The organism is Beduini massiliensis (assembly GCF_000829905.1).
Lineage (GTDB): Bacteria > Bacillota_I > Bacilli_A > Erysipelotrichales > Coprobacillaceae > Beduini > Beduini massiliensis.
In genome coordinates, this window is record NZ_CDPP01000003.1 from 57,672 (window position 1) to 115,342 (window position 57,671).

Consider the following 57,671-nt stretch of genomic DNA (forward strand, 5'->3'; position numbering starts at 1 on the left):
CGCCGTCCTAAGATCCAACAAAATATCTTATTGCGCCATCAAATCACAAAAAGTATTCGTCATTATTTAGATGATTTGGATTTTGTGGATATTGAAACCCCTTATTTAACTCGTTCTACTCCGGAAGGAGCAAGGGATTTCCTTGTCCCCAGCCGTGTCCATAACGGAAAATTCTTTGCCTTGCCGCAGTCACCTCAGCAGTTCAAGCAGTTATTGATGATTGCCGGATTTGAAAAATATTATCAGATCGCCCGCTGTTTCAGAGATGAAGATTTAAGAGCCGATCGTCAATTGGAATTTACTCAAGTCGATGTCGAAATGTCATTTATGAATACCGACGAGATCTTGGCAGTCTGTGAAGGAATGATGGCAAAAGTCATGAAAGATGTCAAAGGCATTGATCTTCCTTTACCATTAAAACGTATGACTTGGCAAGAAGCAATGGAAAGATATGGTATCGATAAACCGGATATTCGTTTCGATTTAGAATTGGTTAACTTAAATGAAACAGTAAAAGATGTTGATTTTGTGGTTTTTAAATCGGCTTTAAATGCAAACGGACATGTAAAAGGGATCAACGTCATCAATCAGGCGGCTCATTATTCACGTAAAGCCTTAGATAAACTGACCGATATCGCTAAAACATATAAAGCAAAAGGTTTAGCGTGGATGAAAGTGAACCAAGGCAAAGCAGAAGGACCGATCGCTAAATTCTTTAATGAAGAACAAACCCAAGCGTTATTGGAAGCTATGAATGCCCATGACGGAGACTTGCTGTTGTTTGTTGCAGACGCTAAATATGAAGTCGTATGTGATGCTTTAGCGGCTTTGCGTAACCATTTAGGAAAAGAATTAAACTTATATGATCCGGAATCATTTGCTTTCTTATGGGTAACGGATTTCCCAATGTTTGAATATGATGAGGAAACTCAGCGTTATTATGCAAAACATCATCCGTTCACACGACCAAAAGAAAGTGATTTGGAGCTGATCGAAAAAGATCCGGCAAACTGTTTGGCAGATGCATATGATATCGTGTTAAATGGATTTGAATTAGGAGGAGGATCTATTCGTATCCATGAACAGGATTTACAAAAACGTGTCTTTAATGCATTAGGCTTTAGTGATGAACAGATTCAAAGACAGTTTGGTTATTTTGTTGAAGCCTTTAAATACGGAACACCGCCTCATGGTGGATTTGCCTTAGGTTTGGACCGTATTGCAATGCTACTGACACAGTCAGAATCATTACGTGATGTCATTGCTTTCCCTAAAATTTCAAGCTCTAGCTGTCCGATGACTAAAGCACCGACAGCCGTAGATCAAGGGCAGTTGGAGGAATTAGGATTAGAGGTGATCGCAGATGATGAAGCTTAATCGTTTGGAAAAAGTCATTGACAAGATGAAAGAAAAGAAGATGGATTATATGATCATCAGTGATCCTTCTTCTATTCACTATCTTTGTGGGGTCAATAATCACCCCGGTGAAAGAATGTATGTGTTATTGATTGATGCAAAGGGCAGCCATCGTTTATTTTTGAATAAATTATTCTTTGTTTTGCAAGATGTCGGAATTGAAAAAGTTTGGTTTTCAGATACTGATGACAGCATTGCTTTATTGGCTGATGCCATGCAGTCAGAGACAACGATTGGTATTGATAAATTTTGGCCCGCCCATTTCTTATTAGCCTTGCAAGAAAAAATGCCAAACAATACATTTATCAACGGATCCAGCGTTATTGATGAAGTCCGTATGGTGAAAGAACAAGATGAAATTGAGACAATGATGCATGCCAGTCAGATCAATGACCAAGCGATCGAACGATTGATCGCCACACTTCAGCCCACCGATACAGAACTGAGCATGAGTGAGCGTTTATTGGCTATCTATCAGGAATTAGGAGCCAGCGGACATTCTTTTTCACCGATTGTTGCTTTTGGTAAGAATGGTGCAGATCCTCACCATGGAAATGATGAAACGCGTATTCAATCGGGGGATTCGATTATTATCGATATGGGGTGTTTGTATCAGGACTACTGTTCCGATATGACCAGAACTTTCTTTTATCAATGTGTCAGCGATAAACAAAAAGAAGTCTATAATATCGTTAAAGAAGCAAATTTAAAGGCTCAGGCGATGATCAAACCGGGAGTGCGTTTATGTGATATCGATGCAGCTGCCCGTGATTATATTACCGAAAAAGGATATGGTGAATACTTTACCCATCGACTTGGTCATTTCATTGGCCGAGATGTTCATGAATACGGCGATGTATCGAGCCAGTTTGATATGAAAGTGGAAGCGGGAATGATTTTCTCCATTGAACCGGGAATTTATTTGCCAAATGAGTTTGGTGTACGTGTGGAAGATTTAGTGGTCGTGACCAAAACCGGTTGTGAAAGCTTGAATCATTATTCCAAAGAATTAAAAATAGTAGATTAACAGCAGATAAATTCTGCTGTTTTATTTTTGTTACTAAATCTTTTTAACTTGATTTTAATTTAGCGTATAATAGAGATGGATAAAAAAAGAAAAAGGTGAGTATATGAATTTGTTGTTTTTTTTGAAATCTAAATCAGATGTAACGTATATTGATGAAAGCAATACGGCCAGACAGGCTTTAGAGACGATGAAGCATCATGGCTTTACGGCAGTGCCGGTTGTCAGTGACGATGGCCGCTATGTAGGAACGATTACAGAAGGTGATTTGTTATGGGAGATTTTAAAACATGATCCTTTTGAATATAAAATGAGTGAACATATTTATGTAAAAGACATGATTCGTCAGCAGTTAAATCCTGCTGCAAGGGTCGATACGTCAATGGCAGATTTGCTGCTGATGGCGACAAAACAGAATTTCATTCCGATTATTGATGATCGTAAACTCTTTATCGGTATTGTTACCCGTAAAGATATTCTGCAGTATTATTACCGCTTGCATTATGTAGAAAATAATCCAAAGCAAATCGCCGAAGAATATCAAAAATAGTTTTATAAAAATCGTATTTATGCTATTGTTAAGATAGACATAAATGGAGGAGAAATACATGTATTTAGGAATTGATATTGGTGGAACGTTCATCAAATATGCACTGGTTGAAAAAGATTATACGATTACTAAAAAATGGAAAAAAGAAACCAAGCTATGCAAGACGAAAGATGAATTTTATGATTATCTTTGCGAAGGTCTAAACGAATTAGATGTGGAATGTATCGGGGTTAGTGCGCCGGGGGTCATTGACAGTGATTCTACTGTTTTATCGAAAGCGGCTCGCAATGTCAGAATCATGATGCATCATCGTGTCAACGAAGAAATAAAGAGTCGTACCGGAATCAAGACAGCGACGATGAATGATGCAAAAGCAGCCGGTTACTGTGAATTGATGATTGGTAATGGAAAAGGGACGTCTTCAAGCGTATATTTCGTCATTGGTACCGGAATCGGCGGATGTGTTTGTGATCGTGAGGGTGTCATCCAAGGCGTGAATAATATTGCCGGAGAATTCTCTAACATTCCAATGGGCTATGCTGATGGAAAGATCTTAGGATTATCAAATTTGGCATCCATGAGTGCTTTGATTAACATTTATAACAGCATGAGTGAGACTCAGCTGACCTATGGAACAGAAGTATGCGAACGCTACCTGGCAAAAGAAGCTGCAGCTGTGAAGGCTATGGATCAATGGTGTTTAAATATCTGTTTAGGGCTTTTTAGTATCGTGATTTTCTATAATCCGGAAGTGATCTGTTTAGGCGGAGGAATCAGTGAAGAAGACTGGTTTATTGACAAGGTAAGAGAGACTTGGAATGGATTGGAACGTCCGTTCAAAGATTTAACGACGACAAGGATCGACCGTTGTCTTTATAATAATGACGCTAATTTATTAGGCGCCGTATTATATGCAACAAAACATTAGGGAAATAGGGCTCTAATGTTTCTTTTTTTTGTGATTGTGATAAAATAGTTCTAGAGGTGAGAATAATGTATTATTTTATAGGTGTAAAAGGTTCGGGAATGGCATCCCTGGCAAGAATTTTATATGAACTCGGGTATGAAGTTACCGGAAGTGATATTGACAAATATATCTTTATTGAAGAAGATTTAAGAAATAAAGGCATTCCTATCTATTCTTTCAACAAGGAGAATATTAAAGATGGGTATAAAGTCATTATTGGGAATGCGTTCAATGATGACCACGAAGAAGTAAAAGCGGCATTGGAAAATCCCAATGTGGAATGTTATCGCTATTTTGACTTTTTAGGAGAGATGATGGATCGTTATGATTCGATTGCCATTGCCGGAACACATGGAAAAACCACCACGACCGGAATGGCTTATCATCTGTTTAAAGACTATGATAAAACGACAGTGCTGATCGGAGATGGAACCGGATTTGCAGAAAAAGACAGCAAATATTTTATTGCGGAGTCATGTGAGTATCAGGATCATTTCCTGCATTATCGTCCTAAATATGCAGTAATCAACAATATCGAATATGATCATGTGGATTATTTCAAGACGTTTGAAGATTATAAGCAGGCATTTGAAAATTTTGCCAATCAAGTAAAAGATACGGTGATTATTTGGGGAGATGATCCTTATTTGCCTAAGCTTCATATTCAAACAAGAACATTGTCTTTTGGGTTAAACAAAAACAATGATGTTCAAGCAATAAATTATTTACCGACAGAAGAAGGCATGAGTTTTGATGTGATGATTCACGGTGAACTGTTTGGACATTTCAATCTGCCTTATTTTGGGAAGCATATGCTTCAAAATGCTCTCGCTAACATTACTTTAGGTTATTTAGAAGGGATGGAAGCAGAATATATTAATGAACGTTTAGCCTCATTTGATGGTGTAAAGCGTCGTTATAGCGTGAAAAAAATTGGTCATAATATATATGTTGATGATTACGCTCATCATCCAACAGCTATTCGTATGGTCATTGAGGCGACTCGTGTGCGTTATCCGTATAAAAAGATCGTGGCCATCTTTAAACCAGATCGTTTTTCAAGAATCCTGCGTTTTGCTAAAGAATTCGCTGAAGCAATGGATCTTTCAGATTATCCATATTTATGCCATTTTCCGGAAAATGCGGCGAAAGAACCGGGAATTGACATTGATATTCATGAGATCGGACAATATATTCCAAGGGCAAAGATTATTCGTGAAGATATATCTTCTGCTAAACAGCTTGCAGAGTATGAAGATGTTGTCTATTTATTTATGAGCAGCAAAGATATTTATAAGTTCGAAGATTTAGTGATAGAGGCGAAGAAAGCGGAAATTTAATACATTTATTGCATAATGAAAGCGACTGTGCAATAATAAACTTAAGAGAAGAGGTGGATATATGAGCGCATTGCAGATAAGCCAATGTATCGTTTTATTAGCAGGTGCGTTTGCCTTGCTGGCACTCGGTTTTGTCTTTATAAAATTAGTCAGCACGATCGAGCGTCTCAACATGACGATCGACCGCTCCAATCAAACAATCGATAAAGCCAATCTGATGATTGATGACATCAATTATAAATTGGATATGATCAATCGTCCTTTTGAAGCGATTACACGATTGTTTGCCCCATTTGGCGGGAAAAGCAAGTTCAGGAAAAAATAGGAGGATATAAATATGAAATTAGGAAAATTTATTGTTGGTTTAGGTGTTGGGGTGATTGCCGGAATGTTATGTGCACCTAAAAAAGGCAGTGAAATGGTAGAAGACATTAAAGAAGGTTCTAAGAAAGCTTACGATAAATCAAAAGACCTGACAAAAGAGGATATCGTAGGCATGATCAGTACAACTGCAGATAAAATGAAAAAAGCTGTAGAAGATTTCGATGCTGAAAAAGTAAAAACTTCAACTAAAGAAAAATTAACAGATGTTAAAAGCAGCTTAGATGAATTAGTACAAAAAGCAAAAGATAATGAATCATGTCAAGAAGTATTGGAAAGAATCGATGATCTTTCTCAAAAAGCAATGGAAAAGATTAACGAATACAAGGAAAAAATTATCGAATACGGTCAAGATGTATATGATGATATGAGTGATGAAATCGACGAAGAATTAGATGATGTTAAAGAAGAAATCGATGACTTATTAGAAGAAATTGGTGAAGAAAAGTCTGATACAGACAATTCTGACAAAGATAATGGATAAAAAGGTAACCATTTATGATGTAGCTAGAGAAGCGAATGTTTCCCTAGCTACAGTTTCCAGAGTTATCAATGGGTCAAGTGTTGTTAAACAGGCAACCAAAGCCCGCGTTTTAGAGGTCATCGAACGATTAGATTTTAAACCTAACGAAATTGCCAGAGGATTGGCAAAAAGCAAGACAACGACGATCGCTGTTGTTTTTCCGCAGTCATTATTTGCTCATGTAAAAGATATGATCGGTGGGATTGGAGATACAAGCCGTACTTTAAAATATACGGTGACATTCCATACAACAGATGATATCGGTGAAGATAACATGGTCAATGAATTAGTGGAAAAATTAGTTAAATCAAGAGCTGATGGTGTTATTCTTTTTAACAATGAATTCTTAGAAGAAGAAATTAATCAAATTTCTAAATATAAAATTCCGATTGTAGTCGTAGGAGATTACATGGCAGGAGATAATTTAGGAAGCATTCATACGAATGTGAAGCAGGCAATCTACGATATTACCTGTGAGCGCTTGGAGAAGGGGATTGATGATATCTTATTTGTAACGACACATCAAAACTTGTTAAGCGATGAAGAAATGATAAGCGGAATCCAAGAAGCCTATGCGAAATACAATAAAACTTTTGATCAGATTTTAGAAAGTTCTTCTGAATATGAAGAAAGTTACAAACAATTTCAGGAGTATTTTAAAACTCATAAACACCAGCTGGTCATTGCAACCAATGATAAAGAAGGGGTGGCAGTCATCAATGGGGCGACCGATAACCAGATTTCAATTCCTGATGAAATGGAAGTCATTGGGATGTTTAATACCACTTATGCCTTGATGTCAAAGCCAACGCTGACAAGTATTAATATCCCTATTTATAATATGGGAGCTTTAGCTGTTCGTCTTCTGACAAAAATGTTGAACAATGAGGAAATCGAATCGAATGATGTCGAAGTGAAATATATTTTAATTCAGCGTCAGTCAACTAAATAAAAAAGAAAGCAGCGTGGTCTGCTTTTTCTTTTTGAATTCTGTTTGACAAAGTGAAATAAACCATATATAATCCAATTATACGCTGAAAGAGAGAGGTTCAAAGGAAATGGGCAGAGAACTCGTGGTTGGTGAAAACGAGTCTGGAATTTGATCTATACACTCTGGAGTTTCTAAGTGAAAAGCTTAGACGGGTCATGTCGTTATGCATGAATGAGTGCATGTGAAAGCATGAATAAAGGTGGTACCGCGAGACTTCGTCCTTTGGATGAGGTTTCTTTTTATTTTGAGGAGGGTAATATGAAAATTTATGATGAATTAGTGTGGCGTGGATTGATCAAAGATATCAGTTCACCAGAGTTAGAAGAAAAATTAAACAATGGAGGATTAACCTTTTATATTGGCACCGATCCAACCGGAGACAGTCTGCATATCGGACATTTTTCTTCTTTTTTAATCAGCAAACGTTTAAAAGATGCCGGGCATAATCCGATCTTATTGGTAGGCGGAGCGACTGGATTGATTGGAGATCCAAAACCGGATACAGAAAGACCCATGATCACAAAAGAACAAGTGACGCACAATTTTAATTGCTTGAAAAAACAGGCACAGGATATTTTTGGCTTTGAAGTAGTGAATAACTATGATTGGTCAAAGGATATTAACTTTATTGATTTTCTAAGGGATTACGGAAAATATTTTAATATCAACTACATGTTGTCAAAAGAAATTATTAAAAGCCGTTTAGATATGGGAATTACATATACAGAATTTTCTTACATGATCATGCAGGCTTTAGATTTCTTATGGCTATATGAAAACAAAGGTTGTACAATGCAGGTTGCCGGACAGGATCAATGGGGAAATATTACTGCCGGAATTGAATTGATTCGTAAAAAGACAGGTAAAGAAGCTTTTGGATTTACAATGCCATTACTGACAAAGAGTGATGGAACGAAATTTGGTAAAACAAACGGGAAAGCAATCTGGCTTGACAGAGAAAAAACATCGCCTTATGAAATGTATCAATTCTTTATCAATTCCGAAGATGATAAAGTCATTGATTACTTAAAATTCCTAACTTTCTTAACCCCGGAAGAAATCATGGATTTAGAAGAGAAAAACAAAACCCAACCGCATTTACGTGAAGCACATAAAGCTTTGGCAAGAGAAGTCATCACTTTCCTTCATGGAGCAGAAGCTTATGATGAAGCTGTGCATATCAGTGAATTACTGTTCTCTGGAGCCATCAGTGAATTAAGCTTAGCACAGGTAAAAGCCTGCTTGAGTGGTGTACCGACATCTCAAACAAGTGATGATTTAAACATCTTAGATGCTTTGATTCTTTCCGGTGCAGCAAAAAGCAAGCGTGAAGCACGTGAATTTACAAAAGGCGGATCTGTATTAATCAACGGGAATAAAGTTACTGATGAAACCTTTACCGTAAAAAAAGCAGAAGCATTCGGTGAAGAAATGACAGTCATTCGTCGTGGAAAGAAAAACTATTATTTAATTCAACACGTGTAAGATATCCAAGAGGATATCTTTTTTTGTAAAAAGGCGGGAGCAAGAAATCTTAATGTTAAAGTGGAGATAGAAGGGATATAAAAAAACCTCAATCAATAAAAGGAGAAAAAAGATGAAATAAGTAAAATGTATTGAAGTGAAACTTGAATGAAGATAAGATGTTTTTGGTTGAGGAATAAAATATAAATTTGAGGGAATCGAAAAGTTCATTTATAAAATGCTGATAGATGGTTGAGATGATAAAGAGTATGTTCCACTGGAAACAAGGAGAGCCGGAGATATTGAAAAATAATCTTTAATCTTTCAAAAAGAGACCACAATATATAAAACAATTAGGGAGAAATGATAATGAAAAATGAAAAAGTATATCAAATGAAATTTTCCAAAATTTATCCGTTACTTGTAAGTAAAGCGGTAAAAAAGGGACGAACTCAATCCGAAGTAGACGAAGTGATCATTTGGCTTACCGGATATAGTGAAAGGAAGTTAGAAGAATTAGTGGAGTGTGACATCACTTATGCCGAGTTTTTTAACCAAGCTCCGCAACTTAATGCGAACAGACATTTGATTAAGGGATCCATCTGTGGAGTTAAAGTAGAAGAGATTGAAGAATCTTTAATGCGAGAGATTCGTTATCTGGATAAATTGATTGATGAATTATCTAAAGGGAAAAAGATGGCAAGTATCCTCAGACAATCATAATCTTGATAAAAAAAAGATCCCGCAGGATCTAATGATGATAAATGTCTTGATCAAATTGGTTTTCAGATTTTGCCACGATGATCGAAGTGGTGGAATCTCCAACCACATTTAAAGAAGTCACCAGCATTTCAATTGGGCGGTTAATTGCTAGAATCAAAGAGTAAGCCAGTAAGGCCGCATCGTTGGTGTATCCCATACCGGTAAGGATTGTAAATAAAATGACAGCGCCTGCACCCGGAGCAGCGGGTGTTCCAATCGATGAAACCAGAGCTAATATGGCGATGATTCCAATGCTGGTAAAGGAAACATCATAACCTGAACTGGCGGCAATAAAGATAGCGGCGATAACTTGCATAATCGCTGTTCCATCCATATTAATCGTCATTCCTAACGGTAGTGTAAATGAGGCAATTTCATCATGAACGCCTAATTCTTCTACCGTTGTTTTTTTGTTTAATGGGAAAGCCGCAGCACTTGATGAAGTAGAGAAACCAAAGAGTGCTACTTTGGCAATTTTTTTAATAAAAGGAATGGGATTTAATTTAGCTAATAAACGAATATATATAGGATAACCAATCAGAAGATAAACAAATAAGGCAACAACAGCAGTCACCACATAAGCGAAAGCCGGTTTTAAATAATCAATGCCGTAGATTGCAAAAGTACGAGTCAATAAAACAAAGATGGCGATAGGCGCAAATTTGTTGATGACAAAACTTAAACAAACTGTAATGATTTTATTGATTTCTTCGAGCAAACGATGAAATACTTGAATTTGACTATGTAAATGATTGATCGCTAAACCGATACAGACGGCAATAAAGACAATCGACAATACTTTACCGTTATTAGAGAAAGCAGAGATAATATTATTTGGAACAACGGATAAGAGAATATTCAGTGGATTTGCTCCCACACTTCCTGTTGACGGCGCTAAATTGCTGACGTTGATCGGATTAAACGCTCCGCTGCGATAAACACTCATCCCCACCACTCCGGCAAAGATTAAGGCACACACCGTAGTCAGCAGAAAAACTAAAATGGTTTTGGTTGAGATACGTCCTAATTTTTTTGTATCTTTCATCGTACAGATTGCCAGTGTAATTGAAGTAAATACCATGGGGATAATGATTAATTGCAGAGCATTGACAAACAGTTGCCCAATGATATAAAAGATGCCAATTGCATTACCGGCATTTTCAGCACTGATATCTTGAAATAAAATCCGATTGATGGTATTCCATGTTTCACTATGCCCAGCAGCTAACAGATTTTCACGCAAGACCATGAAGATTCCACCGGCAATTAAACCGAATAATAATGAGAACAGCATTTTAACAGCTAAAGATAATTTCTTCTTTTCTTTCATTTATAACCTCCTGATTTGGACACAAACCTTTAATATTATATATAGCTTTGTCTTATTAGGCAAATATTTTTTTAAAAAACTTGTAAATCGTATTATTTTGGCAAAAAAAGACTCGATTATGAAATCGAATCTTAATGGGTTAAATACAAAGCTAATAATTTCATTGAGTTTTCTACACCTTGATAATGAGAACGCTCATATCCATGGCTGGCAAAAACGCCGGAACCGATTAAGGCAGCACGGATATTGTTTCCGCCACGTAGGGCAGCAGAAGCATCTGAAGAATATGATGGGTAAATATCCACTGCATACTGCAAGTCATTAGCTTTGGCGAGTTCAATTAATTTTGTCGTCATAGCATAATCATATGGACCGGAAGAATCTTTTGCACAAATGGATACATCATATTCACTGCAAGCTAAATCTTTGCCAATACATCCCATATCCACCGCTAATACTTCGGAAATATCATTAGGAATATAGGCCATTCCATGTCCGACTTCTTCAAATGTCGAAATTAACACTTTAACATTGTATTGAGGTAAAATCTGTTCATCATGTAAATATTTTAAAACGCCAAAGATGATCGCTACACTTAGTTTATCATCCAAGAAACGTGATTTAATAAATCCGTTTTCCGTAATCACCGTTTTGGGATCGATACAGATATAATCTCCGTTTGCAATTTCCAGTTTTTCTGTGTCTTCTTTTGTTTTAACGATTTCATCTAAGATGACTTCCATATTTTCTTCTGTTCTTTCCAACGTTGCCGCATCATTGTAAACATGAATAGCCGGACTGGTGGAAAAGAATGTTCCCGAATAAGTTTTATTGGTACGTGTATAAACAGTACACTGCTCACTATCTAAAGTAGGTAAGATCGGTCCTCCTACACGACTAAAAGCCAAGCGACCGTTTGATTTAATACTTCTTACCATTGCCCCTAATGTATCGACATGGGCAGAAACACCGATAGTACGACTGTTATCCGTTCCGGGAACCATAATAATCCCATTTCCTTTTTCTGTCATTTCAAAAGCAAAGCCTAATTCTTGCGCATAGGTTTCAATCTTTTGCATGACGCTATGGGTAAATCCACTTGGACTGTCTGTTTTTAAAATATCCGTTAGGACATCTAATACATATTGTTTATCAAAATTCATTCTATTTCTCCTTTTTTAAACTCTATTATTATTTTACATCTTTTAAGTGAATATACAATATTATTTTCCTTTTAAATAAAGACGGAATTTGTTAAAATAGGTAAAGTAATGAAGAAGGGTGAAAAAGACATGGATGGGATCATATTAATCGATAAACCGTTAGGGTATACAAGTCACGATATTGTAGGAAAAGTAAGAAGAGTTTTGCATACAAAAAAAGTAGGACACTGTGGAACATTAGATCCGGAAGCCAGTGGGGTTTTAGTGGTATGCGTCAATAAAGCAACCAAAGCCCTTCAGTTTTTAACGAGTGAAGATAAACACTACGTAGCGACCATTAAGCTAGGTATTTCCACAGATACTTATGATATGACAGGTGTAATTCAAAACCAAGTCCCTTATCGTTATGATCTAACACTAGATAAGGTGGAACATGTCTTAGCTAAGTTTAAAGGAAAGCAAAAGCAGATGCCGCCAATGTATTCTGCTATCAAGGTAAACGGAAAGAAATTATATGAATATGCCCGGGCAGGGGAAACGGTGGAGATTCAACCACGTGATATTGAGATTTATTCAATCGAATGTGCTGCCTTTAAAGAAGATGAAATTCACATGAAGGTGCATTGCTCAAAGGGAACCTATATCCGTTCATTATGTGTGGATATTGCTGAGGCATTAGGGTATCCGGGATGCATGAGTGCCTTAAAAAGAACGCAGTCCGGTCCTTTTAAATTGGAAGATTGTGTGAGTCTGGAAGCACTAGAAAACAATCAATATGAAATGATTGCATTGGATGATGCATTGGCACATCTGCCATCATTAACGATTGAAGATGAAAAGATCGTTTATCATGGGAAAACAATTGATTCTGCATTAGAAGGGCAGATCGCTATAAAAAATAAAGATGGACATATTTTAGCTATTTATGAACAGACAGGCAATCACACACTAAAAAATGTAAGGGGGTTATGGTAATGAAAGTATTGCATTATTATTTGAACGAACCATTATCCTTGAATCAGCCGATTGCTTTAGCGATGGGATATTTCGACGGACTGCATTTAGGACATCAGGCTTTAGCAAACAAAGTGAAAGATTTTGCCAAGCAGCATCAGATTGCTTCTGCTTTAATGACCTTCTCCCCCAATCCCCTGATTACATTAGGGAAGATGGAAGCGGAACATCATCTAACGTCTTTTGAAGATCGGGCAAAGCTTTTGGAAAAGATGGGAATTGATTACTTAATCATTGTGAACTTTAATAAAGAAGTAAGCCGGTTATCACCGGAAGACTTTTTTAAGCAGTTTATTTTGCCATTGGATATTCGCTGTCTGGTGTGCGGCTTCGACTATCATTTTGGTTCAGGCGGTAAAGGTAATGGGAAGATGCTGAAGGATTTGGCATCAGACCATTTTGAAGTTTATATTCAAGAAGAAATCATGATTGATCAGCAAAAAGTAAGCTCAACCCGTATTCAAAAAGCATTGAGTGAGGGACAGGTGCAGACTGCCCATCACCTATTAGGAAGACCCTACTGTATTAAAGGAGAAGTGATTAAGGGACGTCAGATTGGCAGAACAATCGGTTTTCCAACAGCAAATGTAGATTACGGGGAATATGCGGTTCCTAAAAACGGCGTTTACGGAGTAAAGATAGAAGTTGATCAGCAGGTCTATATGGGAATGTGCAATATCGGTTATAATCCAACGTTTGATTCATTGGATCATCGCTCATTAGAGGTCAATATTTTTGATTTTGATCAAGATATTTATGGGAAGATCGTTCGTGTTTATTTTTACTGTTTAATACGTGATGAAGTCAAATTTTCTTCCCCTAAAGAATTGATCTTACAATTAAATAAAGATAAGAAAGAAATCATTGGTTATTTTTTAGCCAATGATTAAATGTTTTTACCCATAATTTACCATTTTTACCAATTTTGATTATGTAATTGACAAAATTAGAGGATTATAGGATAATTTGTAGATAGAGAAGTGTGCAATTCAAAGGGGGAGTTAATCAATGCATAATAAGAAGAAAATAACGTTGTTATTGTTGATATTTATGATGATCATTCCTGCATTTTATAGATATAGTGAATCTGTAAAGGCGGAGGAAAATGAAGAATTCAATGATGATTATTTCATGGTTTTAGATCGTGACGGAAACGTTGAATATAAAGAATACACAAATGCAGATGAAAATGGGATAGCAACAGTGAGTGCCGAACCTGAAACCTATACGCTAGTATCTAAACGCGGTGAGGAAGAAACAGTCCTCGGAGAATATGACACTTATGAAGAAGCCAGTCAAGCGATGGAAATGTCAAAATATTATCGTTCTGCAGGAGATGTGATGGTGATGGCAAATAATTCCGTTCGAGCTGTAGATTATGGAATTGTTTGGCTCAAAAGCAAAGTCATCAATTATACTGAAGCGGATACAGGCAGAGCCGGTTATTTCCATGGCGAAACAGCAGCGGATGCGGCATATATCAGTACCAGTTCGGATGGACAAACTGTACGTATCAAAGTTTCTGGAACCATGATGGATATTTCTGTAAACGATGTACGCTCTATTGAACCCTATGCTTCTAATTCAAAGACCAGTTATTATGATATCTATAGTGGCTATCTTTATCACAATAATTTATATTGGAGTGGTGCATCGACAGCTGAATCTAATGCACGAATTGGGTATAAATTAGATTACACCCAAACTAATACCGTTTATTACAGTTATGATGGGCATTATTTTTATAAAGACTTTAAAACGATGATCAACGATTATCGTAATGGCAACTACAACAATGCGGTCAATGCAGGGAATCCATACTACAATTATTATCAGTACTTATCTCATCATACGACTTCCTCTTTTTCGGCAAGTAGTTTTAATCAATTTTTAAGTAATGGGATTAAAGGGAGAGATAGTGCCTTAACAGCGCAGGGACAAGCTTTTATAAATTCGCAGAATGCATATACTGTAAACGCAGCCTTAATGCTAGGTGTCTCAATTAATGAGAGTGGCTGGGGAACAAGTACTTATGCTTTAACTCGTAATAATTTATTTGGACACCAAGCTTATGACAGTAATCCTGATAGTGCAACTACATATCCAAGTGCGGAAGCAAGCATTAATAATCATGCTTACGATTATATTTCAAAAGGGTATTTGAGTGCCATTGATTATCGTTATCGTGGACCTCATTTAGGAGATAAACATAGTGGAATCAATGTGAAATATGCCTCTGATGCTTTTTGGGGTGAAAAAGCAGCTTCCCATTTATATAGATTAGCTGATATAGATAATAGTGATTATGGAAGATATACCATAGGAATTATAAAGAGTGGTGAGCAATGGTTTTATAAGGAAGCCAATCCCAATACGGCAATCTTTTCTAGTGCAACTACTGATGGGGAAGGACGAGATCAGGTTTACGATTTTCCGGTAACTATCTTGGATACTGTTACAGGAACAGATGGGAATAAATGGTATAAGGTGATTTCGGATACGCCTTTAACGGATTCCCGTACGCAAATTTCACCGTCTTCGGTTTTTAAAGCTTCGCGAGATTACGTTTACATCCCAACTTCTTCCACCAGAGTTGTTTATAATGGCAGCGGTGTTGAAGTACCTAGTGATGGTATTCTTTTAGGAGATGTCAATGGAGACGGACAAATTACCCCGGCAGATTATGTGAAAATTAAAAATCATATTATGGGCAGCAGTTTACTTACCGGAAGTGCATTACAAGCTGCAGATGTCAATGGAGATGGTAAGATTACACCGGCGGATTATGTGAAAGTTAAAAATATAATTATGGGCAGATAGAGAAGAGGAATGATAGATGAAAAAGAAAAATAAAATCATAATGAGTGCATTATGTACAATTGCGATGGTGGTATGCATGATGACTGGATTTATTCGTGATGTCTATGCAGCAAGTGCTTCTATTTCTGCAAGTGCAGGCACCATTTATGTTGGCGAAACAGTCACTTTTACAGTTTCAGCAAGTAATGGTGCAGGGTATGTTACATTATCAGGTGCAGTGAATGATAAAGTATGGTTGGATAATTCTTCCCAATCATTTACTGTGACAGGAAGTTCAGCAGGAACTTTGTCAGTTTCTTTTAGTGGTGTCATCGCTGATTATGATACCGGTGAAGATCAGTCGGTATCAGGTGGTGCTTCTGTTTCAGTCGTGAATCGTCCAAGCAACAATGGCGGGGGATCAACGAACACCCCTTCAGGCGGTGGAAGCAGTAATAGTGGCGGATCAAATTCAGGCAATACAACCAATACACCAACCGATACGCCAACAGAAGAACCTAAATCATCAAATAATAATTTATCTGGATTATCTGTAAGTACGGGAACATTGAGTCCTGAATTTAATGTGGATACGACTGAATATACAGTGACGTTACCAGCCGATGCGACAACCATCAGTATCGATGCAAGTGCCGCAGATGAAAAAGCAACTGTCAGTGGAACTGGTGAACAAAGTTTGAAGGCTGGATTAAATGAATTTATTATTAATGTTACTGCTGAAAATGGGGACGCTAAAAACTACTATGTAAGAGTGAATGTGGATGAAACACCGCTTGTTTATACAACGTTTAAGGATCAAAAATTAGGAGTAGTCAGAAATACCGATGAAATCGGAATTCCTAATTCTTTTGAAGAAACAACAGTGACCTTAGATGGACAAGAAGTGAAAGCTTGGAACAGTACGCAAATGAATAAAACCATTGTTTTCCTTGTAAATGATGCTGGGGAAAAGAATTTCTATTTATTTGAAAACAATCAGGTCACTTCAATTTTTAAACCGGTGGGGTTATTTGGACGAAACCTTTATATTATCGATGTGCCAACAGAAAAGCAAAAGATGAAGGGATTTACTTTTGGAGAAGTTGTGATTAAAGATGAAAAATTTGGCGGATGGACTTTTGATGATGAAGCCTTTGCTAATTATTCTGTTATTTATGTCATGGATGAGCTTGGAAATATTAAATATTATCAATATGAAAAGACAGAAGATACCTTGCAGCTTTATTCTTTGGCGGCTCCCACAACTCAAGAAGCGGTAGATAAGACCAATGAAAAAGTGAATACACAGCAGATGATTATCTATGCCTTGATTGCTGCAACTCTTGTTGGTGGCGGGCTGGCCGCTTATGCGTTCTACCGATTAGTACAGTCAAAGAAAAATGACGGTTACAACAAGAAATTTGATTATACAAATGATGATGAATAGAAGAGGAATAAGACTCTTCTTTTTATTTTGTTTGATAAAATTTTAGTTTGTCCCTAATATTCTAGTCAATTCTACATGGGGTTAAGCATATAGTATTACTAGGGAGTGAGGATGAATGAGTATTACTAGAGGAGATATTTTTTATGCCGATTTATCACCGGTAGTAGGAAGTGAACAAGGAGGATATCGTCCGGTCCTGATATTGCAAAATAATAAGGGAAATAAGTTTTCTACTACTGTGATCGTAGCCCCTATTTCTTCAAAAGTGCAGAAAAATAAAATACCTACCCATGTCTTAATTGATAATGATCAGTTAGAAAAGAAATCCATTGTCTTACTAGAACAGATAAGAACGATTGACAAAAAACGTATTTTTGACAAAGTCGGCTGTGTTTCCGCAGAAAAAATGGAACTGATTAATCAGGCAATAAAGACGAGTTTAGATATCAAATGAATTTTCTTTTATTAGGTGAAGTGATATAATGTCATAAAGGGAGGTATGAGAATGCGTAATATTGATATAGTATATAGATCTAAAGAAATGATGATTCAATATAAAAAAATCTTAATTCCGATTTTTTTGTTTATTTCTTTAGTTGGGGTCATCCCATCACTAATATCAAATTCACTTCTTACACTGATAGCGAGTATCTTGATAATGCCTGCTGCGCAGGGATGTATCACTTCATCTTTAAAAGTTTATCGTGACAGTGGGGAAACGGTCGAAACATATGAAGATGGGCTATATGGTTTTAAGAATTGGACGAAATTATTTGGTACATATTTTACGTATAATTTTATAAAATTCGTCATATTCTTAATTGAAGTTATTTTGGTAACGACACTGGTTTATATCGTGTTTGGCGATCAATTGATGGAAGCAGTGGAGATGATCAATCAGACATCTTATGGATTCCTAGATTATGACTATGCGTTAGTGTCAGCGTTGGGAGCAATATTTACGGTGTTGGCGATGATTGTTTTACCAAACATTATCGTGATTATCATCACCAATATTGTTTTTGATCTTTACTTCTTTCCGACATTTTATCTTTTGGAAGATGGAGTCAAGGGATTTGAAGCAATGGGGATTGCAAAACGTTTGATGAAAGGAAAGAAAAAACAATTGTTTTTATTGAAGCTTTCTTTCTTTGGATGGATGGTGTTAGCCTATATTCTAACAGTTATTATCGGAACTGTGGTTTCGATGCTGATTCCAATTGGAGATAATGGAACTTTTTTATTCACTATTATTCTATCTGCAATTATTAGTGTTTTAGTATATCGTGTGCGTTATCAATTAGCGATGACCATTTTTTATAAAGAAATGGTAAGAGAGGATACGATAGAAATGGACGATCATTATTATGATTATGGAGAACCTCGTTCTACAGAGGAACTGCCAAGAGAAAATGATGATTTTTACGAAACATTCAGTAATAAGCAATTAATAATGGGGGTAGGTTTATATCTACCTCTCTATTTTATTGGTGCTACCTTTTTATTAAGCATTGTCTTTGCTTTTTTTATGAATGCTTTTGGTTGGACAGATATGGACTTCATTAATTCTTGGTTTAATTTTGTTGTGGATGGCACACTGCTGATTGTGGCGTTCTTTATGTTTAAGGATGTGTTTCGATCTGCCTGGCGATATTTCAGAAGTCTTTCCCTAAAAGAAATCGGGAAACTGACCTTAGCGGGATATGGATTGACTTATGTGGTGATGGTAGCCGGGAATATTGTCGTAAACATATTCGATTTAGGCAGTGAGAGTGCCAATCAAGTAGCGATTGAAGGATTAATGCATAACTTTCCGATTCCGATGTTGTTTGCGACCATTGTGTTTGCGCCATTAGTGGAAGAATTTGTCTTTAGAGGGATTATTTTTAGGGCAATGCGCCGTTTTGGCCCGGTGCTGGCCATTTTGGTATCCGGTTTCTTGTTTGGCTTTATTCATGTAAGTCGTGCTGTTTTTGCTGGGGATCTAAGCCAGTTTATACAAATTGCACCGTATATGTTTATGGGCTGTTTATTTGCATTTCTTTATGAAAAGACAAAATCGATTGCCGTTCCGATGTATTTACATGTCTTCAGCAATCTGATTTCCGTGCTTGTTATTTTATTTATTTAATCATAGTATTTTAGTAGCTGTTACAGCTACTTTTTTACGTTTTATGAACTGGTATTGCTTATATAGATAGGGTATAATAGGGCAAAGGGGGATTTTTATGAAAAAGTTTATACAATGTTTACTTGCTATTTCTTTAGGATTAGTAGTACTTACAGGATGCAGTGATAAAAAGCATGGATTGAATCCAAATAATCCGATCAGTATTACAATTTGGCATTATTATAATGGGAAACAGTTAGTTGCTTTTGAAGAAATGGTGAATCAGTTTAATCAGACCAAGGGAAAAGAATTAGGGATTATCGCCACCGCAAAATCGAAATCAACAATCAATAATCTTTATGATGAATTGCGAAATGCGGCGAATGAAGAAGTGGGCGCAGATGAGATGCCTAATATTTTTACGAATTATGTAGATTTTGCATTAGAACTGGATAAAATGGGGAAATTAGTGGATTTGGATCAGTATTTTACTAAGAAAGAATTAGAAACATATGTGGATTCATTCATTGAAGAGGGACGTTTTGATGCAAAGAATTCATTGAAGGTATTTCCAACCGCTAAATCAACTGAAGTAATGATGATCAATCAAACAGATTGGAATAAGTTTGCCGAAGCCACCGGCAGCAGCCTTGAAGAACTTCAGACATTAGAAGGAATTACTGCTTGTGCGAAAAAATACTATGAATATACCGATGCTTTAACACCGGATATTGCCGATGATGGGAAAGCATTATTTGGGCGTGATTCCACGGCAAATTATATTCTAAGCGGAGCTAAAGAATTAGGCGAAGAAGTATTTAAAGTAGAAAATGGTGAAGCTGCAATCGCTCTGACAAAAGAAACCGCTAAGAAATTATGGGATAATTATTATATTCCTTATATCAATGGATATTTCTTGTCTAAAGGGCGATTCAGCAGTGATGATGCAAAAACAGGAGATATTATTGTTTTAGTGGGGTCTTCATCATCAGCGAGCTATTTTCCATCAGCAGTAATCGATGATGAAGGAAACAGTTATCCAATTGATTGTACAGTTATGAAAGCCCCTTGTTTTAAAGAGGGAGAAGCGATTGCCATCCAACAGGGAGCCGGAATGTCTGTATCTGTTTCGGATGAAGCACATGAATATGCCTCAGCCGTTTTCTTAAAGTGGTTTACTCAGGAAGAACAGAATGTCGAGTTTTCAGTCAACTCTTCTTATCTGCCGGTACAAAAATCAGCCAATAATTTTGAAACGATTACCACACGTTTGCAGGACAGTGAAGTAGTGATGGCACCGGTTGTCAGTGATACTTTAAAAGTTTCTGTGGAGCAAGTGAATGATTATGAATTGTATACCTCTAAAGCTTTTGATAATTCGAATGATGCACGTAATGTATTGGAAAAATCATTAAGCGATAAAGCTAAGGCAGATCGTCAAACAGTACTGGACAGCAATGATAAACAAGCCGCCATTAGTAATTTTGATACCGAAGATCATTTCAATAGTTGGTATGAGGGGTTATTAAAGGAATTAAATGAAATCATCAATAAATAGGAGTATCTAATATGAAAAAGTCAACCTCTATAAAAACTAAATTATTAAAAGCGATGATTACAGTTGTATTCGTGCAATCATGTATTTATATAATTTTCGTTTTTGGTAGTGGGGCAATCAAGAATATCGAGACAAATGCATATAATAATATAGCAGCGACTTCTCTGACAAGAAAAAATACGGTGGAGTCCATGTTAAGTCGATATAAAAACAGTTTAGATACCTTTGAAAAAGAGTTTAATAAAAATATTCAGACACGGGCAAAAGATTTAGGGATAGATCTGATGAGTTCACTCACTGCAGAACAAACATCAGATCTGCTCCATCCTTTTGCCGATGAATTACTGACACTAACAAAGAATTCCAATGTCAATGGGGGATTCGTTATTTTAGATGGAAACGGCGCTGTTGAAAAACCAGCCTTATATTTTCGCCGTTTGGATATTTCGTCAATTTCTTTGGATAATAGTGATATTATCGCCGAGTATGGATTAAGTTCTATCATGAAAGATTATCATATTACTTTAGATAGCCACTGGACACCCTATGTCGATCTTAATATGATGGATTATCAAGATTTTTATACGAAACCATTCTCCGTGGTGAAAGAATATCCGGGATTAAAAAGCAGTCAGTATGGCTATTGGTCAAAGAAATTTAATTTAAGTCCAACCGATATTGATATTTTTACCTATAGTTTGCCGCTCATTGACAATGCCGGAAATGTCTATGGGGTTGTAGGAATCGAAGTGAGTACTTCCTTACTGGCTCAATCGATGAGCTACAATGATTTGAATGTCGATGAAATGGGAGGCTATTTGATTGCAGTAAATAACAGTGATACAGATAGTCAATATGGTATCGAATTTATCAATAGTCCTTATTTGAAAGCCGTCCTAAATAATGCGGATATCACACTGAAAATGATGGAAAATGTACCGAATATGGCAAATGTTTCCGCTCAGGGAGTCGATGACAGCTTGGTTGCCGGTGTACATCGTATTAATATTTATGAGAAAAATGGTCCTTTTTCAAATGATCAGTGGTATCTGGTGGGGGTTGTTTCTAAGAATAACCTGTTAAGCATGGTCTATACGATGGATAAAGCGATTCTATTATCGTTTGTCACAGCCATTATGGTATCGGTTGGGATTGCATTGCTTTCCAGCTCTAATATTTCTAAAGCCATGCTGAGAGTCATGAAGCGATTGAAAGAAAGCAATCCGGCTTCTAAGATCCAATTAGAGAAAGTGAATATTAATGAGATTGATGAGTTATCATCAGCGATTGAAAAATTAAGTTCAGATGTGGCATTCAATGCTTCTCGTTTGACTAAGATCTTTGAATCGATTGATTTCCCACTAGGGGCAATTGAATATAAGGAAAGCGAAAATTCAATTTACTGTTCAGATAATCTTGTGACACTTTTAGGAATGCCGGAAGATATCAATTTATCAAATATTGATGAAGTAGCACAATTTTTTGATGCATTTAGTGAGCGTTTATTAGAAAATGAACGAGAAGAAAATATGTTTACCTGTTTAGCACCTGTTGGTGATACGCAAAAGTGGTTCCGTTTTGTTTTAAATGAAGCAGATGACCGTTTGCTTGTCATTGTCACAGAAATAACCAAGGAAAAATTGGAAATGCAGAAAATGGCTTATGAACGTGATTATGATGTTTTAACTAATTTATTGAATCGCCGAGCATTTAAAGAAAAAGCGATGCAGATCATTACCGAAAACTATACCGTTATTGCCTGTGTATTATGGGATCTGGATAATCTAAAATATGTGAATGATACATATGGACATGATTTTGGCGATCTTTATATTCAGCAGTCTGCTCAAGTTTTAAGTACGATAGAAGTGGGGAAAGCGATCATTTCCCGTCAATCAGGAGATGAATTCATCGGCTTGTTTTATGGTTATGAAACCGCTGAGGAAGTCCTGACTGAAATTAAAAGAGTGCATGGTACTTTATCGAAAACACGCATTCAGTTCCCTGATCAATCATCGATGCGTCTGCGTGCTTCGGCTGGTATTTCTTGGTATCGGGAAGATGCTCATGATTATGATCAAATGATTAAGCATGCTGATTTTGCGATGTATGATGCGAAAAGACGGCAAAAGGGAATTGTGGTCACTTTCAATGAAGACTCTTACGAACGCGATAAGATCTTATTAAATGATACGGAACTCTTAAATCAAATGTTGGAAACAATGGCTGTTCGTTATGCTTTTCAGCCAATCGTGTCATTAAAAACAGGGGAAGTATATGCTTATGAAGGGTTAATGAGACCGCAGATTCCTAATTTGAAAGATCCGTCTGATGTGATGCGACTAGCCAAATCACAATCTAAACTCTATTACATTGAACAGATGACTTGGTATCGTGTGCTGGAAGAATACAGTGCACAAGTTTCTTCCGACAAGCCTTATAAATTATTTGTGAACTCAGTGCCCAATACAAGTCTGTCTGCCGTAGATATGAATCATATTCAAGAAACCTACGGGGCATATCTGAAGTCCATTGTCGTTGAGATGATTGAGAGTGAACAATCCGATTTAGGACGATTTGAAACAAAAGTAGATCAGCTTAATCGTTGGCAGGCAGAACTTGCGATTGATGATTTTGGTACAGGATACAGTAGTGAAACAACGGTATTAACGATGAATCCCGCTTATGTGAAAATTGATATTTCGTTAATTAATAATATTGATAAAGACAAAGATAAACAGTTAATGGTAAAAAGCTTTTTAGCCTATACGAAAGCCAAAGGCATCAAAGTTATTGGTGAAGGAGTGGAAAGAGCAGAGGAATTAAAAACATTGATTGATTTAGATTTGGATTTTGTACAAGGGTTTTATGTGGCAGAACCGGATTATACAATAAAAGATATTGATGAAGAAATTAAAAAAGAAATTTTAAGTTATCATCAAAAAAATTAAAAGTTGTTTTGTCTTTGAAGAAAGCAAGCCATACTAATAATAAAAGGTGATGAAAGGAGGAAAATGCATGGATATCAAGTTAAGTCTTGAAAGTGGATTTGAAAATTTTAAAGATTGTTTTGATCATTTTCCTTATGGAATCTGTTTGATTAGGAAAGATGATGCATTAACGATTGACTATTTGAATGAATCTGCAAAGCGATTGATGTTAGATGTAAATCCGCCTTTCTCATTGATGGCTTTCATTGATATGAAAGAAGAGAATAGAAACGCTTTTATACAAAAGCATAATGAGGATTGGCTGATGAATATTCAGTTTAATATGGGAAGGTCATTTCTCCAGTTAAGGTGCACCCAAATGCCGAAATTGGATCACCATATAGTTGGACTGCTGCTGGATATCAGTGAATATCAGAGCGATGAAGCACAGATCAACCGTATCATTATTGAACAGACAGGAATTACTGTATTGGAATGGCAGCGTCAATTATCACGTTACTATTTATCTTCCGGTGCGGAATGCTATGGTTTTTATGGGCATATGAATCCTTATAAATTTGATTTTCTTCAAAAAGAGGATATACATCCGGATGACTGGAAAGAAGTGAAAAACACATTTCTTTTATTGCAAAAGAATGAAACGCAAGCGAAGATTACCGTTCGATTAAAAGATAATGATCACAGCTATTTATGGTGTCATCTTACTTTCTTTGTGATGCGTGATCAAGAAGGACAAATGGAGCGTATGATCGTGACCATTCATAATGTAGATGAAGCAGTTAAAAACCGTCAGTCACTTGAATATTGGGCTGAATATGATCCTTTGACAGGCTACTATAATTACGGTAAATTTAAAGAATATGCGCGAGAATTAATCCACAATAATAAAGATAAGAAGTATGCCTTGTGTTATACGGATTTGAAAAACTTCAAGTTTTTAAATGATATTTATGGCTATGAAGAAGGAGATCGTATTCTGAAGTATTGGGCGGATAAATTAAATCTTGTTTCAAGAGAAAAAGAGTCGTTTGCGCGAATTTCTTCAGACCATTTTGCTACGTTAAGAACGTATGAAGATATAGAAGATCTGGTATCTCGTTTTCATCATTCGGTACACGAACTTTATAAGTATCAGAGTGCGACGAATAAGAAATTTCCTTTAGAAGTAGCCGCAGGATTTTATTTAATCAAAGAAAACGATCGTCACAGCATTGAAGATATGTTGGATCGTGCAAATATTGCCAGTAAGAGCGTCAAAGGAAAGCCCGGCAGTCAATACGGTTTCTATGATGATCACTTGCGCCAAAGTGTCATCGTTCGTAAGGAACTGGAAGCTGAAATGTTTCATGCGTTAAAAGAAGAACAGTTCGAAGTATATTTTCAGCCGATCGTGGATATCAAAAATGGGGATCAAGTGACCGCCGCAGAAGCGTTGGTACGCTGGCAGCATCCAAGCCGCGGTACTATTCCCCCTAATGATTTTATTCCTTTGTTTGAACGCAATGGATTTATTGTCGATCTGGACCTTTATATGTTTGAAAAAGTATGTCAGTATGTTAATAAGAATAAAATCACAGATATGATGATTTCTATCAATGTATCACGGGTGAGCGCTTTTCAATCGGACTTTGTTAAGAAATATATTCAATTAAAAGAATACTATCAAGTTCCTGATGGAATTTTAGAATTGGAATGTACAGAAACAACTGTAGTGAATAATCCTCGAGAGTTAAATACGATCATGAATAAGTTAAAAGATCATGGTTTTTTATTCGCTATTGATGATTTTGGTTCCGGTTATTCCTCATTAAATGTTTTAAAAGAAATTTCAACGGTGGATGTCTTAAAGCTGGATCGTATTTTCTGTACTGATGATCTGCAGGAAAGCCGCAATCATGCGATTATTTCCAGTATCATTACCATGGCAAAAAAACTCGATATGAAAGTCATTGCCGAAGGGGTAGAATCGTTAATGCAGTGTGATATCTTAAAATCGTTAAACTGTGATTATATACAAGGGTATTTATTTGATAAACCCATGCCCATTTCAGCATTTGATAAGAAATATCGTGATTTAAAAAATTAAGCCCGATGATGGGCTTTTTTAATGCAAAAAATCGCTTAAATCAAGCGATTTTCTGTAGAATGAATAACATTTTGATAAATCTTTGCCTCATCATCACGATTTTGCTTTGTTAGGAAAAAGATAAGCAAATGAGCGATGTAGCAACGACTGCCATAATGTCTGCTTTGGTATTCTAATTGATACATCTTTTCTAAATGACGAATGATCTTTGTCAGATTGTTGCTGAACAGAAACAGCTCAACTAATTCCAAATATAAGATTGAAGTTTGTGATTTATGTTCAACTTGTTTCCCAGCTTCTAACCATTTCAAAGCCTTATGTGGCTGCTCTAAGTAAAAGTAGTTCAAAGCATAATGATAATGTAGGTTGTTAGCGTGCTTTGAATGATGAAGCAGGGTTAAAGATCGAAGTGATTGTTCATATTGACCTGCATAAAGTTCACTGCAGGCTTTACACTCTAGGATATCTTCAGCCATTGACTCATATTTCAAATTGACAGCACCGATCAGACAGTTTCCGTAAATTGAAATTGCACGATTAAACTGACCGACTGATGCCATGATCTTTGCGTCATTCATTTCAGTATAAAGCCAACGGATCGAGTTACCCGCAGCTAGAAAAAGATGGATCGCCTTTTGGCTGCTGTTTTTTGCTTTAATCGTATCACCTAATGAAAGATAAACCATCGTCAGATAATACTCATTCATGGCTTTCATATTCTGCACTTGGGCATATTGCTGGACGATCAGCAGTTTTTCTAAAGCATCTTCGTTATGTAATGTGTAATGGTCAAGTAATGCGCTATATTGAATAAATATCAGATCATCAAAGGTATAGTTTTCTTCATTTTGCATGTGGATCTTATGCAAAAACTTGATAATCCTTTTAGCTTCAGATAAATGCGTCTCCAACGATATATAATACATTGCCGCAATCAGCAGAAAAAGTGGATAGTCATCCGTATTTTCATAATGGGTTTCCCATTCTAATAAATGACAAAAAAGATGTTCTCTATCATCTGTTTTATAAAAAACAGTGGCATGATAAAATGCGAAAAAAATATTTCTTATCAATTTATGGCTTTGAGCAACAGTCAATCTGTCCTTAATAGGATAAGATAATGAGATTGACTCATAAAAAGATTGAAGAAATGGGATATCGATTTTATTCCTTTTTAACACATCATCATTCAGCAAGTACTGAGGACGTTCTAATTGATAAACGTTTCGGGCATGCTGTGATACTTTCTTTCTTCTAAAATCCTGACTATCCTGAGGGCTCATTCAAATCTTTAGCCATCCGTTTTTTTTCATCCCTGCAGTCCCTATTCATAAACTCATAGGGAAGCAGGTGGATGGCGTTAGGTGAGCGGTTCGCCATAAATAATGTGGAAGGTTTTATATTGGCTTGATAGTGGCTGAATCTGTTCATCTGTTTCTCTCCTTTCTTTAAAGATACTATTATTATATAGAATTGGTAAAAGCTTTGTCTAGATAGCGTTGTTTATACACAAATAGGTCATTCATTTAAAATATATCATTATTAGTGACAATTTTGTGACAATTTATAGAAAAACACCTATTTTACCTAAGCGTTATCATATAAATTTTTAATGAAATCTCCAAGCAATTCTGCTTATTTGGAATGTAATTCTTTATAGGATATGGTTTATCTATGAATCGTGTTGAATATTCTGCGCAAACTTGTTATTTTGTCAAAAGTTTATTATAATGGTACTATAAATAACTATTTTATACAGATTGTTTTGTATTTGCGATGCTCAAGATCATAAAAGTGCAGGGAGGGGTACTATGCATAAACGAAATAAGCGAATCATCATGCTTTTTTTCATTGTGTTGTCATTAATGCTGTCAGGGATTCCTCTGCATGCAAAGGAAAAGAGGATTATTCGAGTCGGGTATCCTATCCAAGCAGGTTTAACTGAGGTTGATGAAGAAGAAAATTACTCGGGATACACTTATGAATATTTACAGGAAATTGCCCAATATGCAAATTGGGAATACGAGTTTGTAAGAATTGATAAAGATATTAATGATTCATTGATTGAATTAATGGGAATGCTTGAGCGTGGAGAAATTGATCTTTTAGGAGGAATGGTTTACTCTGAGACTTTGGCTGAGAAGTATGATTATGTGGGACATAGTTATGGTAATGCAAACACAGTTTTAAAAGTTTTATATAACAGTGATATTACCAACCTAAATTCTGCGAGCCGAACAGAGCTGAAAGTGGCTGTTATTAAAGGGTCAACGCAGCGCCAGAGTGAATTAAAAGAATTTTGTGCCTTGTACAAGATTACACCGGTTTTGATTGAATGTGAGACCGATATTGACCAAAGACAAGCCCTAAGTGATGGGCGTGCAGATGCTCTGCTGGATGTGAGCGCTAATCCAACTAATGATCTTAGAACGATTGCGACCTTTTCACCAAGACCTTTCTATTTTGCCACGACAAAAGGAAAAAGTGATATTGTCTCTGAGATGAATAGTGCGATTGATTTGATTGAACAGACTGATCCCTATTATACATCTAATCTTTATGATAAATACTTTGGCGGAAACTCTTCTATTTTAAAATTAACAACGGAAGAACTTGATTTCATTGAAGCTAATAATACAATTCGAGTAGGGATCTTAACCAATAATCCGCCATTTCAATATATGAACAGTAAAGGTCAGTTAGATGGCATCACGATTGATCTTTTAGACTATATCAGTGAGAAAACGAATCTTCACTTTGATTTAGTGCTGGCGGCTTCGCAAGACGAACTGAATCAGTTGATTGCCGATAATAAAGTAGACATCACTTCTTATGCGGTTTGTGATTACAGTTCAAATCGTGACAGTGATGTGGCACTAACAAGACCCTATTTAAAAACACAAAACTTTATAGCGCTTAAAAACGGATCTGAACAAAATGATCTTAAAAATATGCGTTATATTTCTTATCTTAATGAACCGCTGAGCAATTATGATAAGTCATCATTAACGGTCAACAATTTGAAAGATGCTTTAGATGCGATTCAAAGCAGAAAAGCGGATTTCACTTTGGGAAATGGCTACGCTCTTCAATATTATGTGAATCAATCTGAATATAATGAGTTAACCTTGATTCCGGCTAATACAGATGAGTACGGCATTGGTTTTGGTGTTGTGCGACCGGTCAGCAAACAATTATTAAGTATCTTAAATAAAGTGTTTATCAACTTAAGTGATCATGAACTGCAGAATATTATTTATCCTAATACAACTTATGACCGCAATTTTTCAATAGGAGAGTGGATACGTTTGAATCCATTTATCTCTTTAACGTTTACCACCCTGATTATGAGCATTATCATTTTATTATTAGTGCGTGGGTTAAGAATGAGAAAGAGAATGAATGAAAAAACATTATTGGATCTGCAAAAACATCGTCAGATTTATGAATTGGCAAATGATTACTTTTTTGAATATAATGCCACTGATGATACGTTGATGATTTCTGCTGATGGAAAAACAAGGATATATGACTTGAAAGATGCAACGCATTATTCACCTAATGAAAAACGAGCCATTGATGGGTTTGTGAAACAAATTAAAAACGTACAAAATGAAACTAAAGAAGTTCAAGTGTTATTGGAAAATGGAGATCCCTATTGGGTCAGCCTAACCGGAAAAACGATTACAGATCCAAAGGGAAAAAATGTCTATATCATTGGGAAAATCAATGATATCAATGAAGAAAAGATACGTGAAAGCAGACTGGTCAAAAAAGCAGAGCAAGACAGTTTGACCCATGTTTACAATGCAGAAACATGCCGATTGAAAATAAGTCAAAGCTTAGCCTCTTTTAAAGAGGGTCAAATAGCGGCGCTAATGGTAATCGATGTGGATACCTTTAAAACAGTAAATGATCAATTCGGACATTTACAAGGAGATAAGGCTTTAATTTACCTGGGAGAAGTATTATTGGAAGAAACAAAGCAATCCGGGATTTGCGGCCGATTAGGCGGGGATGAGTTCTTGCTTTATCGGGATCACTTACAAAATGAGGAAGAACTGCAAGCGGTATGTCAGCGAATCAGTGAGAGAATCAATCAATATAACCTTAGTGAACAATATCATTTGACTGTTAGTATCGGAGCTGTTGTGTTTGATGCACAAGTGGATTTTGATTCACTCTATGAAATGAGTGACCAGTTATTATATGAAGTAAAAAATAGTGGAAGAAATCATTATTTAATCAGGTGGTTGAACCATAAATAAGAAAGCTTGGCAGCATTTAGATTGGGTTAGACAAATGAAAATATCTTAATGATCATAGAACATAGGTAAGGATTCTATGCTTATTGATACTTTATGATAGAGTAAAATGAAAAGAAACAGAAGGAACGAGGAGATAAGTATGGAACTAAAAGAAGTTTTAGAATCATTAGGAGTGGATTACGAAGTATTAAAAGAACGTTTTAGTTATAATGAAAATTTGTTAAGAAAATTCATCTTAAAATTTCCTGGTGATGATTGCTATCATCAATTGCAATTGGCTGTTGAGTCCGAAGATTATGAAACTATTATGAGGATGGCACATACGTTAAAAGGATTAGCTGCCAATCTCGGATTTGATCAACTGTCTTTTAAGTGTAATGATTTAGTTCAATATTTAAGAGAAAACGGCAGAGATGACGTCATTAAATTAAATCGAGCAATCGGTGAAGAATACAATAGGATCATTACCGGATTAGCATTAATTGATGACTGATTAACGGCGGAATAGACAATGATAAATAAAAAGACGAAGATATTGATAGTTGATGATATTGAATTGAATCGAGCTTTATTATGTGAGATGTTTCAGTCAAAATATGAAATTTTAGAAGCAGAAGATGGGAAAAGCGCACTTAGGATCATTGAACAAGAAAAAGATAATTTAGCGATTATTCTTCTTGATGTGGTAATGCCGATTATGGATGGCTTTAGTGTACTGGAGATCATGAACGAAAAGGGATGGATAGATTTTATACCCGTTATCATGATTACAGCCGAGGTATCGGATAACGTCATGGGAAGTGGTTATGAATTAGGGGCAATGGATATCATTAATAAACCGTTCAATCCTAATATTGTCAATAAGCGTGTTGAAAACATTATTGAGAATTTTGCTTACAAGAATAGTCTGGAACAGATGGTAGAAAATCAAGCCCGCAAGATTCGTGAACAGTCAGAACGATTGCATGAAAATAATTTACGGTTGATTGATGCCTTGAGTTCCATTATAGAATTTAAAAATACCGAGTCTGCACAACATGTTTTTAATATCCGTATCATTACGAAGATGCTGTTAAATAAATTGGTAGAAATTCGTACGGATTATCATTTAACGCAAAATCAAATTGAATTGATATCCGAAGCTGCGGCAATGCATGATATTGGGAAGATTGCAGTACCGGATTCTATTTTAAATAAGCCGGGAAAATTAACGCCGGAAGAATTTGAAGTCATCAAGGAACATACAATCAATGGGTGTGAAATATTGGAGCATATTGCGGGGATTAAAGAAATGGATTTCTATCATTATTGTTATGATATTTGCCGTCATCATCATGAAAAGTGGAACGGGAAAGGATATCCTGACGGACTGGTAGGAAATGAAATATCAATTTGGGCACAGGCGGTTTCTTTAGCAGATGCCTACGATGCACTGACGAGTAAACGCGTATATAAAGATGCCTATTCCAGCGAAGTGGCTATGCAGATGATCTTAAATGAGGAATGCGGAGTATTTAACCCGGATCTGTTAGAATGTCTGATTCAGATTTTACCATTGCTTGCAGAAAAGAATGGGATTATCAAGAAGGATAATCCGGAGCCTATAGAGACAATAAAAGCTGAAAAACAAAAAAAACAGCCGATGGATGTTTCTGCCAGAACGCTGCGATTATTGGAAATGGAACGTCAGAAATATAAAATTATCTCTGAGTTATCCGATGAAATCATCTTTGAATATGATAAAGAAAACGATAAGATCATTTTCTCTGAAGAATTTCATAAAATTACCGGTAATGATACGATTGTTTTCGATTTGAAAAAGAAAGGCACATTGCTTCAATATATTAGGGAAGAAGACTATTATTTTATCATGTCCAAGGTTGAAGAATTATCTTTGGAAAATAAAATGCTGCATTTAGAGCTGCAATTGAATCTGAATGGAAATGGTTATGAATGGTACAGTGTTCGGATTTCAGGATTATGGGATATCAGTTATGAAGTGAAATGTATGGGATATGTTGGAAAGATTGTAAATATTGAAGATGAGAAACAAAAAAGTATCGAACTCGAAAAAGCTGCGAATTATGATTCCTTAACTAAAATTTTTAATCGTCACGCAGTCGAAACGATTATTTCCGATTATCTTAAAACAGCATCCTCTGCCGCAGTCTGCTTTATTGATATCGATAATTTTAAAATGGTTAATGATCATTACGGTCATATTTTTGGGGATAATGTTTTGAAGCGTATTGCGACAATCGTGCAGAAGAATTTAAAGGAAAAAGAGGTTGTAGGGCGATTAGGCGGAGATGAATTCGTGGTGTATATACATGATTACGAAACAAAAGAAGCTCTCCATCAGCGTTTAGAAATCTTGCGAGCTGAACTTAAAATGGAATTGAATGATTTTGTCTTATCGGGCAGTTTAGGGGTATCTTTTTATCCGGAAAACGGAAAGGACTATCGTGAATTGCTTTATAAAGCCGATCAAGCATTATACTATTCAAAATATCATGGAAAAGATGTTTGTCATTACTATAGTAAAGAATGTGAAAATATTCCGTTTCGCTCATTAGTATCCAATGTTGATGATTATGGAGATGAAGTGGATTATATCGGTCAATTGCTGAAGCTGAAAGGGGACTCTTCCTCTAAATAGCAAAAATAACGCATAAGCAGAATGTATATGAATAATAAGAACAAAAAGGGGGACGGATACATATGTTTATTCTATTTAAAAAGGAATTATTTGTTGGCAGCAAGGAACAGTGTCTGCAGATTGTATCAAAATTAAATACTGGTAATATTAAGTATACGATGAAAAAACGTAATCCGGGTTCTAATTTTACCCCTTTTAGAGCGGGATCTTATGGAATGGTTGGCGGTGAGAGAGCCTTTCAAAGAAAAGGGTTGGATATGCGTGACTTGTATGTTTTGTATGTTCGCTATCAGGATTTAGAGGAAGCGGCTTATTTGATGAATAAATCCTAGAATGACTTTTATTAAAAATAGACAGGGTTTAAATTAAAATGATGTTTTATTTTAAATGATTGCTTTGATTATTTAAAGGTTAAGCATCGTTCATTGCATAAATTTATTTTATATTGGAGAATATTAAAATGATCAAAAGACTTAAGGTAATTATTTTATTTACCGTTATGTTGGGAGTAGCAGGATGTCAAAAAAATAAAGTGATACCTGCTTATAATTCCGGAATTACAGGCGTCGATATTAATGAATTAACGACAGAAAATATAATTCTTCCAGATTATCAATTAGTATCTGAGGCCAGACAGATGTCATCGTCATTATCTTTAGATGAGCTCATCAATAAATCTGATATTATTGTCAAAGGAACAATAGAAAAAATATATTTTAATAATTATGCGTATTTTGATTGTTTCCTGACAGAAGTTTATAAAGGCGACTTAGAAGAAAAGGCGATGATGACTATAAATACCGGGCAGGAATTCTGGAATATCAACAGCAGAAAAAAGGATTTGGGAGAACGTGATCCTTATGAGATGAATGGGTCTTCTGTTGATTATTATGGCATTGATATTGACCATCGGGAATTTAGTGATACCGATTATTTAGATTACTGCGGTATTGATATGTTTGAACTTTGGCAGAACAAGGATCAAGAATATATTTTTTTCTTGAAAGACGGAAGAAAAGCAAAAGGGTATAACGGGTCAACTCCAATACATTTTGCGGCTGATGCATATTACTTTTTATTTGAAAAGACAACAGATGATCACTATGCCAATAAAGAGAATCGCTATCTTGATTTAACGCCGATAAAGTTTAACAGCCAAGATTTGGTGAATCAATGAGCTTTTAAAAACTCATTGATATTGGAACTGATTCTTTAGTTCCAATATCCGTGATAATACGTCCATATAAAAAAGGATTAATCTTCGTTTTCATAGATTAATCCTTTTTGGTTACCAGTTATTTAATTTACAGTCTTTTTTTCCGTATCCTTTTTCCAGATAGTAATTGTAAAGTTCTAAGAATCGCTGATAGTGAACAATTTCACGTTGTCTTAAGAAAGACAATGGTGCAAGTATTTCCGGATTATCAGTTAAATCCATCAGATTTTCATATACCGCACGGGCTTTTTGTTCCGCCGCCATATCTTCCGCTAAATCAGCAATTGGGTCACCGGTAACAGCGAAATAATCGACTTTGAATGGTACTCCTTGAGCATTAACCGGATACAAGGCACGTCCATGTTCAGTGTAATGTCCTTCTAATCCAGCAGCCTTAATTTCCTCGATTGTTGCCCCTTCCATCAGTTGGTAAACCATCGCTGAAATCATTTCCATATGCGCCATTTCTTCAGTACCGATATCGGTCAGTAAAGCGCGTCCTCTTTCATCCGGCATTGTATATCTTTGAGTTAAATAACGTAATAGGGCAGCTAATTCACCGTTTGACCCTCCAAACTGAGTGATGATATACTTTGCCATCTGTAAATCCTTGTGTTTGATATTTACAGGGTATTGCAGTGTTTTCTCATATTTCCACATAGTTGTCTCCTTTTATTTATTTTCCCATGGCCAGGGTGAATGAATCCACATCCAATGATTTGTAGGATTACAGTTATCTACAAATAATGGACGGTACTGTTTTGTATACTGGCTTAATAATTTTTTGTACATCTCATCATATTGATTGAATAATTGAATCAGTTTTTCGTTTTTAGGATCATTATCCAATAATAGATTTAATTCATGTGCAGCAAATTGGAAAGCCAATACTTGATATAATAATGATTGTTCCTGATTACATGCCTGTAATGGGAAGTTACTGAATCCGCAGTATGGATCATATAATCCTTCATACAGGTTTCCAAGCATAAATGCCGTATCCACTTGAAATAATGGATAGTTTTTACCAAGGGGAATGCAGCTGACGCTTTTCTTTTCTTTAGCTGGATTACACATAGCTTTATCCGGTTGTGGCTTTTGTGTTGTTTGCATTTGCATACATTGAGCCTGTTGTGGTGCCTGCTGAGCCTGCATTTGCCCCATGCATTGATTCATTTGCGGTCCCTGCATTTGTGTGATTGCCTGCTGCATTGGACTGTCGCAGCCACAAACTTTAGGCATTTCATTTTGACATTGTCCACCCATCATCATTTGTGTTAAATCTTCATAATAATTCATATTTTGCCTCCTTCAATGTAGTCTATTAAAAAGTCAATAAAATGTATAGTTAAATTGTACTAGATATGTATTAATATATTAAATTATGATATGATAAAACCAAAGAGACGGGAAGGTGGAATCTATGTATTTAGTGTTTGATATTGGTGGGACAGCCATAAAATATGCGTATTTAAACGAGGAAGGAACGATTTTAGAGCGACATGAATTTCTTTCAAATTCATTACATACGCTATCAGAATTTATTGAAAGTTTGAGTCAAATTTATCATGAAAGAACATATGATGTAGACGGTATTGCATTAGCGTGTCCGGGGGTTATCGATGCGCAAAATGGGAAAATTTTAGTCATCTCAGCATATCCGTATTTGAATGAAGTATGTTTGACAGAAGAACTTTCCAAAGCGTGTGGTGGAATAAAAGTGACATTGGAAAATGATGGAAAGTGTGCTGGATTAGCAGAAGCCTGGATTGGGAATGCATCGGCATATCAAGATTCCATTGTCGTTGTATTCGGAACCGGAATCGGTGGTGCTATTATCAAAAATAAAGCAGTTCATCATGGTGGGCATCGTCTTGCCGGAGAAATCAGCACCATTATTTCGGATTATGATGTTTCACAAAATAAATTTATAACGTGGGCAGATACTTCTTCAACAAAAGCGTTATGCCAAATCACAGCTAATCGCTTGAATTTGCCAGTATCAGAAGTGAACGGTTATTTTATTTTTGAAAGAGCGGAGCAAAATGATCCGATTGTACTGGAAATATTGGATCAATTCTATATGGATGTGGCGGTACAGCTTTATAATCTGCAATATATGTATGATCCGGAAATTATATGTCTAGGCGGAGGGATCAGCAAACAGCCGAGAGTTCTGGATGGGGTTCAAAAAGCGTTGGAGCACATCTATAACGTAACAAAGAAACAGCTGCTCATTCCTAAAGTGACAACCTGTAAATATTATAATGATGCCAATTTAATCGGAGCATTATATCACTTTAAACAAATACGATAAATAAAAGAAAGGGTGCATGCACCTTTTTCTTTTTATTCCATGTATTTTGTGGTAATATTTTTGTTATATGAGGAGGGATAATATGTCAGAATATAAATTTGAAACATTACAAGTACATGCTGGACAACATATCGATCCAACGACAAAAGCAACCGGAGTGCCTTTATGTTTATCTAACGCCTTTACTTTTGACGATGCGGATCAGGCAGCACGTATCTTTGCATTAGAAGAAGGGGGATACTTCTATTCACGTCTATCTAATCCGACGGTTACGGCTTTACAAGAAAGAATGGCAGCTTTGGAAGGCGGAGTAGGGGCTGTTGCATATGCATCAGGTACAGCAGCTATCATGGGAACAATCATGACCATTTTGCAAAGCGGAGATGAAATTTTAGCGGCGAATAACCTGTATGGAGGAACGATTGGTTCTTTATCCGGAACGATGGTTGGAATGGGCTTTACAACCCATTTGTTTAATCCTAAAGATTTAGATGGAATGGAAAAAATGATCAATGATAAGACAAAAATGATCTTTGTTGAATCTGTAGGGAATCCTAACGCAGACATTATTGATTTTGATAAAGTGAGTGCTATCGCCAAAAAATACGGTATTGTATTTGTTGTGGATAATACAACACCGACACCTTATTTGTTTAGACCAATCGAACATGGTGCGGATATCGTTGTATACTCTACAACCAAATATTTAGCCGGTCACGGAAATGTGATGGGTGGAGTTGTAGTGGACAGTGGTAAATTTGATTGGCATAACCCACGTTATCCACTGTTTACACAACCGGATAAAGCTTATCACGATATCGTATATGCAGACCTAAATGAAGGGGCTTTAACGACTAAAATGGTTGCGAAAACATTGCGTGATTTAGGAGCATGTATGTCACCGTTTAATGCTTATATGACATTATTAGGTTTAGAAACATTATCATTAAGAATGAAACAGCACGTTAAAAATTCACGAGAAGTTGCTAAATTCTTAGAAGAATGTGAAGATGTAGAATGGGTAAGTTATCCTGAATTACCTAGCCATCCTGACCACGAACTTGCGAAAAAGTATTTCCCTAATGGATTTGGTGGTTTATATACTTTTGGCGTTAAAGGTGGAATTGATGGGGGTAAAACAGTCATCAACAACATTAAGCTAATCATTCATGTAACAAACTTTGCGGATTCAAGAACATTATTGACACATCCGGCAAGTACAACGCATGCACAGATGAGCGAAGAAGAACGTCAAGCGGCAAGTGTTAAGCAAGAAACATTACGTATTTCTATTGGCTTGGAAGATTCAGAAGATATTATTAATGATTTAAAACAAGCGTTTGCCTGTATTAAATAAAACAAAGTCCTTCGATAATTCGGAGGACTTTTTAATGTTCTTCATAAATAAAATAATAGATCAAATAAGCTAATATACTAAAAAACATGGTAAAGCCTAAAAACATAATAGAAGCTTTTGATTTTGATGTAATCATGATTTGTCCTCCTATGAAATAGAATACTCTATGAATATCAAAAAAAGATGAGTATAATATGTTCAAATGAGGAATAAATAGTTTTCATATAATTTAATTATCTATTTTGACTATGCGATAATAATTCTTTTTGACAATAAAGTATAAAACCAATAACTCAATACTGTATATTCCAATAATGACCATCATTAATCCCAGAGTAATTGTACCGTCAAAAAGGGAACGTCCAAAAGTAATTAATGGGAATATATTAGAAACTAAGAATACGATTATCAAGAACAGACTAAGATCATATTTAATAATAGATTTAATATCCCTATTTGTTTTACCTATTCTAAACAATTCAAAATATTCTTTTTTCTTTCTTTTTGCTGCTGTTAATAACTGAAACCCAATGGAGATTACAACGGCTAAAGTAGCGATTAAGAATAGAACAACACTTATTGATAAATCAACAGCATCATCTTTAAAAAACACAATTAAGCATACCCCAAATTGATAAAGGATGGATAATACAAAGATTAGTCCATAACTTCTAACTAAATTAGAAATCGTGAAAGAATAACCGAAATATCCATTTGTTTTTTGATAGTATTTGGTTCTTTTTATTTTGGTTATTATAGGAATAATAATATCTTTGATTAAAGTTTTCATGATAATGCCTATTGCAGTACATCCTAAAATAATATTTGCGGATAAAATATTCCCGGCTTTTATTAATAAGTACATTATAAAAGTTAATCCAATTAAGGTGAAAATAATTCTGAAAGGCTTATTTTCTTGTAAAATCCTTACATTACTTAAAGAATTTCCATTATTATTATAGTTTAAAACATCTTTTATTTCATTTCTATAGACAAAGCCGTAAGTTAATATAATATAGTAAATCATTTGTATAAACAGTATCATGATTGTAATGGCAATTCCATCTGTTGAAAACTGAATTCCCGGATAGATTGCTTCACTGAAACTAAAGATCAAATAATTTAATAGTTGAACGAAGATAAAACCTAATAGGGTACCTACAATCATAGCAGTCAAAGTAATAGGTAATAAATACATAAATAGAAATAAAACAATTTTTCTTGTGTTAACCCCACCGATTCTAAATACTGCTATTTTTTTAGATTGTTCTTGGTAGATAAATTGAAAGGCATAAAAACCTAACATGACTAAAGCAAATAAAAGAAATATACTAAACATGGTGGTGGGAGGAAATGTTTGGCTTATAAAATATACATGATTAATGATGAATACACTGTATTCATATCCCGGGATATTTTGTATATATGTACCAAAATCAGCACAGAAATGGCAACAAAGACAAATAGCAATACTAAGAAATATTTGAAATAAGAAATATGATTTTGTCTTTTTTGTATCATATTTTAATGACTTTAAAGCTAATCTTACAGTCTCCATATTAAAATTCACCTCTATAAATTATGTTTGGAATTTATTTCTGTTATTTTATTAAAATATTCTTCTTGAGTCCTATTCTGTTTTGCTATTTCATCTACTATTTTCCCGGATTTTAAATGCAGCATTCTGTCACTGTAACTTGCTAAATAACTATCGTGTGTTACCATCAGAATCGTTGTTCCTTCTTGATTTAATGATCTGAATACATTCATTATTGCTTTTACTGTTATAGAATCCAAATTTCCTGTGGGCTCATCTGCCACTAAAATTTTAGGATGATTGACTAATGCTCTGGCAATGGCAATCCTTTGTTGTTCGCCTCCTGAACATTCTGTTGGATATTTGTATAATAAAGATTCAATTCCTAATTTATTGGCTAATTGAATAACATAATCATTCATACTTTTGTTTTTACCATCTCTCATTAATACGGGTAAAGCAATATTTTCAAATACGGTATATTCATCTAATAAGTTTAAATCTTGAAATACAAACCCTAAATTTTGATATCGAAAATCTGATAAATCATATTGCATTTCCAATTTTGATCTGCCGTCTAGTGACAATGTTCCTTTAGTTGGTTTATCTATTGTAGTCAAGATTTGAATTAAAGTAGATTTCCCAGAACCACTAGCCCCCATAACACAAACAAATTCCCCTTGTTTAATTTCAATATTGATATCCTCTAATGCTTGTACAAAAGTGGTTTTATCTATTTTATATTGCTTACTAATGCCTGATGCTTTAATTATTGTTGTCATTCTAATCACCTCTAATTATTTAGATTAGCTGTTATTTCAACTATTTGCTGGTAATAGGCTTGTCTGGTTTTATTGTCTTTTTTTAATTTCTGATATATTTCACCATCTTTAATATATACGAGTTCGTTTCCATAGCTAGCCATTGCACTGTCATGAGTCACTAAAATAATGGTTGTTCCTTGGCTGTTTAATTGGGATAGTAATTCCATCATTTGTGCTGCATTCTTACTATCTAAGTTACCTGTTGGTTCATCGGCAACAATTAAAGGAGCACTGCTAACAATAGCTCTGGCAATTGCTACTCTTTGAAGCTGACCTCCGGAGCATTCAATAGGGTATTTTTTTATTAAATCGTTTATACCTAACTCGCGCATAGTTTTAATTATTTTTTCTTTAGCTGTTTTTTTATCTATCCCATTCATCATTAATGGTATTTCTATATTTTCATAAATATTTAAACTATTTAACAGATTGAAATCTTGAAATATGAAATTCAGTTCTTTGTAACGATAGATTGCTTTATCTTCGGATGCCATCGAGTGAATCGATTTTCCATTTATGATGATATCTCCTGAAGTAGGTTCATCCACTGTCGTTATCATATTCAATAGAGTTGATTTTCCACTTCCGCTTGTTCCCATCACAACTAAGAAATCCCCTTTTTTAATAGATAAATTGATATTTTTTAAAGCTGAAACTTGCTGTTTTTTATTGAGATAGTATATTTTACTTACGTTTTTTAATTCAATCAGTGCGTTCATATAATATCCTCCTATTTTCATTATTTATCCTATTATAATTATATATATTATTTATTCTATCTATATTATAGATCTATTAAACTGTGTTTGCAATGGTAAATGACTTACTAAATAAACGATTTAGATGAATAAAGCTTTTGACCAAAATATTAACGTATAAATTGGTTTATTCTTATAAATAAAAAAACCAAGCATTACACTTGGTTTATTTTACATTTGGAGCGGGTGATGGGAATCGAACCCACGTAGTCAGCTTGGAAGGCTGAAGTTCTACCATTGAACTACACCCGCACATAAAGCGGTCTTTATTCAGTTTTTTAAATGGAGCGGGTGATGGGAATCGAACCCACGTAGTCAGCTTGGAAGGCTGAAGTTCTACCATTGAACTACACCCGCATATATATGGCGGTCTGGACGGGACTCGAACCCGCGACCTCCGCCGTGACAGGGCGGCATTCTAACCAACTGAACTACCAGACCAATTTATGATTTGCAATATGGCGGAGACAGAGGGATTTGAACCCTCGCGCCAGTTTCCCGACCTACACCCTTAGCAGGGGCGCCTCTTCAGCCTCTTGAGTATGTCTCCAACTCGTTGCTTAAATATAATAGCATAACCTGCATTTCATTGCAAGTACTTTTTATCAACTTCTTTTATAGATTGAAAATATTCAATCCAGCTTAGAGATTTACTCCAAGGAAAGGCTTTCTTATTGCTTATTTATAATAGCATATAGATATTTATTGTGTCAATTAAGAATTAGAAAAATATTTCTTTAACGGCATGTTTTAAAGTATAAGCTGCATAACTTAATAAATAATAAAAAATCCGCCGTATTAGCGGACAAGTTATCTAAATGGTCTCCCCTCACGGGCTCGAACCGTGGACCCTCTGATTAAGAGTCAGATGCTCTGCCAACTGAGCTAAGGAGAGACAACACAATGATAATACTATATTTAGTGAAAAAAATCAATATAAATTGACCATTAATGTGTTAAGAATTTTTAAAATATGATATGATAGAGACAATCGAGAGGTGAGTATCATGAGTTCGTTAAAAGACTTTGAACATTATAAAGCAATTGTCATAACGATGGATGATTTAATTTTTAACTTAAATGAATTACGTTATGATTTTTCTTTGCTTTTATACCCAAAAACATTTCTTCATTTTTCATATCAGGAATATACACGCCGTTTAGGGACGGTAAAATCGATGTATTCATTTGTTCAGGAAGAAATTGCGACTTTAATGAATCGTAAGATCGAAAACTTTGTATATGATGAAAAAAACCTACATAATATCAGAATAAAAGAAAGTGCCGATGCTTTATTGAGCTTTGCTAAAAGCAAAGAGCTTAAAGTCATCCTTTTAACAACCCATGATGCGACAAATGCGAAACAATTACTGCATTATCGTCATTTAACTCAGGATATCGATCAGGTCATCAGTTTGAGTGATGTATGTGGTGATATGCCTTCCGTAAAATTGTTTTATGCTTTGAAAGAATCTTATCATCTTGAATTAGAAGAAATGCTGGTTATTTCTTCTTTAACAAGTGTTTTTAAATGTCTTCAATATTCTCCTATCGATACAATTTATGTACCGGATAATGACAAATCTTATTTTGATGCTTCCCTATCTTTTAATGGGGTAATGAACACTCTTTTTGATGTTTTACAATATGTTTTGTTTGGCAAGTATACATCTGCTGATATTTATAAAGATTTTCTCGGTTATGATGAGAATATGGATGAAAAGCAAAAGGCATCACGTTATGCCTACCTTAAAATGAAATATGAGAATCAACCGGATATATTACCGATTGTCGAAGAAGTTTTTTCTACTTCAAATAAAGTAGAAGTAGGGGAAATGACAAAAGAATTTCATCAGGCATTCAGTGATATTGAAAAGAAATTACTTAAAGTGGAATCGGAAATTAAGGCAGATGCTTCTTCTACCTTGCTTTCTTTTGAAAAGATTCGTGAACGGGATCAACAGCCCATAAAAGAACCGGTTCCAGTAAAGCTGGAAGAACCTAAACCGATCTTACAAAACGATCCGGAAAATACAATTGAGCCGATATCTGAGGATAAACTGATCTTTGATCAAACACAGGAATTCAGCTTAGATGAATTGGATCGCACGATGGAATTATCGCCCATCAATGAACCGGTGGATATTCCTAAAAATGATAAGATACAGGAAATCTTTGATGAACTTGAAGAAAGAGAATCAATCAAGGAATCTGTCACAGCCCCTCAAGCAGCATCCATTGAACCAATGATGGCTGATGAATCCTCCGAGACACTTTCAGTTGCTGCAGAAACAGAGCCAGTTATTGAAGAAGACGAAAAACTTCGAGTATTGGATGTCTTTTTAAGTGGAGTATTGAATTTACTGACATCAATTATGATCGTCAGCATCGGTGGATTAGTATACATGTGTTTTTATGATATGGTGGAAGATAATGCTATTATAAGGGCATTATTTGATATTTTTCTGGTTGGTTTTGCTAATATCTGCACCGCTATCTATGAATTTATCGTTCAGCCATTCCCGGTGCTATCCATTTATAATGCGACCAGCGTATCCCCCATGTTTTTACAATTTATTATTATTATTTTTACGGTGTTCTTTATCTCCAGCCTCTATAAAATAATAGGTTACTTTTGGCATCGTCATGAATATTTTGAAGAGTGATATAATAACAATATCACTCTTTTTCTATTTAAAAGTGTGGAGCATCATGAAATACCAATGTTATCAAGCGAAAGATAATAAACAAATTAAAAGGATTAACTCCTGTTTAATACAGAAATCAATCCTTAATAATCCCTTAAAATAATTTGTTTAACTCCGTTCCAATCCTTCGCTTCACTTCATTAAACATTTTTCTTACCATAATGATTATACGCATACATGATCGCAATAATTGTTTTTGCGTCAATGATTTCCATTGACATTACAGCTTTGTAAGCTTCTTGGATATCCATCATACAGACATCGATAAATTCATCTTCATCACAAGCCAGCGGATGTTCCGCTTTTTTTAATTCATTGGCTTCATAAAGATAAAGCACTTCGGTACAATATCCCGGTGTAGGCAGAGCTTTTAAAAATAAAGTCAAAGATTCCGCATGATAACCGGTTTCTTCTTCGATTTCACGCATTCCTGTTAAATAAGGATCTTCTCCCGGCTCAATTTTTCCAGCCGGTATTTCCAATGTTTCTGCCTGCTGTGCATAACGATATTGCTTCACTAATAAGATTTTACCTTCAATGATGGCCAAAACGCCCACCCCGCCATGGTGTCTGACGATTTCCCGATAACCGATTTGATGATTGGGAAGTTCTACTTCATCGAGTTCTACTTTGATAATCTTTCCATCGTAGATCGGTGTTGATTTAATTTTCTTTTCCATTTTTATCACCCGTTTTTTATTGTATCATACTTTTTTTGATTATCTATCCAATCTAGAATATTTTGATTGAAACCGTAAATTTTTAATAATTCGATCGCATTCATCGTATGACTCGGTCCAGCTTTTAAAAGATAATCAAAATAAATGGAGTTCTCTTTAATGGTTTCTTCAAAATGATATTGTTTAAAATCAGGGAGTGCCGTCAATTCGATATCATGGGTTGCAATCATACTGAGTGAATCTTTTTGACTTAAATAATGACAGACAGCACTGGAAGCCAACAAACGTTCATAGGTGTTCGTTCCTCTTAATATCTCGTCAACCAGACAGAAGCAATAGGTATGATCGACAAGATCAAGCAAACGTTTAAGGGATTTAATCTCGGCAATAAAATAACTTTCTCCTTCCAACAGATGATCTTGGATTGCCATTGAGGAAACAATCAGACAAGGTTTCATCTTAAAGGCTTGAGCCGTCACCGTATGAATAGTTTGTGCTAAGATCATGTTTACCGCCACTGATTTTAAGAAAGTTGACTTTCCGGAAGCATTGCTGCCGGTAAGCATGATAGGTCCATCCATTGTTAATGAATTGGCAATACCATTGGGCAATAATGGGTGATAACCCTCTGTCATGATAAATTGCGATGTTTCGATAAACTCCGGCAGACAATAATGCTGATTTAGTGAGTGACGATATGTGGCGATGGCGATGCATAATTCAATTTCTCCAAGGGTTTCATACAAGGTCATATATTCAAGTTTATGTTGAGTTAACTGTTTTTGAATTTTAAGGAAACAGCGTGCTTCTTTTAAATTAAAATATCGATATAAACTTAGGATTGCCTGAAGATCAGAATCTTTTATCTTGGTTACCCCTTCAAAAGAGCGAATAAAGGGGCTCCAAAACTGCACCGTTTTTTGTAGGGCAGGATAGAAAAAAAGTGAAGAATCGATATAAGGCAGTATTTTCTTTGCTTGAATCATCATCATCCCACCACTGGATAATAGATAATCGATCTTAGAAATATATAAGTTAGCATAGAGATACAAGACAACATTGATACAAAGTACAATGAAGAATAAAGCAATCCCTAAATTAGGGCTAAAAGGAATAAACAACAACATCAAAACGGGTAGGTAAGCAAACAGACGAAATAAAGGCTTTCCTTTGATTTGAATTCCATTCACACGCTGTGGCAGGTCTTCAATGAACATATCCTCACTTTTGCCAAGTAAGTAAAGCAGATATTGAATTTCAGTACGCTCTTTTGAATGCGTACTGAAATAAGTTATCGCGGCTTCACGATCCAATAAAGTTTTTTCATCTTTTAATTGATGGCAGGCGGCATAAAGATAAGATTCACCAATCATGCTTTGTGTATAATTTAATGTATCAGTCAGTTTATCCATATCCAGATCGTTCCAAGTCTGATGATCGACGGTTCGATCAGGGTTTGACTTCAATGTTTGATAGTAATGATGAAAACATGGCATCAATGGTTCTTTTATGGCTTCCTCATAGTTTTGATTTAATTCATTTTTGATTCGTTTTGGATAATTGAGATCATGGACTACTGCGATGATAGTAGCAATAACCACGAAAACAAGAATAACGATTAATGGCATAAAAATTCCCCCTTGTCTAGCCTGATTGTATAGGTCCGCCTAAGGGGGAAGTCAAGTTATTTTATTAATTTTTCTTTTATTTCCAGTAAAAACAGCTTGATCGAGTAGTAAAGCTTATCACTTAAAAGAAAAAGACTGAAAAAATACATCGTGATATAAAGATCATCATTTTTTAATCCAAAGTAACTGACGATACCTGCTGATAAACTGATAAGCAAAAGACAGATCCCAATTTGCTGATGATTCAATGCTTGGTTCGTTATCACTTCTTCTTTCATTTGCCGATCTTCTTGAATTTGTTCCAACAGTTCATCAAGAATTTCCTGAGGGTCGTCTTCTTGATCCATGTTTGAATTAATCTCTGATGAATCCTGATATTTCAGTAATTCTTCGGTCTGATTCAAATATAGAAGATTTGTCTGTAAGTCATAGACCTGTCGATTAATTTTCTTTTTCTTTTCATTAAATAACTCAAATTGACGGTCATTAATGAGATGTGTAATATCTTCAACTGAAAAATCAAGCTGTCTTAAAAGCAAGATCGTTTTAATTTGAAAGATATCCTGTTCATTATAATCACGATAACCGGATGGCAGACGAGAGGGGGAAAGAAGTTTTTTATTTTCATAATATTCAAGTGCTTTTTTAGTAATTCCGGTTAATTCCATAACTTGCTTTGCCAACATCATCATTACCTCACTTTTATAGTTCTCTTAAAAGGTATTATAAAGCGACTATAGAAAAACAATCAAGATAATAAATAAAAAAAGGATACATTAAGGAATAAATAAGAAACATTGAACATATAATGATTATTAGCAGAAAGGAGAGTTTATGAAAAAGACCGCGTTGCAAGTGCTTGAAGATTATTTCCAAAAAGCCTTTGAAGACGGGAAGAATGTGTATGTTGAAATAACTTTGCCTCAATTTACGGAAAGTGAGTTTATTATTAATAAAAATAAAAGTATTTTAGAAAAATTAAACTATTATAAAGAAAACTTTACCGATGAATTAATCAATAAAACAAATAGTGAAGTCGAAATCATTGCATTTGGTACCATCAATCCTGCAAATATGCCTAAGGGGCTGGAAATATAAAAGGATCTATTAATCCATTTAATAGATCCTTTATTTTTTGCACTGCATGCGATAATTTTCCATCATTTCTTTAAAAATATCAGCACTGGTTGGCGGTGTATAGGTGATGGCATTAGCACCTGCCTCAATAACATCCATGATAGTTTCTTCATTAGGACCGCCGGTTGCGATGATTGGGAAATAAGGATCAATCTTTCGCAGTGCCTGTACGATTTTAACGGTATTTTTTCCGCCGGATACATTAATGATATTGGCCCCGCTGTGAAGCATTCTTTCTTCTAAATTTTCATCTAATGAAACGATCGTTAAGACAATGGGGATATCGACATGTCCTTGCAATTCCTGAACAAATTCGGTTTTGGTCGGTGCATTTAAAACAACAGCCAAGGCACCATGCAGTTCGGCATCCAATGCAATTTCTTTAACACGTGGTCCGGCTGTAGTTCCCCCGCCAACGCCTACTAAAACAGGTCCTTGTGCTACATCAATAATCGCGTTGGTAATTTGTAAAGTCGGAGTAAAAGGGTATACCGCAATGATAGCATCTGCATCACAATTTGAAATAAGAGCGACATCAGTTGAAAATAATAACGATTTAATACGTTTTCCATTAATCAAAATACCAGTTGCTTTACGTATACAGGGAGGAACTGCGACTAAATGAGTTCTTAAAGATGAAACGATTTTAGGCATTTCTTTATTCATAAACTTACCTCCTTTTCTATATTCTAGCATATCTGTATGAAAATCGAATGAACAAAATAAAAAAACTACCTAGAAATAGGTAGCATTACAGAAAATCGTTGCCGTTAGGATAAGTGATCTCATGATGATGATCCCATTCGTTATATAATTCTGCTAACTTATCATCCGGCATTCTCTCTATCTCAGAACGATTTTCAAAAAAATCGTTACTTAGTTCATTGATCAGTGTATTTCGATCTATTTTCTTTTCTAACATGTTTTCCACCTCAGGTTTATTATGTAACTAAAATGGAAATTCATTCTTGAAAGTATATTATTTATATTGTTTAGTATACTGATTAAAAATGAAAAAAACGTTATTTTATCGCTAAAATTAGTAATTAAAAGATGAAATTCGCAATCTATGTGCGTTAATTTGACAAATTTCTCCATATTCGTCTGATAAATTGACATGGGGTGAATCATATGGAAAGAAAATGTCATTGCGGCAAAATTATTAAAAGCATTAATTGCCATGAAAATAAGAAAGCTGGTTTTAAAGCCTATCACTATTTTTGTGCTCACTGCCAGTCGAACTTTACGGTGCTTGTTTATGATAATCATCAAGTCAAAGTATTTAAAGGTTTTATTGGCTGAATTCATACGATTTAAGGGGAATTGATTTATAAAAAAAGAAAACGTCCGGGGGGGACGTTTTCAGTCTCTATTATATTCACGTAAGGGTGATAATAGGGGGTATGTGTAAGTGAATGCGCTTCACTTAACGATTACATTATAGCATATCCGATAAAAATGTAAAGGGTTTCAAAATAAAAAGTAGATTTTATTCAAATACCATTTATTTACAATTTCGACTAAATTAGTAGGTTTATTCTTAGATAGAAGTATGCTATACTTGGGCTGGTGATAAAATGAAAAAAGTAATAATCGACATGAATAATGCGAATCAAAGAATAGATAAATTTTTAGTGAAATATTTGCCATTGGCACCTAAAAGTTTTATTTATAAGATGATTCGTAAAAAAGATGTGAAAGTGAATGGCAGTAAGGTTAACGAGAACTATATATTACAGTTAAAAGATGAAGTCAGTCTTTTTTTATATGATGATTTGTTTATGCAGTTTGCCGGAAAGAAAGAAATCCATGATCTTAAACAAACCTTTAAAGTATTGTATGAAGATGATCAGATTTTAGTGGTTAATAAGCCATCGGGATTATTGGTTCATGAGGACCAAAATGAAGAAGTACATACGTTGAGCAATGAAGTGTTGAGCTATTTAAAACGGAAGGGAGAATATCTTGACAGTGTTGAAAACACCTTTACGCCCGGACCGGTTCACCGTTTAGATCGCAATACCAGCGGAATCGTGATTTTTGGCAAGACTCTGCCGGCATTGCAAAGCTTAAACGAGATGATGAAGCAGCGTCATTGTATCGATAAAAAGTATTTAACGATCGTTGCGGGAAGAATAGAGAGCGACAGGGAACTGATTGATTACGTAAAAAAGAATGAAGCATTAGGGAGAATGTATTTGGTATCACCAAAAGATCCGGATGGGCTGAAGATGCATACACTGATTCATCCGCTGAAGTATAATGCAGCGTATACATTATTAGAAGTTAAAATTGTCACCGGCAGAACCCATCAGATCCGCATTCACTTAGCGAGCATTGATCATCCGGTGATCGGAGATAGTAAATACGGGAATTATGAGTTGAATAAACAGATTAAAAAGCAATATCGTTTGTCACATCAATTCCTGCATGCCTATCAGATTACCTTTACCAAACCCCTAGGCAAGTTAGCTTATTTAAAAGATAAGACAATCACTTGTCCGCTGCCTTTAAAGTTAGAGAATATCAAACGGGAAATCTTTAATTAGGGTATTCATTAACCTTAAATTATTGTATAATAAAAACAGAACGTTAAGGAGGAAAAAAGATGAGATATTTTATCGGAGTAGATTTAGGAGGAACTAACGTACGTTCATTATTGGTAGATGAAAAAGGGACAATCATTGCCGAAGTCAAAGACGTTACGGAAAGTGAAAAAGGACCGGACTATGTTACTCAGAAAATCATTAAGCAGATTGAATCAATCGATTATTCAGGAATCGGTGGATTCGAGCATGTAGATGGAATCGGGATTGGCGTACCGGGACCCGTAGATACAGTCAATAAGTACATGGTCATGGCAACAAATTTGCATGATTTTGCCAAATATCCGATCTGTGATAAGTTAGAAGCTTATTTTTCAAAACCGACTTTTATTGATAATGATGCAAATGTTGCAGGTTTGGCTGAAGCTATCGTTGGCGCAGGACGCTTAAAAGCAACAGTATTTTACATCACTATTTCGACGGGAATTGGCGGAGCATTTATCGTTGATGGTAAATTAGTGTCAGGAAATCGCGGGCATGCCGGAGAAATCGGAAACATCATTGTGAAATCAAATGGTGAAAAGATCAATCATTTGAATGCGGGAGCGGTTGAAAACGAAGCAAGCGGAACCGCGATTGTGCGTAAAGCACGCAAGATTTTCGGAGAAGAAGCAATCAAACATGCGGGAAATGTATTTGAATTAGCTGCTAGTGGGAATAAAGATGCGATCGCAATTAAAGAAGATTTCTTGGATTGTATTACAACAATGATGGCAAATATTGCCCATACCGTAGATCCTCATTGCTTTGTTATCGGTGGCGGAGTCATGAAATCAAAAGATTATTTTATCGACGAGTTAAATGAAATGTTTAACAGTAAGATTCATGAAGGAATGCGTGGCTATACACCAATCTACAGTGTAGAAATCGATGACTGCGGGGCAATCGGAGCGGCAATGCTGCCAATGTCACAATTACAATAAAGGACGGGAGTCCTTTTTTTAGTGATTTGTCTTAAATTGAGGTATAATAGATTAAGAGTTGCAAAAAAGAAGAAATATGGTAAACTGCTTTAATGAGGAGGGATAGGATGAAAGAAAGAGTAATTGTAGGATTAAGCGGTGGTGTTGATTCAGCGGTCAGTGCTTATCTATTAAAAAAACAAGGTTATGAAGTGATTGGTGTTTTCATGAAAAACTGGGACAGTCAGTTGAATAATGATGTGTTGGGAAACCCGGATAATGATGCTCCTTATTGTCCGCAGGAAGAAGATTTTAAAGATGCTAAAAAAGTAGCAGATACTTTAGGAATCGAGATTCATCGTGTCGATTTTATCAAAGAATACTGGGATCATGTTTTTACCTATTTCATTGATGAATATAAAAAAGGAAGAACGCCGAATCCGGATATCTTATGTAATAAGCATATCAAGTTTAAAGCTTTTTTAGACTATGCCAAAACACTGGGAGCGGATTATATTGCGACCGGACATTATGCACGTGTGGAACATCATCAAGATGGAGAATCCATCATGCTTAAAGGGTTAGACCATAATAAAGATCAGACTTACTTTCTTTGTCAGCTATCTCAAGAACAATTAAAAACGACTTTATTTCCATTAGGAGAACTAGAAAAGCCGGAGGTTAGAAGAATTGCCCATGAAATCAATTTGCCGGTTGCGGATAAAAAAGACAGTACAGGTATTTGTTTCATTGGAGAACGTGATTTTCGTGAGTTTTTGAAAAATTATATTCCGGCAAAAGACGGGCAGATGGTCGATATCGAAACCGGTAAGACAGTAGGTACCCATCAGGGAATTATGTATTATACCATCGGTCAAAGAAAAGGACTGAACATTGGCGGACCGGGAGAAGCTTGGTTTGTTGTGGGAAAAAATTATGATAAGAATGTCTTGTATGTTTGTCAATCGGATCAGAATAAATGGCTGCTGTCAACAGGGGCATTAATTCATGATGTCAATTGGATTTCCAATACAAAACCTAGCGGTAAATTAGAATGTCAAGCAAAATTCCGTTATCGTCAGCCGGATAATCCTGTCGTTATCGAATTTATTGACGATACAACATTACAGGCAGAATTTTTAAAACCGGTTAAAGCAGTGACTCCGGGTCAGGCAGCAGTTTTTTATTTAGGTGATGTGTGTTTAGGTGGCGGAACGATTGACAAAGTATATAAAGACGGTAAGGAACTGACATATTTATAATGGATCAATATGTTGGAACGATTGTTCAGGTACGTTTTTATAATGACCAATCTCGCTTCATCGTGGCAGTGATTGATGATGATGATTTGGAAAAGCCATTGTTGATTACAGGGCTAATGAATGAACCGAAGGAAAATCAGCGTTATCGATTTTATGGTGAATTTGTTGTTCATCCTAAATATGGCAAACAGTTCAAATTCAGTCATTATGAAGAAGTATTGGCGAATGATTATGAAGAAATCATTCGCTATTTATCTAGTCCGCTGTTCAAAGGAATCGGCAAGATTCAAGCTACCTATATTGTGGATGCCTTAGGCGAAAATGCGTTGGAAATGATTAAGGAAGACAGTGATGTCCTCAATAATATAAAAGGAATGACCTTGTCTAAAAAACAAACGATTTGTGAAATATTAAATACACAAAGCTATGATAGTGAAGTCATGCAGTTTCTAATGAGTCATGGTATCAGCATGGCTATGATTGATAAAGTATTAGTGACTTATAAAGAGGAAGCGATGAAGATCATCAATGAATACCCTTATCAGTTAATAGAAGACATTGAGGGGATTCAGTTTAAATCAGTCGATCAGTTAGCTTTGTCAATCGGAGTGGAACGCCAAGATGAAAGAAGAATCAAGGCATTGGTATATCATTTAATCAAAGATTTGTGTTATCAAAGTGGCAATACTTATATCGATGAGGGGAGTTTGCTGAATCGACTGCAAAAATTTGATTATACGATTGAACTGGAGGCTTTTCAGCAGGCAATAGCGGAAATGATTGAAGAAAACAAGTTGTATCGTCATGGTGAAAAGCTATTAGTGGATCTGTATGAAGAAGCAGAAAAAAGCATTGCAGATCATCTTTTGACTTTTATGGGTATGGAAGCACATGGCTTTGAACAGACTAAAATCGATGAGCAGATTCATGCGATTGAAGAAAGAGATCATATCGTTTTTGATGAGTCTCAAAGAGAAGCAATGGCTCTATTTTTGGAGTCACCGCTGATGATTCTTACCGGTGGACCGGGGACCGGAAAAACAACAATCGTCAAAGCAGCGATCGATGTTTTTTCAAGAATGAATCGGGATTGTCCGATTTCATTAGTAGCCCCTACTGGCAGGGCGGCTAAACGCTTAAGTGAATTGACAGGATTAGAATCACAAACGATTCACCGCTTATTAAAATGGGATATCCAAAAAAATGAATTTATGCATGATGCACAGCATCCGTTGGAAACCTCTCTTCTTATTATTGACGAGTTTTCTATGGTCGATACGGTACTCTTTGCCAGATTATTGGAAGCTTGCAGCAAGGTTGAAAAAATTTTAATAATCGGTGATCATGAACAACTTCCTTCTGTTTCACCGGGGAACGTACTTCGTGATCTGCTGCTGATTGAATCGATTCCGACTATAAGACTCAATAAGATTTATCGGCAAAAAGAATCTTCCGGAATTGTCAAGATGGCCCATGAAATTCGCAATGATGAAATGCAGTCTTTTGACTTATTTGATGATTATAAAGACATTCATTTTATGGATTGTGCGAATACGCAGGTACTTGGCTTTACTAAAAAAATTGTTGAAAAAGCTTTATCTGAAGGCTACAGCAACAGTGAAATCCAAGTATTGGCACCGATGTATCAGGGAATTGCGGGAATTGATGCTTTAAATGAAATGCTTCAAGATGTTATGAATCCCAAAAGTGAGTTTCATCAGGAGATTCGCGTAGGTCAGCGTGTTTTTAGAGAAGGCGATAAAATTTTACAGTTAAAAAACAGGGTCGATGATAATGTTTTTAACGGGGATATCGGGACGCTGGTGGAAATACGCTTTAAAGATAATGTAGAAACCCTAAGTGATACGATCGTTGTTGATTTTGATGGGATTTTTGTGGAATATCCGGCAAATGATTTTAATTCGATTACATTGGCTTATTGTATGAGTATCCATAAGGCACAGGGAAGTGAATTTAAAATCGTTATTTTGCCAATCTTAAATGACTATTATGTAATGCTTCAAAAAAAATTACTTTATACCGGTATAACCCGAGCTAAGCAGTCTTTATTCCTGTTAGGACAAAGACAGGCATTTGTACGTGGCATCACGACTCAAAAAACAAAAGAGCGATGCACGTACTTAAAAGAAAGATTTAATGAAGAAAAAGGAATGTCACCGTATGATTTCATGGATTAGTGCCACAATAATTTAGAGGTGATTGTATGTCTAAAGTCGCAGCCGTTGCGTGTGGTATGGCGCTTGCAGCCGGTTTATATGCATTGATGATGGATCCTAAAGAGAAGAAAGCCATGATGGATAAAGCCGAAAAACTATATGAAGATATGGTTGACGCCATGTAAAAACAAGAGCTCGCTCTTGTTTTTTGGTACAGGAAATAAAATCAAAAAAGTGACTATTTGACATTTCATTATAGATATCATATAATTTAAGCAATTATATTATTAAAGGAGATGGATTTAATTTGGACCCGGAACAATCGATGCAGGTAGTAATTTTTATTATCTGTCTAGTGTTATCAGCTTTTTTTAGTGCTTCTGAATCAGCACTGTTATCAGTAAATAAAATAAGGATGAGAACCTTGGCAGAAGACGGTGACAAGCGTGCCAAAACAGTAGAAAAGCTATTGTCAAACACGAATGCACTATTAAGTACAATTCTTGTAGGAAACAACTTAGTCAACATCTTGGCGACTTCCCTTACCACTTCAATCGCTATTGCGATCTTTGGAAACAGTGGGATTGGAATTGCTACGGCAGTTGTAACGATTTTAATTTTGATTTTCTCAGAAATCACACCGAAATCTTTATCTACTAAATATGCTGACTCATTTTCTCTAAGAATAGGTAAAATTATTACTTGGCTGATCGTTTTATTTAAACCGGTCGTGATCATATTAAATTTTATTTCAGGAATGATCATCAAAATTTTTGGCGGAAAAATCGAAGAAGCTCCGGCAATAACTGAAGAAGATTTAAAAACGTTTGTGACAGTCGGACATGAAGCCGGTGTTTTGGAAACTGAAGAAAAAGAAATGATTCATAATGTATTTGAATTTGGTGATACCGAAATTCGTGAAATCATGACACCACGTATTAATGTCGTTTCAGTGGCAGAAGATGTGACTTATGATGAACTGATCGAAACATATAAAAAGGAACAATTTTCACGTATCTTAGTACACTCTCAGTCGTTTGACGAAATATTGGGTGTATTAAATATGAAAGATTTATTATTTATAGATTTCGATAAGGAAGATTTTTCTATCAAAGATTATATGCGTGAAGCGTACATGGTGTATGAATTTAACCATATTTCAGATGTTTTTGCGTCAATGCGTAAAGAAAGAGTATCGCTGGCAGTAGTATTAGATGAATACGGGGTTATGAGCGGACTTGTTACATTTGAAGATATCGTAGAAGAAATCGTTGGAAATATCGATGATGAATACGATGAAGAGGAAGAATTGATCAAACAGATCGATGAAAAATCTTATTATGTTGATGGAGCCATGAGCTTTAATGAAATCAATGATGAGATTGGAACGCATTTTGAATCGGAAGAATTTGAATCAATCGGGGGAATGGTGCTGGGAGCCTGCAACGGTGCACCGGAACTGCATCATCAGTTAGTGATTGATGATGTCTTGGTTGAAGTAGAAAAAATTCATAAAAATCGTATATCGTTATTAAAGTTAACGATAATGGACCCGATCGAGGAAACGGAAGAAGAAGAGTAACCTTACTCTTTTTTTCTTCTCTATATAAGGGGGAATAAAAAATGAAAAGCAGAATTGCAAAGGACTTTCAGGAACATCATCCTGCAAAAGAAATACGAATAAAAGTGTTTATGGAAGAACAGGGATTTACACAAGAGTTTGATGAAATCGATCCAATCGCTTATCATGCTGTGATTTTTGATAATGATCAGGCGGTGGCATGTGGTCGTCTTTATCAAAAAGAGGGAACAGAGGATACTTATATTTTGGGGCGAATTGCAGTTTTAAAGGAGTATCGAAAACAGCATCTCGGAGCTAAAATATTGGAATTGCTTGAAGATAAGATAAAAGAGTTAAATGGTAAAAAAGCAGAATTATCTGCACAGATCAGTGCCGTAGGCTTTTATGAAAAAAATGGGTATCATAAACAAGGTGATATTTATTTTGATGAATATTGTCAACATATAAAAATGATTAAGTATTTATAAGAAAAGTGATAGAAAGATCACTTTTTTTGCATAATTTCTGTAATTTCACTATACTATTATAAAAAGGAGTGAACGCGATGAAAAAAGAAGAACAGATTATTAAAAATGCATTGAAACTCACAAAAGAAACGGATGATCATCTTTCGATCTATGCGACTAAAAACAGTGACTGCATCAAAGTTAAAGAAAGTATTTCAAAGCCCGGTGAATTTGATATTCGCTGGCCATTTGAAGAAGATATTGATCGCGTTTTATATTGCAAGTCTTATCAGCGTTATGTCGATAAAACACAGGCTCTTTCATTTTTCAGGAGTGCACACATATCGAAACGTTCGATTCATGTTCAGTGGGTAAGTCGTATTGCCAGACAAATCGGACGTGGGCTGAATCTTAATCTGGATTTAATCGAAGCAATCGCATTAGGTCACGATTTAGGACATGCACCTTATGGGCATGTCGGAGAAATGGCATTGAATCAGAAATTGAAAGACAGTGGCTTTGGTTATTTTTGTCATAACGCTAATAGTGTCCGCAATATTTTATTTATTGAACGTGATGGTGTAGGGTATAATGTGTCCTTACAAGTATTGGACGGTATTTTATGCCATAATGGCGAGATGCTGTCTCAAAAATATGTTCCCGATAAAGAGAAAACCATTGCTCAGTTTTGGCAGGAATATGAGGACTGTTGGAAAAAAGAAGGGACTAGCTTACGAATTCGGCCTATGACATTAGAAGGGTGCGTCGTACGTGTTTCAGATGTCATTTCTTATATCGGAAAAGATATTGAAGATGCAGTGAAAGTAGGACTGATTACGATTGATGATTTACCTGATCATGTAGTAAAAGTTTTAGGTGTTGATAATAAGTCGATGATCAATCGCTTGATAGGGGATTTAGTCATCCATAGCTACAACAAGCCTTATTTAAGCTTTTCGTCGGAAGTCTTTCAAGCATTAAAGGAGTTATTGAATTTCTTGTCTTTACGTGTTCATCATCATCCGGTTTTAGTCAAAGAAAACGGTAAGTTAGTGCGCATGATTAAAGAATTGTATGATGTTTATTATGATGATTTGATGACCCCTAATTCAAAAACAACAGGTATTTGGCGCTATAAGGAAAAAATGACACCGGCTTATAAGGAAAATGCTCCCGAATTGATTGTATGCGATTATTTATCGGCAATGACGGATTCTTATGTATTGAGTGACTACGAACGTATTTTCCTGCCTATTGTACATGATGAGATGATCTGACACCTAGAAAGCTAGGTGTTTTATTTTGACAATAACAGTAAGTTAGTTGCCTCTTCAACTAAAAAAATGCTATGATGTTCATATTAGGAGGGATATGGATGATTTACGATATCACCACATTACAAAAAGCTATTGAGACTTTAGCGGGAATGTTTCAAGTGGATGAAAGCCGTATTATCAATACGGGACTGGAAAAACAAATTGCCGATGTTGATTTGTTTTTGAAAGAGATTGAGGGCTCTTTACAAGATTTTGATATCGATGATTTAAAAATCGTGGGGATTCACAGCACAACAAACAATGATCAGTGCGCTTCGATTAAGCGTACCGGTCTTATTAATATGAAGCAGGCCCTTTCATGCGATTCAAGTTTGAATGAATATCTGCACAGCAATGGAATCTACATAGATATCTATACAAAAAAATTAACTTATCAAGATAAAAGCTATAATTT

At 35.5% G+C, this 57,671-nt stretch carries 51 protein-coding genes, 5 tRNA genes and 1 other annotated feature (2 of these 57 cut by a window edge); of the genes, 38 read left to right on the forward strand and 18 right to left on the reverse strand.

Features of this window, described 5'->3' with window-relative positions; all coding sequences use genetic code 11:
* The 10 genes from aspS to BN1225_RS02045 form a co-directional block, all read left to right on the forward strand.
* Positions 1–1,377: the 3' portion of an aspartate--tRNA ligase gene (gene aspS, locus BN1225_RS02000; protein ID WP_041138169.1), read on the forward strand. Its footprint begins 381 nt before the window's first position; 1,377 of the gene's 1,758 nt are visible here — the last part of the coding sequence; its start codon lies off the left edge, out of view; it ends in the stop codon at positions 1,375–1,377.
* Positions 1,364–2,443, forward strand: a complete 1,080-nt coding sequence (locus BN1225_RS02005) for a M24 family metallopeptidase (RefSeq protein WP_317621624.1) — start codon at positions 1,364–1,366, stop codon at positions 2,441–2,443. The genes aspS and BN1225_RS02005 overlap by 14 nt, the downstream gene beginning before the upstream one ends.
* A gap of 121 nt (positions 2,444–2,564) precedes the next feature.
* Entirely contained in the window at positions 2,565–2,990 is a 426-nt protein-coding gene (locus BN1225_RS02010) for a CBS domain-containing protein (protein ID WP_242857682.1), read from the forward strand.
* A gap of 58 nt (positions 2,991–3,048) precedes the next feature.
* On the forward strand, positions 3,049–3,918 hold the full coding sequence (locus tag BN1225_RS02015) for an ROK family protein (protein WP_242857683.1): 870 nt from the start codon (positions 3,049–3,051) through the stop codon (positions 3,916–3,918).
* Positions 3,919–3,983: 65 nt separating this feature from the next.
* Positions 3,984–5,297 (forward strand): UDP-N-acetylmuramate--L-alanine ligase, encoded by a 1,314-nt coding sequence (murC, locus tag BN1225_RS02020; protein WP_041138171.1) that lies wholly within the window; start codon positions 3,984–3,986, stop codon positions 5,295–5,297.
* A 61-nt stretch (positions 5,298–5,358) separates the two neighbouring features.
* Positions 5,359–5,622, forward strand: a complete 264-nt coding sequence (locus BN1225_RS02025; RefSeq protein ID WP_052466227.1) for a DUF948 domain-containing protein — start codon at positions 5,359–5,361, stop codon at positions 5,620–5,622.
* A gap of 12 nt (positions 5,623–5,634) precedes the next feature.
* The gene (locus BN1225_RS02030) at positions 5,635–6,162 is read left to right on the forward strand and encodes a DUF2397 family protein (protein ID WP_052466232.1); all 528 of its coding nucleotides are present in this window, start codon (positions 5,635–5,637) and stop codon (positions 6,160–6,162) included.
* The gene (locus tag BN1225_RS02035; protein WP_041138172.1) at positions 6,155–7,153 is read left to right on the forward strand and encodes a LacI family DNA-binding transcriptional regulator; all 999 of its coding nucleotides are present in this window, start codon (positions 6,155–6,157) and stop codon (positions 7,151–7,153) included. The genes BN1225_RS02030 and BN1225_RS02035 overlap by 8 nt, the downstream gene beginning before the upstream one ends.
* 73 nt (positions 7,154–7,226) lie before the next feature.
* Positions 7,227–7,418, forward strand: a binding site (T-box leader).
* 32 nt (positions 7,419–7,450) lie between these two features.
* Complete coding sequence (tyrS, locus tag BN1225_RS02040) at positions 7,451–8,677, forward strand: tyrosine--tRNA ligase (protein WP_041138173.1); 1,227 nt, start codon at positions 7,451–7,453, stop codon at positions 8,675–8,677.
* 348 nt (positions 8,678–9,025) lie between these two features.
* On the forward strand, positions 9,026–9,379 hold the full coding sequence (locus BN1225_RS02045) for a DUF2200 domain-containing protein (RefSeq protein ID WP_041138174.1): 354 nt from the start codon (positions 9,026–9,028) through the stop codon (positions 9,377–9,379).
* Between the two features lie 28 nt (positions 9,380–9,407).
* Here the strand turns inward: BN1225_RS02045 and BN1225_RS02050 are convergent, their stop codons facing one another.
* Positions 9,408–10,748, reverse strand: coding sequence for a dicarboxylate/amino acid:cation symporter (locus BN1225_RS02050; protein WP_041138175.1), 1,341 nt, complete (start codon positions 10,746–10,748; stop codon positions 9,408–9,410).
* Between the two features lie 131 nt (positions 10,749–10,879).
* On the reverse strand, positions 10,880–11,911 hold the full coding sequence (locus tag BN1225_RS02055) for a M42 family metallopeptidase (protein ID WP_041138176.1): 1,032 nt from the start codon (positions 11,909–11,911) through the stop codon (positions 10,880–10,882).
* A gap of 129 nt (positions 11,912–12,040) precedes the next feature.
* On the opposite strand from BN1225_RS02055, the gene truB reads away from it, so the two are divergent.
* The 9 genes from truB to BN1225_RS02100 all read left to right on the forward strand — a co-directional run bounded on the left by truB (position 12,041) and on the right by BN1225_RS02100 (position 25,876).
* On the forward strand, positions 12,041–12,886 hold the full coding sequence (gene truB, locus BN1225_RS02060; RefSeq protein WP_041138177.1) for a tRNA pseudouridine(55) synthase TruB: 846 nt from the start codon (positions 12,041–12,043) through the stop codon (positions 12,884–12,886).
* Entirely contained in the window at positions 12,886–13,815 is a 930-nt protein-coding gene (gene ribF / locus BN1225_RS02065; RefSeq protein WP_041138178.1) for a riboflavin biosynthesis protein RibF, read from the forward strand. The genes truB and ribF overlap by 1 nt, the downstream gene beginning before the upstream one ends.
* Positions 13,816–13,933: 118 nt before the next feature.
* On the forward strand, positions 13,934–15,745 hold the full coding sequence (locus BN1225_RS02070; protein WP_052466235.1) for a dockerin type I domain-containing protein: 1,812 nt from the start codon (positions 13,934–13,936) through the stop codon (positions 15,743–15,745).
* A gap of 16 nt (positions 15,746–15,761) precedes the next feature.
* The gene (locus BN1225_RS02075; protein WP_052466237.1) at positions 15,762–17,171 is read left to right on the forward strand and encodes a cadherin-like beta sandwich domain-containing protein; all 1,410 of its coding nucleotides are present in this window, start codon (positions 15,762–15,764) and stop codon (positions 17,169–17,171) included.
* A gap of 115 nt (positions 17,172–17,286) precedes the next feature.
* Positions 17,287–17,625 carry a type II toxin-antitoxin system PemK/MazF family toxin gene (locus tag BN1225_RS02080; RefSeq protein ID WP_041138179.1) on the forward strand — a complete coding sequence of 113 codons (339 nt, stop codon included), beginning with the start codon at positions 17,287–17,289 and terminating at the stop codon, positions 17,623–17,625.
* A gap of 51 nt (positions 17,626–17,676) precedes the next feature.
* Entirely contained in the window at positions 17,677–19,302 is a 1,626-nt protein-coding gene (locus BN1225_RS02085) for a CPBP family intramembrane glutamic endopeptidase (protein ID WP_041138180.1), read from the forward strand.
* A gap of 97 nt (positions 19,303–19,399) precedes the next feature.
* Positions 19,400–20,839, forward strand: coding sequence for an ABC transporter substrate-binding protein (locus BN1225_RS02090; protein ID WP_052466238.1), 1,440 nt, complete (start codon positions 19,400–19,402; stop codon positions 20,837–20,839).
* 11 nt (positions 20,840–20,850) lie between these two features.
* Positions 20,851–23,790, forward strand: a complete 2,940-nt coding sequence (locus BN1225_RS02095; RefSeq protein WP_041138182.1) for an EAL domain-containing protein — start codon at positions 20,851–20,853, stop codon at positions 23,788–23,790.
* Between the two features lie 67 nt (positions 23,791–23,857).
* Complete coding sequence (locus BN1225_RS02100; RefSeq protein ID WP_052466242.1) at positions 23,858–25,876, forward strand: bifunctional diguanylate cyclase/phosphodiesterase; 2,019 nt, start codon at positions 23,858–23,860, stop codon at positions 25,874–25,876.
* 35 nt (positions 25,877–25,911) lie between these two features.
* Here the strand turns inward: BN1225_RS02100 and BN1225_RS02105 are convergent, their stop codons facing one another.
* A complete protein-coding gene (locus BN1225_RS02105; protein ID WP_041138183.1) occupies positions 25,912–27,159 on the reverse strand; it encodes a hypothetical protein in 1,248 nt (415 codons plus the stop codon).
* A 528-nt stretch (positions 27,160–27,687) separates the two neighbouring features.
* Here BN1225_RS02105 and BN1225_RS02110 point away from each other — a divergent pair.
* The 5 genes from BN1225_RS02110 (at position 27,688) to BN1225_RS02130 (ending at position 33,980) form a co-directional block, all read left to right on the forward strand.
* Positions 27,688–30,144 carry a transporter substrate-binding domain-containing diguanylate cyclase gene (locus tag BN1225_RS02110; RefSeq protein WP_041138184.1) on the forward strand — a complete coding sequence of 819 codons (2,457 nt, stop codon included), beginning with the start codon at positions 27,688–27,690 and terminating at the stop codon, positions 30,142–30,144.
* 139 nt (positions 30,145–30,283) lie between these two features.
* A complete protein-coding gene (locus BN1225_RS02115) occupies positions 30,284–30,637 on the forward strand; it encodes an Hpt domain-containing protein (RefSeq protein WP_041138185.1) in 354 nt (117 codons plus the stop codon).
* A gap of 18 nt (positions 30,638–30,655) precedes the next feature.
* Positions 30,656–32,803, forward strand: coding sequence for a GGDEF/HDGYP domain-containing response regulator (locus tag BN1225_RS02120; RefSeq protein WP_052466244.1), 2,148 nt, complete (start codon positions 30,656–30,658; stop codon positions 32,801–32,803).
* A 62-nt stretch (positions 32,804–32,865) separates the two neighbouring features.
* Positions 32,866–33,135 (forward strand): hypothetical protein, encoded by a 270-nt coding sequence (locus BN1225_RS02125; protein WP_041138186.1) that lies wholly within the window; start codon positions 32,866–32,868, stop codon positions 33,133–33,135.
* Between the two features lie 128 nt (positions 33,136–33,263).
* Positions 33,264–33,980 (forward strand): hypothetical protein, encoded by a 717-nt coding sequence (locus BN1225_RS02130; protein ID WP_041138187.1) that lies wholly within the window; start codon positions 33,264–33,266, stop codon positions 33,978–33,980.
* Positions 33,981–34,091: 111 nt separating this feature from the next.
* On the opposite strand, the gene BN1225_RS02135 is transcribed toward BN1225_RS02130, so the two are convergent.
* On the reverse strand, positions 34,092–34,679 hold the full coding sequence (locus BN1225_RS02135; protein ID WP_041138188.1) for a manganese catalase family protein: 588 nt from the start codon (positions 34,677–34,679) through the stop codon (positions 34,092–34,094).
* A gap of 12 nt (positions 34,680–34,691) precedes the next feature.
* Positions 34,692–35,318 carry a spore coat protein CotJB gene (locus tag BN1225_RS14475; protein WP_052466246.1) on the reverse strand — a complete coding sequence of 209 codons (627 nt, stop codon included), beginning with the start codon at positions 35,316–35,318 and terminating at the stop codon, positions 34,692–34,694.
* A 124-nt stretch (positions 35,319–35,442) separates the two neighbouring features.
* Between BN1225_RS14475 and BN1225_RS02145 the strand changes: the two genes are divergently transcribed.
* Entirely contained in the window at positions 35,443–36,336 is an 894-nt protein-coding gene (locus BN1225_RS02145; protein ID WP_041138189.1) for an ROK family protein, read from the forward strand.
* 82 nt (positions 36,337–36,418) lie between these two features.
* A complete protein-coding gene (locus tag BN1225_RS02150) occupies positions 36,419–37,693 on the forward strand; it encodes an O-acetylhomoserine aminocarboxypropyltransferase/cysteine synthase family protein (RefSeq protein WP_041138190.1) in 1,275 nt (424 codons plus the stop codon).
* A gap of 229 nt (positions 37,694–37,922) precedes the next feature.
* On the opposite strand, the gene BN1225_RS02155 is transcribed toward BN1225_RS02150, so the two are convergent.
* The 8 genes from BN1225_RS02155 to BN1225_RS02190 form a co-directional block, all read right to left on the reverse strand.
* A complete protein-coding gene (locus BN1225_RS02155; protein ID WP_041138191.1) occupies positions 37,923–39,251 on the reverse strand; it encodes an FtsX-like permease family protein in 1,329 nt (442 codons plus the stop codon).
* A gap of 14 nt (positions 39,252–39,265) precedes the next feature.
* Positions 39,266–40,012 carry an ABC transporter ATP-binding protein gene (locus tag BN1225_RS02160; RefSeq protein ID WP_041138192.1) on the reverse strand — a complete coding sequence of 249 codons (747 nt, stop codon included), beginning with the start codon at positions 40,010–40,012 and terminating at the stop codon, positions 39,266–39,268.
* 11 nt (positions 40,013–40,023) lie between these two features.
* Complete coding sequence (locus BN1225_RS02165; RefSeq protein ID WP_041138193.1) at positions 40,024–40,773, reverse strand: ABC transporter ATP-binding protein; 750 nt, start codon at positions 40,771–40,773, stop codon at positions 40,024–40,026.
* A gap of 217 nt (positions 40,774–40,990) precedes the next feature.
* A tRNA-Gly gene (locus tag BN1225_RS02170) sits at positions 40,991–41,064 on the reverse strand.
* A gap of 31 nt (positions 41,065–41,095) precedes the next feature.
* Positions 41,096–41,169 (reverse strand) — tRNA-Gly (locus BN1225_RS02175).
* A gap of 7 nt (positions 41,170–41,176) precedes the next feature.
* A tRNA-Asp gene (locus BN1225_RS02180) sits at positions 41,177–41,253 on the reverse strand.
* A gap of 18 nt (positions 41,254–41,271) precedes the next feature.
* Positions 41,272–41,362, reverse strand: a tRNA-Ser gene (locus BN1225_RS02185).
* Positions 41,363–41,631: 269 nt separating this feature from the next.
* Positions 41,632–41,707: transfer RNA gene (locus BN1225_RS02190), tRNA-Lys, on the reverse strand.
* A gap of 112 nt (positions 41,708–41,819) precedes the next feature.
* On the opposite strand from BN1225_RS02190, the gene BN1225_RS02195 reads away from it, so the two are divergent.
* Positions 41,820–43,478 (forward strand): HAD family hydrolase, encoded by a 1,659-nt coding sequence (locus tag BN1225_RS02195; protein ID WP_041138194.1) that lies wholly within the window; start codon positions 41,820–41,822, stop codon positions 43,476–43,478.
* A gap of 182 nt (positions 43,479–43,660) precedes the next feature.
* Here BN1225_RS02195 and BN1225_RS02200 read toward each other — a convergent pair whose 3' ends face one another.
* The 3 genes from BN1225_RS02200 to BN1225_RS13980 are packed head-to-tail and all read right to left on the reverse strand — an operon-like array spanning position 43,661 to position 46,514.
* Positions 43,661–44,200 carry an NUDIX hydrolase gene (locus tag BN1225_RS02200; RefSeq protein ID WP_041138195.1) on the reverse strand — a complete coding sequence of 180 codons (540 nt, stop codon included), beginning with the start codon at positions 44,198–44,200 and terminating at the stop codon, positions 43,661–43,663.
* A gap of 5 nt (positions 44,201–44,205) precedes the next feature.
* A complete protein-coding gene (locus BN1225_RS02205) occupies positions 44,206–45,828 on the reverse strand; it encodes a MutS-related protein (protein WP_041138196.1) in 1,623 nt (540 codons plus the stop codon).
* Between the two features lie 56 nt (positions 45,829–45,884).
* The gene (locus BN1225_RS13980) at positions 45,885–46,514 is read right to left on the reverse strand and encodes a MerR family transcriptional regulator (protein WP_187117524.1); all 630 of its coding nucleotides are present in this window, start codon (positions 46,512–46,514) and stop codon (positions 45,885–45,887) included.
* A gap of 148 nt (positions 46,515–46,662) precedes the next feature.
* Between BN1225_RS13980 and BN1225_RS02215 the strand changes: the two genes are divergently transcribed.
* Positions 46,663–46,926 carry a hypothetical protein gene (locus BN1225_RS02215; RefSeq protein WP_041138197.1) on the forward strand — a complete coding sequence of 88 codons (264 nt, stop codon included), beginning with the start codon at positions 46,663–46,665 and terminating at the stop codon, positions 46,924–46,926.
* A gap of 30 nt (positions 46,927–46,956) precedes the next feature.
* Here the strand turns inward: BN1225_RS02215 and BN1225_RS02220 are convergent, their stop codons facing one another.
* Positions 46,957–47,631 carry a hydrolase gene (locus BN1225_RS02220; protein ID WP_041138198.1) on the reverse strand — a complete coding sequence of 225 codons (675 nt, stop codon included), beginning with the start codon at positions 47,629–47,631 and terminating at the stop codon, positions 46,957–46,959.
* Between the two features lie 85 nt (positions 47,632–47,716).
* Entirely contained in the window at positions 47,717–47,887 is a 171-nt protein-coding gene (locus tag BN1225_RS14680; protein ID WP_156133042.1) for a hypothetical protein, read from the reverse strand.
* 209 nt (positions 47,888–48,096) lie between these two features.
* Between BN1225_RS14680 and BN1225_RS14685 the strand changes: the two genes are divergently transcribed.
* The 10 genes from BN1225_RS14685 to BN1225_RS02260 form a co-directional block, all read left to right on the forward strand.
* Positions 48,097–48,267: a hypothetical protein gene (locus BN1225_RS14685; RefSeq protein WP_156133043.1), complete on the forward strand. Its 171-nt coding sequence runs from the start codon at positions 48,097–48,099 to the stop codon at positions 48,265–48,267.
* Between the two features lie 275 nt (positions 48,268–48,542).
* Positions 48,543–49,514 (forward strand): RluA family pseudouridine synthase, encoded by a 972-nt coding sequence (locus BN1225_RS02225; protein ID WP_041138199.1) that lies wholly within the window; start codon positions 48,543–48,545, stop codon positions 49,512–49,514.
* Between the two features lie 59 nt (positions 49,515–49,573).
* Entirely contained in the window at positions 49,574–50,494 is a 921-nt protein-coding gene (locus BN1225_RS02230; protein WP_041138200.1) for an ROK family protein, read from the forward strand.
* Positions 50,495–50,601: 107 nt separating this feature from the next.
* Positions 50,602–51,735: a tRNA 2-thiouridine(34) synthase MnmA gene (gene mnmA, locus BN1225_RS02235; RefSeq protein WP_082029245.1), complete on the forward strand. Its 1,134-nt coding sequence runs from the start codon at positions 50,602–50,604 to the stop codon at positions 51,733–51,735.
* Positions 51,735–53,933, forward strand: coding sequence for an SF1B family DNA helicase RecD2 (recD2, locus tag BN1225_RS02240; RefSeq protein WP_041138202.1), 2,199 nt, complete (start codon positions 51,735–51,737; stop codon positions 53,931–53,933). The genes mnmA and recD2 overlap by 1 nt, the downstream gene beginning before the upstream one ends.
* A 26-nt stretch (positions 53,934–53,959) precedes the next feature.
* Entirely contained in the window at positions 53,960–54,097 is a 138-nt protein-coding gene (locus BN1225_RS14690; protein WP_156133044.1) for a hypothetical protein, read from the forward strand.
* Between the two features lie 140 nt (positions 54,098–54,237).
* Positions 54,238–55,494 (forward strand): HlyC/CorC family transporter, encoded by a 1,257-nt coding sequence (locus tag BN1225_RS02245; RefSeq protein ID WP_197066523.1) that lies wholly within the window; start codon positions 54,238–54,240, stop codon positions 55,492–55,494.
* A 41-nt stretch (positions 55,495–55,535) separates the two neighbouring features.
* Positions 55,536–55,961: a GNAT family N-acetyltransferase gene (locus BN1225_RS02250; RefSeq protein ID WP_041138204.1), complete on the forward strand. Its 426-nt coding sequence runs from the start codon at positions 55,536–55,538 to the stop codon at positions 55,959–55,961.
* Positions 55,962–56,038: 77 nt separating this feature from the next.
* Positions 56,039–57,217 (forward strand): deoxyguanosinetriphosphate triphosphohydrolase family protein, encoded by a 1,179-nt coding sequence (locus BN1225_RS02255; RefSeq protein WP_041138205.1) that lies wholly within the window; start codon positions 56,039–56,041, stop codon positions 57,215–57,217.
* 98 nt (positions 57,218–57,315) lie between these two features.
* Positions 57,316–57,671, forward strand: the start of a protein-coding gene (locus BN1225_RS02260) for a hypothetical protein (protein ID WP_041138206.1). Its footprint extends 400 nt past the window's final position; 356 of the gene's 756 nt are visible here — the first part of the coding sequence; the start codon lies at positions 57,316–57,318; its stop codon lies off the right edge, out of view.

What these genes read in the sequence shown, in the direction of transcription:
- BN1225_RS02005 (WP_317621624.1), top strand. Translation starts at nt 1,364, where the DNA reads ATGATGAAGCTTAATCGTTTGGAAAAAGTCATTGACAAGATGAAAGAA.
- BN1225_RS02015 (WP_242857683.1), top strand. Translation starts at nt 3,049, where the DNA reads ATGTATTTAGGAATTGATATTGGTGGAACGTTCATCAAATATGCACTG.
- murC (WP_041138171.1), top strand. Translation starts at nt 3,984, where the DNA reads ATGTATTATTTTATAGGTGTAAAAGGTTCGGGAATGGCATCCCTGGCA.
- BN1225_RS02025 (WP_052466227.1), top strand. Translation starts at nt 5,359, where the DNA reads ATGAGCGCATTGCAGATAAGCCAATGTATCGTTTTATTAGCAGGTGCG.
- BN1225_RS02030 (WP_052466232.1), top strand. Translation starts at nt 5,635, where the DNA reads ATGAAATTAGGAAAATTTATTGTTGGTTTAGGTGTTGGGGTGATTGCC.
- BN1225_RS02035 (WP_041138172.1), top strand. Translation starts at nt 6,155, where the DNA reads ATGGATAAAAAGGTAACCATTTATGATGTAGCTAGAGAAGCGAATGTT.
- tyrS (WP_041138173.1), top strand. Translation starts at nt 7,451, where the DNA reads ATGAAAATTTATGATGAATTAGTGTGGCGTGGATTGATCAAAGATATC.
- BN1225_RS02045 (WP_041138174.1), top strand. Translation starts at nt 9,026, where the DNA reads ATGAAAAATGAAAAAGTATATCAAATGAAATTTTCCAAAATTTATCCG.
- BN1225_RS02050 (WP_041138175.1), bottom strand. Translation starts at nt 10,748, where the DNA reads ATGAAAGAAAAGAAGAAATTATCTTTAGCTGTTAAAATGCTGTTCTCA.
- BN1225_RS02055 (WP_041138176.1), bottom strand. Translation starts at nt 11,911, where the DNA reads ATGAATTTTGATAAACAATATGTATTAGATGTCCTAACGGATATTTTA.
- truB (WP_041138177.1), top strand. Translation starts at nt 12,041, where the DNA reads ATGGATGGGATCATATTAATCGATAAACCGTTAGGGTATACAAGTCAC.
- ribF (WP_041138178.1), top strand. Translation starts at nt 12,886, where the DNA reads ATGAAAGTATTGCATTATTATTTGAACGAACCATTATCCTTGAATCAG.
- BN1225_RS02070 (WP_052466235.1), top strand. Translation starts at nt 13,934, where the DNA reads ATGCATAATAAGAAGAAAATAACGTTGTTATTGTTGATATTTATGATG.
- BN1225_RS02075 (WP_052466237.1), top strand. Translation starts at nt 15,762, where the DNA reads ATGAAAAAGAAAAATAAAATCATAATGAGTGCATTATGTACAATTGCG.
- BN1225_RS02080 (WP_041138179.1), top strand. Translation starts at nt 17,287, where the DNA reads ATGAGTATTACTAGAGGAGATATTTTTTATGCCGATTTATCACCGGTA.
- BN1225_RS02085 (WP_041138180.1), top strand. Translation starts at nt 17,677, where the DNA reads ATGCGTAATATTGATATAGTATATAGATCTAAAGAAATGATGATTCAA.
- BN1225_RS02090 (WP_052466238.1), top strand. Translation starts at nt 19,400, where the DNA reads ATGAAAAAGTTTATACAATGTTTACTTGCTATTTCTTTAGGATTAGTA.
- BN1225_RS02095 (WP_041138182.1), top strand. Translation starts at nt 20,851, where the DNA reads ATGAAAAAGTCAACCTCTATAAAAACTAAATTATTAAAAGCGATGATT.
- BN1225_RS02100 (WP_052466242.1), top strand. Translation starts at nt 23,858, where the DNA reads ATGGATATCAAGTTAAGTCTTGAAAGTGGATTTGAAAATTTTAAAGAT.
- BN1225_RS02105 (WP_041138183.1), bottom strand. Translation starts at nt 27,159, where the DNA reads ATGAGCCCTCAGGATAGTCAGGATTTTAGAAGAAAGAAAGTATCACAG.
- BN1225_RS02110 (WP_041138184.1), top strand. Translation starts at nt 27,688, where the DNA reads ATGCATAAACGAAATAAGCGAATCATCATGCTTTTTTTCATTGTGTTG.
- BN1225_RS02115 (WP_041138185.1), top strand. Translation starts at nt 30,284, where the DNA reads ATGGAACTAAAAGAAGTTTTAGAATCATTAGGAGTGGATTACGAAGTA.
- BN1225_RS02120 (WP_052466244.1), top strand. Translation starts at nt 30,656, where the DNA reads ATGATAAATAAAAAGACGAAGATATTGATAGTTGATGATATTGAATTG.
- BN1225_RS02125 (WP_041138186.1), top strand. Translation starts at nt 32,866, where the DNA reads ATGTTTATTCTATTTAAAAAGGAATTATTTGTTGGCAGCAAGGAACAG.
- BN1225_RS02130 (WP_041138187.1), top strand. Translation starts at nt 33,264, where the DNA reads ATGATCAAAAGACTTAAGGTAATTATTTTATTTACCGTTATGTTGGGA.
- BN1225_RS02135 (WP_041138188.1), bottom strand. Translation starts at nt 34,679, where the DNA reads ATGTGGAAATATGAGAAAACACTGCAATACCCTGTAAATATCAAACAC.
- BN1225_RS14475 (WP_052466246.1), bottom strand. Translation starts at nt 35,318, where the DNA reads ATGAATTATTATGAAGATTTAACACAAATGATGATGGGTGGACAATGT.
- BN1225_RS02145 (WP_041138189.1), top strand. Translation starts at nt 35,443, where the DNA reads ATGTATTTAGTGTTTGATATTGGTGGGACAGCCATAAAATATGCGTAT.
- BN1225_RS02150 (WP_041138190.1), top strand. Translation starts at nt 36,419, where the DNA reads ATGTCAGAATATAAATTTGAAACATTACAAGTACATGCTGGACAACAT.
- BN1225_RS02155 (WP_041138191.1), bottom strand. Translation starts at nt 39,251, where the DNA reads ATGGAGACTGTAAGATTAGCTTTAAAGTCATTAAAATATGATACAAAA.
- BN1225_RS02160 (WP_041138192.1), bottom strand. Translation starts at nt 40,012, where the DNA reads ATGACAACAATAATTAAAGCATCAGGCATTAGTAAGCAATATAAAATA.
- BN1225_RS02165 (WP_041138193.1), bottom strand. Translation starts at nt 40,773, where the DNA reads ATGAACGCACTGATTGAATTAAAAAACGTAAGTAAAATATACTATCTC.
- BN1225_RS02195 (WP_041138194.1), top strand. Translation starts at nt 41,820, where the DNA reads ATGAGTTCGTTAAAAGACTTTGAACATTATAAAGCAATTGTCATAACG.
- BN1225_RS02200 (WP_041138195.1), bottom strand. Translation starts at nt 44,200, where the DNA reads ATGGAAAAGAAAATTAAATCAACACCGATCTACGATGGAAAGATTATC.
- BN1225_RS02205 (WP_041138196.1), bottom strand. Translation starts at nt 45,828, where the DNA reads ATGCCATTAATCGTTATTCTTGTTTTCGTGGTTATTGCTACTATCATC.
- BN1225_RS13980 (WP_187117524.1), bottom strand. Translation starts at nt 46,514, where the DNA reads ATGTTGGCAAAGCAAGTTATGGAATTAACCGGAATTACTAAAAAAGCA.
- BN1225_RS02215 (WP_041138197.1), top strand. Translation starts at nt 46,663, where the DNA reads ATGAAAAAGACCGCGTTGCAAGTGCTTGAAGATTATTTCCAAAAAGCC.
- BN1225_RS02220 (WP_041138198.1), bottom strand. Translation starts at nt 47,631, where the DNA reads ATGAATAAAGAAATGCCTAAAATCGTTTCATCTTTAAGAACTCATTTA.
- BN1225_RS14680 (WP_156133042.1), bottom strand. Translation starts at nt 47,887, where the DNA reads ATGTTAGAAAAGAAAATAGATCGAAATACACTGATCAATGAACTAAGT.
- BN1225_RS14685 (WP_156133043.1), top strand. Translation starts at nt 48,097, where the DNA reads ATGGAAAGAAAATGTCATTGCGGCAAAATTATTAAAAGCATTAATTGC.
- BN1225_RS02225 (WP_041138199.1), top strand. Translation starts at nt 48,543, where the DNA reads ATGAAAAAAGTAATAATCGACATGAATAATGCGAATCAAAGAATAGAT.
- BN1225_RS02230 (WP_041138200.1), top strand. Translation starts at nt 49,574, where the DNA reads ATGAGATATTTTATCGGAGTAGATTTAGGAGGAACTAACGTACGTTCA.
- mnmA (WP_082029245.1), top strand. Translation starts at nt 50,602, where the DNA reads ATGAAAGAAAGAGTAATTGTAGGATTAAGCGGTGGTGTTGATTCAGCG.
- recD2 (WP_041138202.1), top strand. Translation starts at nt 51,735, where the DNA reads ATGGATCAATATGTTGGAACGATTGTTCAGGTACGTTTTTATAATGAC.
- BN1225_RS14690 (WP_156133044.1), top strand. Translation starts at nt 53,960, where the DNA reads ATGTCTAAAGTCGCAGCCGTTGCGTGTGGTATGGCGCTTGCAGCCGGT.
- BN1225_RS02245 (WP_197066523.1), top strand. Translation starts at nt 54,238, where the DNA reads ATGCAGGTAGTAATTTTTATTATCTGTCTAGTGTTATCAGCTTTTTTT.
- BN1225_RS02250 (WP_041138204.1), top strand. Translation starts at nt 55,536, where the DNA reads ATGAAAAGCAGAATTGCAAAGGACTTTCAGGAACATCATCCTGCAAAA.
- BN1225_RS02255 (WP_041138205.1), top strand. Translation starts at nt 56,039, where the DNA reads ATGAAAAAAGAAGAACAGATTATTAAAAATGCATTGAAACTCACAAAA.